The sequence below is a fragment of the Corallococcus sp. AB011P genome, from assembly GCF_003611605.1.
GTDB lineage: Bacteria > Myxococcota > Myxococcia > Myxococcales > Myxococcaceae > Corallococcus > Corallococcus coralloides.
The window spans coordinates 572,500-628,977 of sequence record NZ_RAVX01000004.1 but is presented as its reverse complement, the minus strand read 5'-3'; the positions used below and the strand labels follow the sequence as shown (position 1 = coordinate 628,977).

The window sequence follows — 56,478 nt, the reverse complement described above, 5'->3', positions numbered from 1 at the left end:
GCAGTAACAAGGGCCACCAGCAACAACCACGGCGCGAGATGACGCGGCGACATCGGTCCTCCTTGGGGCGTGTGCCTTCTCTCTATTCTGATATCGCGTCCCACAGAAGGCCCAGGAGGTCCTGGTGCCAGGAGCACTGACGTAGAGTGCACGAGTGATGTCCCAGCCTGACGACTCCTCCGGCCTGAATGACGGCTACGTGTACCGCGAGCGGATTGGCGCTGCCTCCGTGGGGCGCACCGCGCTCGCCCACCTGACGAGCACGTACCGGCACTCCACCGAGGAGCAGTGGCGTGCGCGCTTCGTGCGCGGCGAGGTCCAACTGGACGGCCTCATCGCGACCGGCGACGAGGTGCTGCGGGCCCACCAGGAGCTCTGCTGGCACCGGCCGCCCTGGCGGGAACCGGAGGCGCCCGCCAGCTTCGAGCTGGTGTTCGAGGACGCTTCGCTGCTCGCGGTCATCAAGCCGAGCGGGCTGCCGACGCTGCCCTCCGGCGGCTTCCTCAAGAACACACTGCTCTCGTTCGTGCGGCTGCGCTGGCCGGAGGCGTCCGCGCTGCACCGGCTGGGGCGGGCGACCTCGGGGCTGGTGCTCTTCTCCCGCACGCATGAAGCCGCCGCGAAGCTCTCGGGCAACTGGCGCGAGGGCGACGTGGAGAAGCGCTACCGGGCGCTCTCGGACGGGGTCGCGGCGCAGGAGTCCTATGACATCCACACGCCCATCGGGCTGGTGCCCCACCCCTTGCTGGGGTCGGTGCACGGGGCGGCCGCGAAGGGCAAGCCGTCACACAGCCGCGCGGAGGTCCTGGAGCGGCGTGACGGGCAGACCCTCTTCGAGGTGCGCATCCACACGGGTCGGCCCGAGCAGATCCGCATCCACCTGGCGGCCATCGGCCATCCACTCACGGGAGATCCGATGTTCGCCTCGGGAGGTCTGCCCCGCGAGCACAATCCCGGTCTGCCCGGAGATGGTGGCTACCTGCTCCACGCGGAGACGCTCGCGTTCACGCACCCCCTCACGGCGGAGCGCCTGCGTCTGCATGCCCCACCTCCGGCCGCGTTGCGGATGGCGTCGGAAGCCTGAGCCCCGGCACGCAAGGGCCTCAGTAGGTGCCCCAGCGCGAAGGAAGCGGCCCGCTCCATTGCGTCTGGTTTCCCGGCGTCGTCAGCGGAGTGGTGCCACTGATGCGCATGATGCTGGAGCTCTCGTTGAGGCTGGACCAGTCCACGGCGATGTTGCGGCAGTAGCGGTCCTTCGCGAAACCGGTGGTCATGTCGTGGATGCAGGGGGTGGCATCCCAGACGCGGTTCGCTTGCAGTCGCTGGACGGCGGCGACGATGCTGGTGGGCATCTCCCCGGAGGCTCGGACGAAGGGAACGCCATCGACAGGCACGCCCTTCGACGACAGCAGTTCGAACGCCTTGCCGGAGTAGCTCAGCGTGCCAGGCATGCTGAAGTCCCAGGCACTGGCGCTGAAGGGCTGAGTCTGTCCACAGGAGGCCGGGGCGCCGGGAGCGTCCGTGCAGGCGCCGCCGAGGTGAAGCACCAGCACGGCGCCCGTCTCCACCGTGTAGCCCTGGGGGAAGGTGAAGGCGAAGTCGGCGTTGGTGAGCTCCTGGAGGGAGATGCCGGTCAGCGTCCCGCCAGTGACGGCCACCAGTTCGATGAGGTCCTGCGGGGCGTCGGGGTTGATCTCGGTGATGCGAAGCGAGGCTTCAGGCGGGGGCCCACCGCCATCCAGGGTGCCCGCATCCGAGCCACCGGCATCCGGAGCGCCCGCGTCGCCGGAGCCCGCGTCCTCGGCGCCCGCGTCGGGAGTGCCGGAGTCCACGCCCGAGTCACCCGTGCCTGCGTCCCCTGTCCCCGCGTCTGGCGAGGAGGCCTGAACGCAGCGTTCTTCAACGCAGACGATGTCGGAGCCTCGGGACGCACAGTCCGCCGTGTCCGTGCACTCAGGGTCGGAGCAGGCGGTGGAGATGAGGGGGAGCAGGGCAAGGGCTGCGAGTCGCGGGCGGAGCATGGAGAGGACCTGGATGCGCGGTGGGGGGTGGGGGCAGGCGGCGCGCAATGAAACATAGGAGAAATGGGAGCGCTGTTGGGGAGGGGAGCGCTGGCCCGGCTCCTGGCCTTCCGTCACCTGGAGATGGAAAGTGGCGTCGCGCCCCGCCGAAGTACAATGAGGCACTGGTTGCGACTCGCCTCACCTTCCTTCGATCCTGCCCCTTGGAGCCCGTGCGAGCCGCCCCCCGCATGACTTCCGTGTGATGTCACGACGCACGACATTGGCGCTCGGCCTGGGGGCCCTGGTCTTCCTGGGCGCGCTCCTGCTCATCCGTTGGCACGGCGGCCGTGGATCCGCGGCCGTGGCCCGGCCTGGAGCGGCTGCTGCCCAGGAACCCGTGCCCCGCGTGATGGAGGCTGCGCCTCGCCGTGAGGGCTTCCTGGGCGTCATCGTCGCCAGCGGCAGCGTGGACGTGGCCGCCCGGATGGAGGGCACCCTCGAGCGCATGAACGCGCAGGTCGGAGACACCGTGCGCCAGGGCGCGGTCCTCGCCCAGCTGGACACGCGGGCTCTGCAACGCGAGCTGGCGGTGGCGCAGGCGTCGCTCCAGGCAGGGGAGGCGGAACAGCACATCGCCTCCATCGCGCTCACGGAGATGCAGGAGCGGCTCCAGCGCCGCTCCGACCCGAAGCAGCGCGCCCTGGGGGCCCTCTCCGAGGAGGAGCTGGCCACCGCGCGCTTCCAGGAGCAGACCTCCGTGGCCCGCCTGCGCGCGGCGGAGGCGATGGTGGCCGAGCGCAAGGCGCGCGTGGCGCAGATTGCCCAGAAGATCTCCGATGCCTCCATGCTGGCGCCCTTCGACGGGCAGGTCGCGAACCGCTACCTGGACACCGGGGCGATGGTGGCCCCCGGCCGCGCCGTCTTCCACCTCATCCGCTCCGGAGCACAGCAGGTGCGCTTCGCCATCCCAGAGGACCAGGCTGCGAGCCTCTCGGTGGGCACGCGGCTGTCCGTCGAGGTTCCGTCCCTGGGGCAGGCTCTGGAGGGGAGGGTGGAGAACCTGGCGCCGGAGGTGGACGCGGCCTCGCGCATGGTCCTGGCCATCGCGAGCGTGCCCCGGGAGGGCCATGCGCCGGTGCCCTCGGGTGTCGTGGTGCGGGTGTTCATCCAGAAGGAAGCCGCTTCCCAGGCGGTCACGCCATGACGTCCAAGCCGAGCCCGTACCGCAAGGAGGCACTGGAGTACCGGCAGCGGGCCCACGAGCCCTCCGGAGGAGACCTCTTGCGGATCAGCCCCGCGTGGACCCGGTGGGCCTACTGGGTGCTGGTGGGCGCGCTGGCCTGTTCGCTGCTCTTCTTCTGCGTGGGCACGCTCTTCGAATACGCGGCGGGCCCCGCGATCATCCGCGTGGAGGGCAAGACGGACCTGACGGTCACGTTCTCCGGCGTCGTGCTGACGGTGGACGTGCAGCCCGGCCAGCGCGTCGTCGCGGGCCAGCCGCTGGTGCACTTCGCATCCGAACAGGAGCAGGGGACCCTGGCGCGCATCTCCCGCGAGTTCGAGCTGCAGCTCGTCCGCTACCTGCGCGACCCCTCGGACGAAGGTGCACGCCAGGCGCTCACGGGCCTCAGGGCCGAGCGCGAGCTGGCCCAGGCCCGGCTGGAGGAGCGCACGCTGCGAGCGCCGCACGCGGGCGTCGTCGGGGACCTGCGGCTGCAGCCCGGCCAGTACATCCCCTCCGGCATGCGCGCGCTGTCGCTCCTGGGAGACGACGCGACGGTGGTGGTGCTGGGCTTCCTGCCGGGCCAGTACCGTCCGCTGCTCGTGCCGGGCATGGACCTGCGCCTGGAGCTGCAGGGCTTCGCCTACGAGTACCGCGACCTCGCCATCGAGTCCGTGGGTGATCAGATCATCGGGCCCGGGGAGGCGCGGCGCTACCTGGGCTCGGAGCTGGGGGACGCCATTCCCTTGGAGGGAGCGCTGGTGCTCGTGCGCGCGCGGCTGCCGCTGCGGACGTTCGTTCGCGAGGGACGGACCTTCAACTACTACGACGGCATGCCGGCGCGGGCGGAGGCGCGGGTGAAGTCGGAGAGCATCCTGCTCACGCTCGTTCCCGGACTGAAGGAGCTGATCCCCCATGGCGGATGAACCCGGACGGGGGCTCGTGGAGCGCTTCCCCGCGCTGCGGAGGCTCCACGCGGCGGCGCGCGGACAGCGCATCCCGGAAGTGCGGCAGATGACGCCGGCGGAGTGCGGACTCGCCTGCCTGGCCATGGTGCTGGGCTTCCACGGCCGGGGCGTGGGACTGGACGAGCTGCGGCGCGTGATGGGGACCGCCCAGGACGGGCTCGCGGCGGCGCACCTGCTGACGGCGGGACGCGCCTTCGGCCTGCGGGGGCGGGGCGTCTCCGTCGACCTGGACGGCGTGCCCTTCCTGCCCGAGGCGTCGGTCCTCCACTGGAAGTTCACCCACTATGTCGTCCTGGAGCGGTGGGCCGCCGACGGCGTGCACATCGTCGACCCGGCGCAGGGCCGCCGCTTCGTGTCCATGGAGCAGTTCCGGCAGTTCTTCACCGGCGTGGCGCTGCTCTTCGAGCCCGGCGAAGGCTTCGTGCGAGCCCCGGGCAAACCCAAGCGCAGGTCGCGCTACGTGGAGAAGTTCGCGCGCCAATCCCAGACGCTCACGCGGGTGTTCGTCCTGTCGTTGATGTTGCAGGTCCTGACGCTCTCCATCCCCCTGCTGACCGGCCTGGTGGTGGACCGCGTCGTTCCTCGCGGCGACTACCACCTGCTGCTGGTCCTGGGCGTGGGGCTGGGCGCGCTGGTGTGCTTCCACCTGCTGACCTCGCTGGTGCGCAGCCACCTGTTGCTGGAGCTGCGCACGCGGGTGGATTCGGACATGACGCTCGGTTTCCTCGAGCACCTGGTGTCGCTGGCGTACCCCTTCTTCCAGGTGCGCGCCGCGGGCGACCTGATGGCGCGCCTCAACGTCACCGCCACCGTGCGCGAGGTGCTCTCCTCCAGCCTCGTGTCCACGCTGCTGGATGGCCTGCTGGTGGTGCTCTACTTCGTCATCCTGACCGTGGCGAGCCCCGGGACGGCCCTGCTGGTGGGCGCCCTGGGCGCGTTGCAGGTGTTGGTGTTCGAGGTGTCCCGGCGCCAGCAGCGCAGCCTGCTCGCGCGGAACCTGGAGCTGGAGGCGCGCAACCAGAGCTACCAGATTGAAATGCTGACGGGGATGCAGACGCTGAAGGCCTTCGGCGCGGAGCACCGCGCCGTGCAGCACTACTCCAGCCTCTTCGTGGACGTGCTCAACGTCTCCCTGGCCCGAGGCCGGCTGACCGCCTGGGTGGACGCGCTCTCCGGCACGCTGAAGTTGAGCGCGCCGCTGCTGCTGCTCTGCATGGGCGCGCTCCAGGTCCTGGAGGGGCGGCTGAGCCTGGGGACGATGCTGAGCCTCAACGCGCTGGCCGTGGCCCTGCTCACGCCCCTGGCGAACCTGGTGTCCACGATGGGGCAGCTGCAACTGGTGGGCAGCTACATCGAGCGCATCGACGACGTGCTGGACACCCCGGTGGAGCGCGATCCGACGCGGCCAGAGGCGAGCGCTAAGCTGCAGGGCCGGATTGAAATGGAGCGCGTCTCGTTCCGCTTCGGTCCCCTGGCGCCGATGATCGTCCAGGACGTATCCGTGCGCATCGAGCCCGGGCAGCTGGTGGCCATCGTGGGGCGCTCCGGCGCGGGGAAGAGCACGCTCGCGAACCTGCTGCTGGGGCTCTACCTGCCCACGGGAGGACGGGTGCTCTACGACGGGGTCGACCTGGAGCAGCTGTCCTTGAGCGCGGTGCGGGAGCAGGTGGGCATCGTGTTGCAGGAGCCCTCCTTCTTCGGGGCGACACTGCGCGCGAACATCGCGCTCGGCGACCCCTCGGCGCCCCCGGAGCGCATCCTCGGCGCGGCGAAGCAGGCGCAGATCCACGATGAGATCATGGCCATGCCGCTCCAGTACGACACGCCGCTGGCGGACCGGGGGATGTCCCTGTCCGGAGGCCAGCGGCAGCGGCTGGCCCTGGCCCGCGCCCTGGTGCGTGATCCGAAAATCCTCCTCCTGGATGAAGCGACGAGCGCCCTGGACTCCGTCACGGAGCACCGGGTCCAGGACGCGCTGGCTTCACTGAACTGCACCCGCATCGTCATCGCGCACCGGTTGAGCACCATCCGCAAGGCGGACCTCATCCTGGTGATGGAGAACGGGCGCATCGTCGAGCAGGGGCGCCATGAGACGCTCGTGCGAGAGGACGGCGCCTACGCCCGGCTGGTGTCCGCCCAGCTCTGACGGACGTCCCGGGCGCTCGAGTTCGAAAGGCCTGAAGCGGTCTCCGGGCCTCAGCGTGCGCGCGTCATGACCCCGCCCTGCTCCAGCAACCCGAACAGCTCCAGCAGCGCGTCCACGGGAAAGACATGGCCGTACTCGGCATGGGCCGCGTCTCGGATGTCCGCCACGGAGCGCTTGCCGTCGGCGTAGCTCGCGAGCGCATCCGCCAGTTGGTAGAAGCGCAGCTCGCTCTCCCCCTGTTCGCGCAGGGCCGTGGCCGCGGCGGTCATGGCGGCCTTCACCGCGTCCACGCGGGCCTGGGACCCGGCCGGCGCATGGCGCTCCAACTCGTCGAACGACGCGAGCTCCTGGCCCTTCACGCGACGCGGAACGAAGGCGCGCGCCTTGCGCTCGGCTTCGCCAGGTGAGGGCTCCTTCAGGGACACGCCGCGCGCCTTCCCGTCCGCTTCCAGGCGCTTCAGGGCCTGGGACTCGGCGGTCTCCAGCGCCTGGACCATCGCCTTCACCGGCTCGGCGGGCGCGCCCAGGGCCAGGCAGGAGCGCAGGGCGTCGCGTTCGCGCTGGTAGCCCGCGCGCACCCCGGCGCGGGCCAGCCGGGCGAAGCCGGGCACCTGCGCGGCGGGCGTCGCGGCCAGCTCGCGGCGGGCCCGGAACTCGTCCTCGGCCACGCGCTTCGCGCCGTGCACCGCCACCAGTCGCGAAAGCTCCAGGGCGCCCGTGCCTTCGGCCCACGCGGCGACGGTGATGCCGACCAGGCCCGCGAAGGCGGAGCGGTGCAGCTGGGTGGGGTCCACGTTCTCCGGCCGGTCGCCGCTGGTGTGGTAGCCGTCATCAGGCCACGTGGAGTAGGCGACACCGGGGATGCCGTGGTCGTTGAAGAGCTGGTGATCCGAGCCCCGGCCGTAGCGCTCCATGTGTGCATCCATGGGGTCCTGCGAGCCGGTGACCGACCCGATGCGGAAGTCCTTCCTCGGCGGGTAGGCCACCCCGTTGAAGCGGTTCATGAAGGCCACCGTGGACTCGGACACGGCGTTCACGAAGCTGCCATTCCAGTCCGGCGTGTAGGAGACCTGGAAGCGCGAGTGGGCGCGGGTCATGCTGGCGCCGAGCATGTCGAAGTTGAACTGCGCCACCCGCCGCACCGGATCCGCGCCGTGGTGGGAGAACCACTCGCGGGTGCCCTCGAACTCCGGCAGCCACAGCACGCGCAGGGTGCGCACCGGCTGGGGCAGCACGCCCTGGCGGATGAGCGTGGTGTACGTGCGCACCAGCTCCAGCAGCGTGGCGGAGCCGGAGGCGTTGTCGTCGGCTCCGGGCTTGTAGTGGTCCAGGTGGGCGGTGAGGACGACCTCCTCTCCCGCGAGCGTCCCGGGGATGACGCCGCTGACGATGCGGAGGTGTCCCGTGGGCGCTTGCGTGGCGACGCTCACGTCCACCTTCACCGGCCCCTCCCGCAGCTGGGCGCGCAGCTCACGCCCCTGCCGGTCGGACACCATGAACAGGAAGGGCGTCCGCGCGCCCTGCGGCATCAGGCTCCGGGGGACGGTGGCCCAGCCCACCTGATCCGGGAAGTCGCCGTCCATGCGGTGGGGCGCGTTCCACGGCGGCGTCGAGTAGGACGAGACCACGCCCACGGCGCCGAGCTTCACCACGGCGGTGCGCAGCGTGGCCGTGGGATGGCCCCGGGTGAGCGCCACCTTGCCCTTCAGGTCCTTGCCTGCGTACTCCGCGTCCTGGGTGCCCGTGCCCACGTCGACCAGCTCCAGGCCCGTGCCCTCGAAGCTGCCGCTGCCGGTCGCCAGGGCCATGGGCAGGTCGGCGTAGGACGTCACGCGGTACCGGTGGGGACCCGCCACCCACAGCTCGCCGCGCGTGGCCCTCCACTGGGGGCCGTCCTTCATCGCCTCCAGGCGGACGTCCTGAAGCCCCGCGGCCTCGGCGGCGGCCTTCGTCCAGGTGGCTGCCTCCGTGTAGCCGTCCACGCTGTCCCTCGCGATGAGGGACAGCCGCTGCACGCCGTCATGGATGCGGTCGCCCGAGCTCTCCTGGATGAGGGCGCGCACCACGTCGTCCCGAAGCACCAGCCCGGTGGTGGGCGAGATGGGCCCCAGCGGGGACATGGCGACCTGGGCGGAGGCGCCAAATGAGACAGACAGCGCGAGGAGGGCGAAGGGCAACGGGCGGAGGGGCATGTCTTCCCCGTTCTACACCGTGCCTGCGGGGGAGGCCTTGGCCGCTTGCGATCTTCCGCGAGGGCGGGGCGCTCGACAGTCGCGTTCAGCGGACAGGGGGCGCCCCGTGCGTATTCCGTATCGCAAGCCCGGACGATGCTCAGGGGACGTACCGCTCGGCGGTGTTCAGCGCCACGCCGCCGTCGGTGCCTCCGATGATGAGCACACTCCCTGACTCCAGCCACGTCGCGGTGTGAGCGGTGCGCGCCGATGACATGGGGGCGATGGGCTCCCAGCCGCCATCCCGCCGGAGTATCTCCGCGGAGGCACGCGGCTTCGCGTAGGGGGTGGAATACCCGCCTGTCACCAGCACCTCGCCCGAGGGCAGCGCGGTGGCCGTGTGGAGGAAGCGGGCTTCCCTCATGTCTGCCTGGGGCGTCCACGAAGCGCTGCCTGGCTCGAAGAGGTCCACGGACGGGAGGACCGTCCCAGGTGAACCCTCGAGGGAGCCGGTGACCAGGACCTGTCCAGAGGCCAGCAGCGTCGAGGCGTGCCCGTTGCGCCCATGGCTCATCCGCTGCGAAAGGAGCCGCCATCCTCCATCCGGTGGGTTCGAGTCGTAGACCTCGGCGGTCGTCTCCGCTCTGTCGTAATTGAAGCCACCGATGGCCAACGCCACGCCACCGTCCAGCAGGGTGAGCGTCAGCATGTTGCGGTTGATGTTCAGGTCCCTCGCCTTCGTCCAGGATTGGCTGACCGGGTCAAAGAGTTCGGCGGTGTTCAGCCCGTCGTCCCCCGAGAATCCGCCACCCGCCACCAGCACCTTCCCCGAGGGCAGCAAGACGGCGGCATGGCCGGCACGTGCTCCGCCAGGGAGGGGACCGACCACGGTCCATTGATTCGCACCTACGTCATAGATTTCAGCGCTGTCCAGCGCGCCACCCGTGGGGCCCCTGCCACCGGCCACCAATACCTTGCCATCCGGCAACAGGGTGGCGGTGTGGTCCATGCGAGCCGTCCCCAGGTTCCCCCCGGGACTCCAGCTGTTTGATGAGATGGTGTAGAGCTCCGTCGTGTTCGTCGGGCTGACCGCCGAGAGATCGCCCGTGCTGCTTCCGCCAACAACAAGCACCCGGCCGTCTCTCAGCGCGGTGGCAGTATGGCCTGTGCGCCGCACCCGCATCGCGTCCACGGATTTCCATCCCGGCGGTTCGCGCTCGTCGTCGGGACGGCCCCCGTCAGCTCCTGCGTCCTGCCCCGCGTCCCCGCCGTCCCCGCCGTCTGGTCCACCTGCATCCAGGATGTCATTGCCGTCAGGCCCCGCATCCGACCCGCCATCCTTGCAGATGCGAGGATTGTCGAGGCAGAGCTGGTCCACCACGTCGTCGACGTCGAGACACGCAGTGGCCTGGACGCTGAGCAGCAGCATTCCAAGGGCTGTCGAGCGGAGCAGGGGCTTCATGGCCACCTCCCAGACACGAACACGGACGTCCCATCCAGCCCGAGCTGCACGGGCACCGGCTTCTTCGGCGACCCCAGCAGGTACATCCCCGTGGAGGCGCCCAGCCCCACCAGGCCTCCCACCAGCAGCCCCACGGAGGCCGTCTGCAGCCTTCGCGCGCTGTGGGCCACGTTCCGGGCATCGGCCAGTGAGTGGATGTCCTTCGCCGGGCCATCCAGCTTCGACTTCCGCCCCTCCGCCACACCCCAGAAGACGCCCGCCGCGACGACGAGGGCCCCTCCCGCCACGGCGGGAATCATCGCCCGGTCTCGCAAGGATGGGTGCGCGCCGGGCACCTCCCGCACGGGAGAGGATGAAGACTCCGGGAGTCCCGCGGTGATGACGGGGAGCGGCTCTCGCGGCGCCTGGACCTCCTGCGCTTCCGAGGGGGACTCCTGCGTCAGGGGCTCACTGGCCGCCCCCCGCGCGGCCCACTCCTTCAGGACCCTCTTGCGCACCGCTTCGAAGTGCCGCTTCACCTTGGGCGAGACCGTCAGCGGCAACTTCGCATCGGGGTTCAAGCCGAGGGCGGCCTTGAAGGCGGCTTCGGCGTCGCTCAACCTCCCGCTCAGCTCCGCCAGGATGACGCCCTGGTAGAGCGACAGCGCCACCTCATCCTCGGGCCCGCGAGACCCCTCCTGGCAGCGGACCAGCTGCTCCAGGGCACGCTCGTACTCGAGGTCCTCGATCAACAGGTAGATGGACTCCGCGCAGAGGCGCACGTCTGGGGAGACGTCGCCTCGGGCAGCCCCTGGGAGGAGGCAGAGCCAGAGAGACAATCCCCAGACACAGGTGCCGGGCAGCCACGGGATGCTCGACGACACGGCTCTTGCCTTGCCGTGGATGGAAGGACGCATCGCATTGTCTTTCATTGCACGGGTCCATGCTCCCGGTGCTCGCGGAGATGAAGGGTTGCCCTGTCGCCGGGTGCTGCTCCGTCCTGCGATTGCCCGGCCCCCGCTTCGTGGACGGCCCCGTCGCATCCGAGGGGCCTCGTCCACGAGGGGGCGCGCATGCCGCCTGGCCACGTCTACGGCTTCGGCGTCACCGGTGGGGTGTCGCTGCCATCCGGCGTGGAGGGGACGGCGGTGCCACTGGGTGGCGGGGAATGCGCCGCGTCGCCCAGCGGGGCTCCCTGCCGCTCCTGGAACCCGGTGCCGGCGGACGTCTGCCCGAAGAGGCCCGTGAAGGCGTCCTTCGTGTCCGAGTACTTCGCGTCCACCGTGCCGAGCGGAGCTCCAGGAGCCCCGCCCGCCCCGGACGTCTGGATGACCTCCTGCTGCGGCGGGGGCGTCAAGCCCAACACCTTCTCCAGCTCCGCCTTGCGATTCGTTCCCTCGAAGGCCGACTCGAGCTCGTTCTTCGTCGGCTTCACCTTGTCGATGTCCTTCTGGCTGTACGGGGCGGGCTTGCATTCCTCGAGGGCCAGCGCGTTCGCCTTGTGCATGGCCTGCTCCGCGCTCCTGGCGGCCAGGGCCGCCTGCTCCTCGGCCTTCTGGAGGTTCTGGGCCGCGGTCCTGGACGCCTCGTTGGCCTCCTTGAGCTTCTTCTCCGCGGCGGCGAGGGCTTCCTTCGACTTCTTCGCCTCCTCGGGCGTCTGCCCCGGCTTCTGCGCGGCCTTGCGTGCGTTGGCGGCTGCCTTCTCCGCGGTGGCCTTCTGCCGTCGCGCGGCATCCGCTTCGAGCTTGGCCCGCGCCAGGGTGTCCCGGGCCTCCGTCGCCGCCTTGCGTTTGGCTTCGGCGGCGAGCCGCGCCGCCTCCGCCTTCTGTCGGGCCGCCTCCGCGAGACGCTGTGCCTCGGCGGGATCGACTTTTGCTGCATTCGAACCACCGACTGCTTTCACTCCAGCCATGGGGCCGCTCCTCTTGATTGGGGCTGGCGGGTCAATGAATGGCCGCCCGTGCAATCAATGAGGAAGAGGGAGTGGGCCCAAGGGCATCCCAAGAAATCCCTGGGGCCCCCAGGCAGGGCTTCAGTCCAGCAGGCCCTGGAGGCTGAGATCCAGCCGGCTGCTGAGCAGTCCCAACAGGCTCTCCAGTGCGAGCCGGTCCTGCTTCAGCCGGGGTGTGAGTTCCATGCGAACACGCTCGAGCAACTGCTCGCGGGCCTCCGCGATCCTTCGCGCGATGCCGGAGCGCGAGCTGCCATACATGAGCGTCAGCCGGTCCATCGTGAACCCATGAAAGTGGTGCAGGCGCAGCAGGGTCCGCTCCTGTTCGGGGAGCACCGCCACCGCTTTCTTGAGCGACTCGACGAGGAGCTGGCGCGCGTCTTCGCGCAGCAGCGCGTACTCGGGGTCGCTCGGGGCCAGGAGCCGCGCGAGCTCCTCGGGAGGCTCCGCGACGAGCTCATGGCGCGCGTCCCGGCCCACCAGCTCGCCGGCGATGCGCGCGGCGACGATGCCCACCCAGGTCAGCAGGGGCCCTCGTCCCCCATAGCTCGCGATCCGCGGGGGCGTGTCGCCGCTGCCCACCAGCAACCGCTCGCGCAGCACCTGAAGCACTTCGTCCACCATGCTCGGCGACACCCTCCCGAGCCGGGCGGGAATGTACCGGAGGATGTTCTGCTCGAAGGCCCGGAGGGCGGAGGGCTCCCCTCTGGCGCAGGCGCACGCGAGGTACAGGTCGGCGCCGTGGAGGATGCGCAACACCTCCGCGGTCCTTCCCACGGGCAGGTGGCGGGCCAGGTGCCGCGAGAAGGCCTCTTCCGGAAGCGGCGTCAGGGTCCCTGTCCACCCGCTCCGGGCCGCCTCGACGTATTGATTCAGCAGGGCCTCCAGCCCCTCCACTGCGTCCAGCTCCGCGCGCTGCCCCCGGGGCAGGTGCTCCCGCAGCAGCGCCGCCAGGGAGCCGGTCTTCCGTTGCTCGCTCATCGCTTCGCCTCCCGCTGTTGCCAGGCCAGCACCCGCTGGAGTTCCGGCCGGCCCCGGACCCCCACGGACTCCAGCCGCGTCCGGGCCTCTTCGGCCAGTTCGAGCGCTCGCGTCCGGTCCGGAGCGGGGCGCGTTTCGAGGAGCGCCCGGGCCAGCAGGAAGGAGGTCCTCCCGGCCGCCTCCGCGTCACCGGGCTTGCCCCATCGGGTCTGGATGCGACGGGCGCGCTCGAGCAGCGGTGTGGCCCGCGCCGCCGCGCCCAGTGCCAGATGCGCCTTGCCGGCGCAGGTCAGCGCGTTGGCGCCGTCCTGGGACTCCGCGCCATCGGCCTTCTCGGTGAGGGTCCTCGCCCGCTCGCAGTACGCGAGCGCCTCCTGCGGGGCCCGTGTCGCCAGGGCCAGCTCGGCCAGCAGCTGCAGCACGGACACCGTCTTCCCTGTCGCCGGGCTGGAGTCCTTCTCCAGCCGCTCCAGCGCGTCCAGCAGGTCGCGTCGCGCCTCGGGGTAGCGGCCCGCCTTCAGGTGCACCTGCCCCCGGACGGTCAGCGGCAGGGCGGCGCGCGGCGAGTCCGGGCCCAGTGAACGCTGGACGCGCTCCAGGGCCTCGGTGGCGAAGGCCAGCGCCTCGGCGCCCTGGCCCGCCTCTCGGGCGAGGACCGCCTGCTCCGTGAGCGCGAAGATGACGGTGATGTGATTGGGGCCCCGGCCCCGCTCGAAGATGGCGCGTGCCCGCTCGACCTGTGAGCGCGCCTCCTCCAGCCGGCCTTCCAGGCGCGAGACCCCGGCCAGGTTCAGCAGCACCGTCCCCAGCGGAGTGGTCTCCGGGCTGGAGGACGCCTCCTGGAGGGCCAGGGCCCTGCGCCAGGCATTGACGGCCTCCTCGTGCCGGCCCACCTCCAGCGAGGCCGTGGCGACGCGGTTGTAGGAGGTCACGAGGGCCGGGTTGTCGGGGCCCAGCAGGCGCTCGCGCAGCGCCAGGGCCTCGCGGTGGAGCTTCAGCGACTCCTCATAGCGGCCCTGGCTGTAGCGGATGCGTCCCAGCTGGTGGAGGAGGTTGGGCGTGCGCAGGCTGTCCGGGCCGTTCCTCCTGCGCGAGAACTCCAGGCCCTGGAGCGCCTCCTGCTCCGCCTCGGCGAGCTGGCCGTGCGACTCTCGCAGCGACGACAGGCGCGTGTGCAGGTCCGTCGTGATGTCGGGGAAGCGCTCCCGCCCCAGCCGCTCGACGGCGGCCCGGGCGTGCAGGATGAGCTTCTCCGCTTCGTCGGGGCGCGACTGCTCCTCGCCCACCGCCCAGATGAGCTCCAGCCAGGCCCGTGCCACCGTCTCGTCGTCACGCGTGGCCTCGCCCGTCCACAAGGCCTGGTAGAAGAACGCCTCCGCTTCCTTGGGTTTGTTGAGGCCCCCGAGGAACACGCCGTGGGCCAGGAGCACCTCCGCCCGCAGCGGCTTGTAGTCGAGCCCCTTCAGCTCCTCGAGGAGGGCTGTCGTCACCGCGAGCCCCTCGGTGAACCGGTGCGACACGAGGTGGGCGCGGGCCTGCGCCAGCTTGTGCCGTGCCGCCTCCACCGGGGCCCGGAGGTTCTCGGGCGGCTGCGGCCGGGCGGAGAGGCCGGGCGCGTCCCGGCAGCCGGCGAGCCCTTCGAGCGAGGTCGTCAGCGGGTGCGCGTTCTGCACCGTCAGCGCGTCCGCCTTCTCCAGCACCTCGGTCACGGCGGCGAACTGCCAGAGCCGCGCGTCGAGGCACGCGGCCGTCTGCCAGGCGAGGTCCTCCGTGTCGTTGTCCGCGGCCATGCAGGCCTCGGTGCGAAGCGTCCGCCACTGGGCGGCGTACGCGTCCAGCGTCGACGCGAGCTGCTCCCATGCTGGCGCGGCGTAGGACGCGTCCGTGGACAGGAAGGCCTTGCGGATCCGCTCGCGCCGCGCGGGGCTCCATGCCGCCGTGAGCTTCTCCACCTCCTGCTCGCAGTGGCTCCCCTCGCGATGCGTCATCCCGTAGGCCGCGAGGGTGCCCAGCACGCCCGCCACGGCCGCGGTGGCTGTCATGCGCGCAAGCCACCGGATGGGCCGTGGAGCGAGGGCCGCCAGGAGGGACTCCATGGAAGGGAAGCGCTCCTCGGGGTTGGCGCTGAGCCCCCGGAGGACCGCGCGCCGGACGCGGGCTGGGACCTTCACCTCGCGCTTCGGGGGGCTGATGTGGCCTTGCCGCGCGGCCTGGGCCAGCTCCTGGAGCGTCGCACCCTGGAAGGGGCGCACGCCAAAGAGGGCCTCGTGGAGGGCCACGCAGAAGCTGAACTCGTCGGAGTGCGCGTCCGCGTGCTGGCCTCCCATGAGCTCCGGAGCCATGTAGGCGGGCGTGCCCAGAAGCTGGCCCGTCCGCGTGAGGTGCCGCATGGCGGCGACCGGGTCCTTGCCGGGCTCCTGGAGCGGAGCGGCCTCGTCCGGGTGGAGCGGCCCGGCGATGCCGAAGTCCGTCACGAAGACGCGGCCCTCCTTGCTCAGGAGGGTGTTGGCGGGCTTGAAGTCACGGTGCACCAGTCCCGCGGCGTGCGCGGCGGCGAGTCCCTTGCCGGCTTCGCGGAAGACCCGGAGCACCTCCTTCCAGGGACGCGGCTGCTGCATCCACTCCGCCAGCGTGGTGCCCTCCACCAACTCCATGGCGAGGAAGACGCCGTCTCCATGGGTGCCCACGTCGTAGAGGGTGACGACATTGGGATGAGCGAGCCGGGCGAGCGCCTGGGCCTCGCGCAGCAGCCGCTGCCGCAGTTCTTCGCGTTGGCGTCCCTCGGGGCGCAGCATCTTGAGGGCCACCCGGCGTCCCAGTTCGGGATCGTCCGCCGCGTACACGACGCCCATTGCTCCAAGGCCGATGCGTTCTCGCACCACGTACCGGGAGAGCTTGTCGCCCGGCAGCAGTGGCTGGGACGCAGCCTGCGTGGAGGCCGTCGGAGCGCCGGCCAGGACCTGGGTGCCATTCCCCGCCGCCAGGACCCAACGGCAGTCCGTACAGCCTTCCAGGTGCGCCAGGACAGAGGTCCGGTGCTCTTCTGAGAGCAGCCCCGCGAGAAAGTCCGTCAGCGTCACTTCCTCTGGACATGAATGCATGTGTGCTCACTCCGCGATGCGTTCCGGTTTGCCAGACAGAGCCGTCGGAGAGTTGATTCAAGCGCGTGGGCATTCCCCCTTTGAAGTCCTGGGATGCAGCTTAGACCATTCCCGCGCTCTTCACGAGTGCATGGGCAGTCGTGCGTTGACTCGCGCACGGAAGAAATCTTGGGACGCAGGCGGGCCCATTCCCTCTTTCTCCATGAGCGCATCACTGGATTCTTGACTTCTAGGAAGAGCGCTCGGCGTTTCGTAAGTCCTGTGTGTCGGTGTCTTCCTTTCATTCGGATGGTGTCTGTCTATTTCGATGATGGGCTGTGAGTCCTTTATTGAGAGGGGAGTGTCCCATGGGCGCTGTCGCAGCTGCGAGTGGTCCGGGAGCAAAGGTAGACGCCGCCGAGCAGCAGCGAAAAGCGCAAGCGGATCAGCAGAAGGCGGAGGCCGCGAAGGTTGCCGCCGACGCCAAGATCAATGCGGCGGCGGATGCCCGGAAAGCCTTGCCGCCGGTCCGGCGCGCCGCGACTACCGCGCGACAGGAGAAGGCCGGCGCGGCCACGGTCGCCAAGGACGCGCGCAAGGACGCGCGGAAGCCAGGGCAGACACCCTCGGAGGTGAAGAAGTCCAAGGAGACCTCCGACACCGCCGACAAGAAGCTCGCGGATGCCACCGGGAAGTCGAAGGCCGCGGACGCGAAGCTTCAGGAGGCCGAGGAGAAGGCAGCCGTGACTGCGACGCGCGCCGAGGAGGCCATGCGCAAGGCGAACGCGTTGGCCGTCGCGGAATGCAAGGCGCCGCCCTACAGCCAGAAGGACATCGACAAGGTCAAGCCGAAGAAGAACGAGCTCGACTCGGCCTTCGAGGGCACGAGTCGAAAGGCGGAGCTGGAGAAGGTGTTGGGCTTGACGCCTCCGCCGCAGCGGAAGGCCACACGCAAGCCAGAGAAGGGTGATGCGCCTCCGAAGTCCCTCGATGCGGTGGATGCCAAGGTCGCGAAGGCCGCCGCGAACACGCCCAATGGGAAGACGTACACGGACCCGTCTTCCCGCGCGAAGTACCAGGTGACGAAGAACGCCACCACGGGCGAGACGGTGTTGTCCGACACGACCCGCGGCACCACCGTCACCGTCAAGCCTGACGGTAGCTACACGTCCACGGTGACGTCAAAGGAGTCGACGAAGTCAGGCGGCACGCGCGAGACGACGTGGACGAAGTCGTCGGACGCACAGGGCAAGCCGACGCGCCTTGAGTCGCGCACGAGCCAGACGGAGCAGCACCCGGAGACTGGCGCCACCACGACGACGTCCACCACGCAGTACGACGCCACGCGCTCGCCGCCAGGGCCTCGGTCGCGTACCGAGGAGGTGCGCATGGAGAAGCCTCCGGCGGCGCTGGCGCAGCGGCGCGGCACGCCCCAGGGCCCGGCGACGGTGAAGACGGAGACGCAATTCAACGCACAGGGCCTGCCGACGAAGCAGGTGAAGACGACGGAAATCCACACACCGGGCTTCAAGGCCCATGACGTGAGCGCCTTCGAGGCCGGTCAAGACTCGGCCCTGCGCAATGCAGCCAAAGGGGAGGACCACCACAGGACGAACAACGCTCCCACCCCGCTCAAGCCCGGAGAGTCCAGCCTTACCCTCACGGAGGAGACGCGCTTCAACGCACAGGGAGAGCCCGCCGTCTCCACACGGAAGACGGAATCGGTGGCCACCCAGGCGCTGAAGTCAGACAAGAATGGCAACGGCGTGCAGGTGGTGCGCACCCAGCAGGAGGTGACGCGCGGGCCCAAGGACTCCCCCTCCACCGACACTGCGCCCGCCCTCACCCCGAAGACGCCCGGCGCCGTCAACCAGCGCACCACGGTGACCGGGTATGACCCGGACGGCAGCCACTTCGACGCGGGGCACGCCAGCCGCTCGCGGACGGTGACCCAGTCCTCCGGCACCGTGGACGCCCACGGACAGATGCAGCTGAAGCACCAGCCCACCCAGGTCCAGAGCCTCCAGGAGGCCAGCGACAACCGGTGGCGGTATGACCACGTCGGCTTCGACGTGGGCGCGGACGGCAAGCCGGTGCCGGGCCAGGAGCCCCGGCAGCTCGACAAGGAACGTCAGCTCCCCTGGTACGAGGACGCGACGGAGTTCGTCGGCGACGAGCTGAAGGCCCTGGCGGACACGGCTGACGACATCGCGGACGCCGCCTCCGACTTCGTGACGGCGCCGCTGCAAGAGGCGCTGACGGACGAGATCCAGAAGCTCGACAGCGCCGGGGACTCGGTGTCGCTGAGCGGCAACCTGGACGTGAAGGTGGGGCTGAAGGGGGGAATCTCGGGCGAGGCCGCCATCGAGCGGACGGAGGACGGCAAGTACCAGCTGTCGGCGGAGGTGACCGCGGACGTGGGCGTGGGCCTGCTGGGCTCGGCGTCGGTGGGGGCCGGTGGCCGCATGGAGTGGATGTTCAACACGCCCGAGGAAGCAGCGAAGGCGGCCCTCACCCTGGGCAAGGGGCCCTCGGCGCTGGCCCCGGGAAGCGAGGGCCACACGTTCCTCAGGGACCACCTGTCCGCGATGGAGGTGAACGTCACTGGCGAGGTGGAGGCTGGCATTGGCGGGGGGCTCGGCACGGGGTCCGCGGAGCTGTCGGCCAGCCTGGGGGCGACGGGGGGCCTGCGGGTGGAGTTCGACAAGGGCAAGCCGACGCACCTGGTGAAGTCGGTGTCGTTCGAGGGCTCGGGCGCGGCGGGAGCGGCCACGGGGCTCAAGGGCAAGGCGGACCTCAACCTGGGCGGAGAGGTCAGCGGCTCGGTGAGCATCGAGACGAAGACGCCGCTGGATGCGAGCAAGCTGGACGGCAACGACGTGCTGTCGTTCCTGACGGGCGACAAGAGCGATGCGCTCGTGGGGCCCTCGGAGACGAGCATCACCGTGGAAGGCTCGGTGGATAGGGGCAACCAGGGCCAGTACTTCACGGCGGAGGTGAGCGGGCTGACCGACAAGGAAGTGCAGTCGGTGACGGACAAGTTGAAGGCCGGCAAGTTCGAGAACGCCTTCGACGACCTGAAGAAGGAAGCAAAGGTCACCCAGGGCAGCTTCAAGGACCGTGAGCTGGCCGTGGGAGCGAAGCTGGGCGTGGTGGACTTCGAGCTCAGCGCGCGGCACCGCGACGTGACGGCGGAAGATGGTGGCGGCGGCGGCGGGAATGGAAGCACCACGGTCAGTCTTGGCGGCGGGAAGCGGCGTGGGGGCAGCGACGGGCCGTCGGGGAGCCATGGCTCGACAGGAGGCCCCAACCGCTCGACGGGCAATGAAGCAACTGGCGGAACGGGGCCGTCCGCGAAGAAGCCTGGGAACACCTCGACGGGAGGAGATGGGCAGCCCGGCTCGAAGGATGGGGAGAAGCCATCCGCGAAGCTCCCTGCGAACACGACGGAGGTCCGGGAACCGCCCACCGTGTATCGGGTGAATCCCGCGACGGGACGGCTCGGGCCCGTGCCGCCTCAGGATGGCGGGCCCGCTCGTGCAGGGAGGTCCGAAAAGCCGGGCGCCCCGGTGCCTGGTGCAGAGAGCCGTCCTCCGCGCACGGAAGAGCAGGGCGAGACGAGTCCCCCCGCTGGGCGCCGCCCCGTGCCGGTCGTGAGGAACCCCGAGCTTCCCGGCCGCACCACGCACGTGCGCTACGACGACGGGAAGGTGCGCATCGAGGCCGGGCCGGATGCCACGGACAAGGACATCCAGGCGCACATGGAGACGGCGCGTGTCCTCCAGCGCTACGAGGGGGCCGTGGGGAAGGTGCGCCAGCTCATCGACAAGGTGAAGCAGGTCCTCACGGGGATGCCGGGATACGGCAGTCAGGGCTTCGAGTCGCGGCTGGAGGTGAAGAAGCTGTCCAGCATCCTTCAGGACCTGGAGTCCACGCAGGCGCAGCTCAACCGGGACATCGCAGGGGCGACGGGGAGCGCCATGCCCACAACGGATGCACAGCGCAAGGGCTTGGAGAAGCGCATCTCAAGCCTTGAGAGTCAGCTGCGCACCCACGAAGCGCAGGTCGACTCTCTCTCCTCAGGCCGTGGCTACGTAGCTCAGGTTGATGATGTGACACCTAGCTCCGAGGTTGAGAACCCAGCTCTGGCCTGGAATGACCTGAACGAGTTCTTTGGTTCCACGGGGGGGCCTGACGGGAACGAATTCGCCGTCCAGGTGGGAAGTGTCAAAATGTTCTTCCCTGCGGACCCCGCCGAACTTCCTGTTGATGTGGGTATTGCTCCTGGAGAAACGCCGAACGGGGCATTCAATAGGCTCAGTCAAACTCATCAGGAGCAGGTCAGGAATGCAATCGCCGCGCGAATCAAGCAGGCTGATGAACTTCTTGCGGAATACCAGACTTCGGATCCATTTAAGCGACTGACACGGGATGAGGTGCTCTCCATTCTCTCGGCAGAGAGCTTGAGAGTCATGGCTTCCGATGCTCTGTCGATGAAAAACAAGCTGGAAACGATTGAGGCTGCCTTGAAGATGTTCAAGGACTTCGAGACTCGTTCAGATCCAGCCTACTTCCCTTCCGTAGCGACTACGTACAAGCTGGATCTGGACATGATGGGCGAGTCCGCGCATGTGCGGGCGGCGTGGCTCATGAGTCCGAATCCCCACAGCGTTCGATATATTGAGGATGGCTCGGGCAATCGCTTCGAGCCCGTGCTGCACCCTCCGGCTAGAGACGATGGAACCCACCGAGAAGGACCTTCCGTGGTGAAACTGAGAAAGGACGAGCCCCCTCCGCCTATCACTGAAAAGCAGAGCGTCAACGCGGAGCAGATCGCTCCGAGGACCGTCAATGACCCCGTTGGGATGCATGAGAAGGTATTGCGAGATCACCTGGCGAACATCGACCCCAGGAAACTGGAAGAGATCCGGAACACCGTGTGGAGTCAATTCCCCAAGCAAGGGGCAGGTGAGAGCCGCGAACGGATCGGTGTCTGGATTCGGAATGTCCCTGAGCAGACAAGGGACAATGGCAAGGCTCCGGCCCAGAACATGACGAAGGAGCGATTCATCCAAATTGTCGAGGATGCCAGGAAGGCGGGAATCAAGGACATCATCCTGCTTGGGGACCCGCTGCCTCCGCAGGAGCTGAAGGAGTGGATCGCGGCTGCTACTCCCAAGAAGGGTGAGGGAGATGGGAGCGTCTATCAATTTAATGCGCTTTGGGATGGCGACCCGGGTGGGAATCGAACTGAATCACTCAGGAATCTCGGAATTTCAGAGCAAGTGGCTGTCTATGAGGCTCTGTATAAGGATCCGAATGCCATGGATGGGAAGGGTACCAATCCCAATATGCAGGCCATTGTCACGAATAAATCTGGTGGGCCGGATATCGCCTCCCTCGCGGGCATACCCCAAATCCAGCTTGCGGAAATGTCTGCCGATGAGTCATTCGTTCTCCATCGGATGGGTTTCCAGTCACTGACATCGCATGCTTGGTCGGTGTTGAAGATTCCCAAGAGAAAACGGGGTGTGCTCAAGGACGATCTGAAGGCCCTCAAGGGGCCGATCGATGCTGAGCTGCGAAGAGATTTGGTCAAGCTTATCAAGCGCTCTGTGCGTGTGCGGAAATATCATCTTAAGGCACTCGCCTCTGGAGAGGGCCCTTGAGGCGGGGTGCGTGCGGCGACGTGGCGCAGGCAGAGTGGGCAGTGGCCGCCGCGCCCACAAGCCCAGCGGAGTCCTCTCCAGAGCCCGGCGCCTGCGACAGTTGCGCGAGTTCCCGGCGCAGTCCGGCGTCGTGCACGTGACGCCGAACGCGCGAGGCATCTCGCGACAGGAAGAAGCCCCAGACGCCTAAAACGTGGCGGTCGCACAGGGCAAGGGCCTCGCTGTGGATTGACTGCCGCGCGGACAACGAAGGCGTGTTCCGGCTGTTCGATCTCAACACAAAGCCAAGCATGACTGGGGCGGGCCGCCCGGGCCGGGATGGCCAGGGCAGCCTGAGCGCCATCGCCGCGCGCGCCATGGGATGAGCGATGCGGACCTACTCTTGAAAATGCTCGCGGACGCTTGGTCCGGCGATGGCGCCCAGAAGGCCCAGGCCTGATTGCTTGAGCGTCCGCCCACGATGCTCAGGGTAGGATGCAGAGCTTCTTGCCGAACGCTTCCGTGGAGGAGCGCTCCCAGCAGATGAGAGCGGGATTCACCGCAGTGCAGTCCGCGTCCCTCTCACAGAGGCGCGCGCAGTAGTCCTGGGAGGAGCTGTCGACCGTGTAGCAGAAGCCGTTCTCTGGACAGCCGGATTCGGCCCCGGGGCCCGCCTTCGGGCATGAGGTGGCGATACAGCCCAGCTCCAGGACGCATTGCAGGCCCGCCGGACAGGTCTCCGGCGCATCCCTGCAGGCCGCCGCGAGATTGGGCTCCTCGTGCACCGTGCAGCGCGATGCACAGGTGCGCGGCCTCTTGCGCACCGGTGCGGTCGTCCTCTCCACGACGGGCGGTCGCATGCGTTGGCACATGCGTTGCTCCAGAGCGTTGGACATGGTCAATCCCATCGTGCTGTTCGTGTGCTTCATCGTCCTTTCTGGGCCCGTGCTCATCGTGGCGGGAATCATCGACATGTCGAAGGGCTCCGGAACCCGTGGAGGCATCCTGACGGTCCTGGGCGCCTCGACGATGGGGCTTGTGTACTGGGCCTACAGTGCAATCAGTCACATGAATTTCTCCAAGGGGCGCGTACTGCGTCTCAAGGGGCGCGCTCGCGTGGCCCGTCGAGCCCTGGGCGACGGCTGGGCCGACGACGCCACTCCAGACATCGAGGGGCTCACGCCCTGGCAGCGGACCGTGCTGGGGGAGGCCTGGCTGTACTCCGCGGGCATGGAGCACGCGTCGGTTCCAGCCTTCGCGAAGCTGTCGCTCAAGCTCTCCGCCATGGGCGCGCCCTCGGAGCTGCTGGAGGCGTGTCACCTGGCGGCCCTGGATGAAGTCCGTCATGCCCGGCGGTGTTTCGCGCTCGCCCGGGCCTACTCGGGCCTGCCCTGGAGCGCGGGAATGATTCCGGAGCTGAGCCAGGACCGTCCCCAGCGTCCCAGTCCGGCCGAAGGTGACGACTGGTCGCGGCTGGTGCGCGGGTCGTTGCTGGATGGATGTCTGGGGGAAGGGCTTGCCGCCAGCGTCGCCGCTGAAGTGTCAAGGCGGGCCAGCGACCCAGTCATTCGTGAGACCCTGGCGGTCATCGCCGAGGATGAGGGACGGCACGCGGAGCTGGCCTGGGATGTCATTGCCTTCGCCCTGGAGCGGGGCGGCGGCACGGCGAAGCAGGCACTGCGTCAGGCATTGGACGCGCTGGAGACACAACGCTCGCCCTCGCTCCCCAGCATCCCGGGCGTCGATGAGGCCTTCCTCGCACGCAACGGTGTGTTGCCCCAGGCGGAGCTGGGACGGCTGATGGAGGAATGCATCCAGCGAACGCGGGCGCGAGCCTCATCATCCTGAGCTACAGCACGACCATGGTCGTGGCCCAGTTGCCGGCGCCCGTCGCGGTCATGCCTGGCACCTATTTCCTGACGGTGACCGCCATGGACCTGCGGGTGCGGTCGCGGAGTCCTCGGGCAGGAGCAATGCCGCTAAATCGTTCGCGGGTCCCGCCTACGCCTCATTCAACGACATCTACCTGCTCTACACCGTGCCCTTTGGGAGGACCTTCGTCGTCACGGAGATCATCGTCTCGACTGCCTATTGTTGCAGCCAGATGACAATGATCGTGCCAGCCATGAGAGGAGGCGCCTCCGCGCACAGAGCAACACGGCCAGAGCTGGCATCGTGAAGAAACCCCTCCTGGGTGAGTTGATATACCGGGAGCCGTTGCTCTTGTTGGAACGCCTCCAGCTTCTTTCTTGCACGGAGTGTCAGGGATTTGGCTTGCTTGGCCGTCACGGCGTTCTTGAGACGTATGGGGCGCCCCGTGCGGCGGTCGTAAGTCTCGCAGGAGAGGCTGTTGTTGGCATGTGCGCCACCTGAGTATTCTGAGTAGCCTGTGTAGATGGAGACGAAGTGGTCGCTTGAGTGAGCAAGTTTGACCACGCGCTGCAAGCTGCCCTCTCCATTCAGAATCCTCTTTTCGTCACGGGTGGGGGCCAGGGAGATCAGTTCGCGTCCGGTGCGGAGATCCCGCAGTCCGTCCAGGCAGGATTGCCCCTCGCAATGGCTCATGACCGCGATGTTGTCTGTTCTCTCCCGCAGCCCATCAGCGGGTTGCGAACGCTCACGCACCATGGCTGTGCTGGGGAAAGGACTGGGAGGCGTGGGAGCAACCTCTTCGAGACTCAAGAGTCTCACGTCGGCAGGAGGGGCGGGGGCGCCTGCATCCGCTGGAGGTGGAGAGGGCTCCGGCATGGATCCCATCTCCGTGCTTGGGTTCTCCGCGGTCATCGGGAGCCCCGCATCCATGACGGCGTCAATTGTCTGGGGACCTGCGCTTTGAACCATCCCGGATGGGGGTTGACTGCATCCAATGAGCCAAGCAGCCATCCCCACGACGGCGACGCGGAACGTATGTTGCTTGAGTTGGTGCGAGTGTCTCATTTGGTTCCTACCTTGAGAAATCCCGTCCCCCCAACGCGCCCCATGACGTCTTGCTTGTATGCGCGGGCAGTGGGGCCGTCTCCGTTGAATGCACGAACAGCTTCTGGCCACGTGCGAATTCCAGTGTTCAAAGACATGTATTTGTGGAAGAGCCAGCGAGTGCCTGCTCGAATCCAGAATGCATAGTCTTCATGCAGATCCTTCCCCGGGGTGCCCATGAAATTCCTGTTGGTGGTATCGCGGTATGTGAAGAATTCCTGCATTGCCTTGAAGATGGCTCCCCTGTTCCACGCGTAGAGTTCAGGCTGTGTTTTTCCGTTCTTGCGATTCTCCTTTTCGATTTCGGAGAGTCTGTAGTTGCTGTAGATGGTGGGTGCCATCTCATTTATCATGATGAGTTGCTGCTCCGCGGAGCTGTCGACCGACTGCATGATGTTGAAGCGGGATTTGACTGGATGTGTCTTTCCTCCGTTCCATATGTAAGGGGGAAGCTCCAGGTTCGGGCCGAAAGTCCCCATTCGGGATTCTCGGAAGATCATTGATTTGACAATGTTTGGATTGAGATTTTTGTCGGGTTTGATTTTTGATTCGTAGTGTTTGATCCAGGTGCTGATTTCTTGATCGAAGCGATTGTACATCGTTTCTTGAACAAGCATCTGGCTGAGTGTGTACTCGGTGTTGGAGAGGGCTCCCTCGCGTCTCCTTAGTTCCTGCTGAAGCGGCTGGAGTTGCTTCTCCCAATAGTTGTGATTTTTGGCGTACTTGCTTTCGTCCTTGTGCCAGCTGTCGAGTGCGAGTTTCTGTTCGTTTACTTGTTTCTGGCGCTTCTCTACTTGGGCCTGTTGCTCCTGCAGGCCGACGATATATTGCTGTATTTCAGGCACCGTTGTCGTTGCTGGGGTCAGAATGTACTTCGGTACGGCGATGGTGCCTTTATTGAACGAACGCTTGTCGCTGACGGACACATTAGGGGCCGTCGGCGGCCAATCGACAACTTCCACGATGGTGCCCAGGGGGAGCTTGGCCCATGCAGTATGTAGTTTAAATTTAAGGCCTTTCATTTCCACAGCCACGTCGTCCACGGTGATCATGGCATCTTCCTTGGGCAGGGGGGCGGCCCTGAGGATAGTCGAAGTGGTAGAGGGGAATACCAGTCTGTGGCCAGAGTTGCTTGTTCTTGCAAGTGCACGAGTCTGGGGGCCGCCTCACCAGGTTCCACCAGTACCGCCCCCAGCTGTACGTCCTTGCCAGGTTCACGTGATTCCAATGCACCGCGCCTGCGCCTGCGCCTGTCCCGGCTCCAGCGCGACGACCGAGTTCCGCTTCCCGTTAGCGTGATGCCCCGGCGGTGGGGGGCTTCACGCCGTGCCGAACCGTTCCAAGACCGTCCTCATCAAGATGCGGCCCGTGATGGATGGGGATGAGGTGTCAGCCCAGCGTCAGCAGCGCGCCGCAGACCATCATCCCCACGCCCACGACGAGCTTCCATGACATGGGCTCTCCCAGCAGGCCCCACGCCAGCACGAGCGTGAGGGCCAGGCTGAGCTTGTCGATGGGCGCCACCCGCGAGGCGGGAGCGAGCTGGAGCGCGCGGAAGTAGGCCAGCCACGATAGGCCCGTGGCCACGCCGGAGAGCGCGAGGAAGAGGAGCGTGCGGCGGCTGAGGGAGGGAAGGGCGGCGCCCTCTCCCCGGGCCAGCGCGAGCGTCCAGGCGAAGACGAGCACCACCACGGTGCGCAGGGCGGTGGCGAGCGTGGACGGCACTCCCTCCACTCCCACCTTTCCCAGAATGGCGGTCAGCGCGGCGAAACCCGCGGCGGCCAGGGCGTAGATCCACCACGTCATGTGTGTGACTCCAGGGGCAGCGGCATGGACGCCGAAAGCAGAAGCCCAGCAACCCGGTGGGGTTGCTGGGCCTCTGTACATCCACTTCCTGGCGGAGGACTACCGGACGACGGTCAGCGCCGTGTCATCGATGAAGAAGCTCGTCTGCAGCGACGAGTCCTCCGTGCCGTTGAAGTAGATGCGGACGGTCTGGCCCTTGTACGCATCCAGGCTGAACGTCCGCTGAACGTAGGCCGTGCCCTTGTCCAGGTTGCTGTACGTGGCCAGCGTCGCCAGCACCGTGCCCGCGCTGTTGCGGACCTGGACGGCCAGCTTGTCGTAGGCCGTCGTGGTCGTCGTCTCCGCCGTGGTGATGCGCGCCCAGAAGGTGAACGTGGCGCTGCACGCCGTGGCGGGGATGGTGACGTCCTGGTAGGCGAACTCGGTGCGCGTGCTGCCGTAGCCGTTCATGTAGGCCTTGTACGTGCCCGTGCGCGGCGCGCTGCCGGACGTGGTGCCGTCGATGACGCCGGACGACGTGGTCCAGCCCGTGTTGCCGCTCTCGAAGCCCGCGTTGGCGAGGAGCTGCTCGGTGATGGAGCAGCTGCCCGTGCCGTTGTTCACCGTCACCGACACCGTGGAGGACGTGCCCACGTTGTTCGCCGCGTCATACGCCTTCGTGGTCAGCGCGTAGGTGCCGTTGGCCACCGTCGCCGTGTTCCACGAGATGCTGTACGGCGAGGCCGTCGCCGTGCCCAGCAGGGTGGCGCCCGCGAAGAACTCCACGCGCGCCACGCCCACGTTGTCGGTGGCGTTGGCGCTCAGGCTCGCGGTGCCGCTCAGCGTGGCGCCGCCCGCGGGCGAGGTGATGGACGTCGTAGGCGGGGTGGTGTCACTGCCCCCGCCGCTGGTGATGAAGAGCGTGTACAGCAGCTTGTTGGGAGAACCGGTCCCCGGGCTGGTGACCTTGTTCGGCGTGGAGTTGTTCACCAGCGCGTCACGCACCTGCGCGGGCGTCGCGGTGGGGTTCGCGCTCAGGTAGAGCGCCGCGGCGCCGGCCACGTGCGGCGACGCCATGGACGTGCCGCTCATGGACGTGCTGGACGAGTTGCCGGAGTTCGACGCGGAGGTGATGCTCGAGCCCGGCGCGAAGATGTCCACGCACGTCCCGTAGTTGGAGAACGACGAGCGGGCATCGCTGCTGGTGGTGGAGCCCACGGTGATGGCGTTGGGCGTGCGGGCCGGCGAGTAGTTGCAGGCGTTGGCGCTGTCATTGCCGGCGGCGACCACCGTGGTGACGCCCGCGGCGATCAGCCGCTCCGTCGCGTCGTCGATGGCCTGGATGCCCACATCGCCCAGGCTCATGTTGGCGACCGCGGGCTTGACGTGATTGGCCGCCACCCAGTCGATACCGCCAATGACCTGCGCGTCGTTGCCGTAGCCCGTGCAGTCCAGCACGCGCACGCCGTGGAGGGTGACCTTCTTCGCCACGCCCCAGGTCGTGCCGCCCACCGTGCCCGACACGTGCGTGCCGTGGCCGTGGCAGTCAGACGGGTCGCTGTCGTTGTCGATGAAGTCGTAGCCGTTGCCGATGCGGCCGGTGAACTCGGTGTGGGTCTGCCGGATGCCGGTGTCGATGACGTACGCGTGCACGCCGGTGCCGTCGACGTTGTACGTGTAGGAGCTGTTGCGCGGCAGGTCCCGCTGGTCGATGCGGTCGATGCCCCAGGTCGCGCCGGTCTGCGTCGCGGACACGTGGATGAGGCCGTTCTCCTGCACGTACGCCACGCGCGGGTCGGACAGGAGGCGGCGGGCCTCGGCCTCGCTCATGTTCGCCAGGAAGCCGTGGATGGAGTGCTCATAGGTCCGCAGTACCCGGCCGCCGCCGAGGGACGTCAACTCCCGGGCGATGTTCGCCGCTCCCTGCTGCCGGACCTCCTGCGTCGAGTCGCGCAGGACCACGATGTACTCGTTGGGGATGGCCCGCTCGCGGCGGATCATCTGCGCCGTCTGACCGATCTGCTCGCCGTCGGACTCCGGGCCCTCCGGCATCGGGCCGCACGCCGCGGCCAGAAGGGAGATGGCGCTCACCGCCTGGGTCAGTTTCAGTTTCATTCGGCCTCTCAGGGAACGTGCGGGCACCGGATCGGAAGCCCTCGCACAAGCCGTGAAATTAGCTATTCTTGAAAAACTGGTCAATGCGGCTTTCGGTGTCGCGGCCCCGTGTGTGTTTGCCAGGCATCGTCTGGGGCCGCGCGAGGCGGCGCGAGCTGCCACACTGTGCTGCTCATCGGTGCGCCCACGGGGAGGCATGACCATGGATGACGGCGTTTTTCTCGAACGATTCTCACGAGGGGAGCTGAGCGGGTTCGCCCATCTCGACCATGTGCGGGTGGTCTACCTCTACACGCTCAGGGCGGGGCGTGATGCGGCCGTCGAGCTCACCCGCGCGGGCCTGCGGGCGCTGACGGGCCGGCTCGGAGTGCCGGAGAAGTACCACGAGACCATGACGGTCGCGTGGGTCCGGCTCGTCAGCGAGCGGGCCGCGGCCGAACCGGGCAGGGACTTCAGCGCGTTCGTGGAAGACAACCCACGCTTCCAGCGCAAGGACCTCCTCGAGGACTACTACTCCCCCGAGGTCCTCTTCGGCGCCGAGGCGCGGGGCCGGTTCGTCGAGCCGGACCTGCGACCGCTCCCGGGAGAGCGGCTACCGGCTGGCCTCTGAATGGAAGGGCCCCGTGGCGCCGCACACCGTCCCCTCCATCGTCTGCGGACGGCGCTGGGGAAAGGAGGGCGACCCCCGGGCCGGCTTCCATGAGTCCCGGTACGCCGCGGAGCCTTGGGGCCCCGAGTTCGACGGCCTCTCCAGCGCGCACCGGTTTGGCGAGCTGTTGCACGGGCTGTACCGCCTCCAGCCCCAGGGCCCACCCATGCCAGAGCGGGTCATCCGACTGGAGGACTGGGGCGTCTGGTGGCGCGACGGCGGGTCCTGAGTTCCTTGCATTGAGCGAGCGTTCATTCAAAGATTGGGGGCATGCCTCGTACGGCTGACGCCAATGCAGTCCTCCGGGAGAAGACGCGGGAGCGCGTGCTCCAGGCCGCGGTGCGGCTCTTCTCCCGGCACGGCTTTGATGGGACCTCTGTCCGCGCGCTCGCGCAGGAGGCGGACATCGCCGTGGGGCTGCTCTATTCGCACTTCGAATCGAAGGAGGCGGTGCTTTCGGCGCTGATGCAGTCGTCGATGCTGGACGTCGCGCACACGCTGGAGGCCGCGGACCTCGAGCCCACCGCGCGGGGCTTCGTCACGGTCCTGCTCACGTCCGCCGTGGAGATGATGGACGCGCACCGGGACCTCTGGCGGCTGAGCCAGGGCCTGCGTCACCAACCGGAGGTGCTGGCGCGGCTGAAGCTGCCGTTTGAGCACTTCCTGGGGGCCACGCACCAGCGGCTGAAAGCGGCACTGGCGGCGCGTGGAGTGCCGGAGGCTGACATCGAAGCGCGGGTGCTCTTCGCCTTGGTGGAGGGCATCTCCCAGCAGTACGTGCAGCACGAAGGCGGCTACCCCGCCGCCGCGGTGATCCGCGCCGCGGCCCGAAGGTGGCCCGCGACTCCCTCACGCAAGCGAAAGGCAGACACCCCATGAAGCGGCTGAAGGTTCCAGGCGGTGAGATGGCGTGGCATGAGGAAGGGCAGGGCACGCCGGTGGTGCTGGTGCATGGGACGCCTTCGTCGTCGCGCGAGTGGCGGGACGTGGCCCGGCGGCTCTCGCCGTCATACCGCGTGCTCGCGCCAGAGCACCTGGGCTTCGGTGACAGCGAAAGGCCCGGGGACTGGCGCACCTATTCACTGCCCTGGCACGTGGAGAACCTGCGCGCGTGGTTCGACCAGATGGCGCTGGGGCCGTTCCACCTGGTGGTGCATGACTTCGGCGGGCCCATCGCGCTGCCGCTCGCCATCGCGGCGCCGGAGCGGGTGCTGAGCCTCACCGTGGTGCAGAGCTGGCTGTGGGACCTGAAGGGCCCCAACGTCGACAACGCGCTGATGCGGTGGCTGTATTTGTCCTGGAACTTCTCCGCGCGGACGCTGGTGAAGATGTCCTGGGGGCGCCGCACGAAGCTGACGCGGGAGCTGCACCAGTCCTTCCTGTCGCGGTTCCCGGACCGGGCGTCGCGGATGGGGACCTGGGGCTTCGCGCGCTCCATCTCCCACGAAGGCCCGTGGATGGACGAACAGGGGCAGGGCCTGGACCGGCTCGCGGACGTTCCATCGCTGGTCGTCTGGGGTAGGGCGGACAAGCTCGTGAAGCCCGAGCACCTGTCACGGTGGAAGCAGGTGCTGCCCCGGGCGCGAGTGCTGGAGCTGGAGGACGTGGGACACTTCCCGCAACTGGAAGCGCCTGACGCGGTGGGTGCCGCGCTGCTGGAGCAACTGGCCCGTGTGGGTCAGCCCCGCTCCATTGACGCCGTGTCGCCAGCGCCCGTTTGATCGTCGGCGCCCGCTGCTTCCCCCCAGGAGTCACCCCGTGCCTCATCCCAATGCCGAGACGGCGCTGGACATGCTGGAGTACTGCCGCTTCGCCTACAAGGCGTACGCCCAGGGCTGTGTCTATCCGATGGATCCGTTCTACGAGTCCCACGGAGCCGGGATGTGGCAGGGCGCGAGGGATCGCGTCCTGGCCCAGGTGCACAGGCTGCTCGGCAGCGAAGAGGACATCCACAAGTTCGACCCCATCGAATACGACCTGAGGACGCCGCCGAACCCCCGGAGCGGGGTCGTGTACCGGGGCGGCACGGGCGCCGCTCCGTACATCCTGTTCCAGCCTCGGGAGCTGGACCGCTCCATCTCCTTCTCGAAGGGCGTGGACCTGGACGGGGAGGACATCCCCATCAAGGTCCAGGAACTCTTCGGGGAGCGGACGCTGCTGGGCCTGGAGCACTCCGAGGCGAGTGGCTCGAAGCGGTGCTGCTACTTCCAGGGCAAGACGGGCATGACGCAGACGCACCCCACGGCGGGCTGGCCCAGCTGGATGGGCGCCGCCATCTACGACCCCGACCTCGAGCGGCTGACGGTGGTCTTTCGCGGCAGCCGGAGCGGAAGCGGTGGGCGTGCGCTGGGGCAGGCGCTGATCAACAGCGCGGGCAGCCCGGACTGGGTCACCGACATGAACCACCTGAAGGAGGCGAAGGTCGGCCGGTTCAGCAACGCGAAGCTCTCAGCCGGCTTCTGGTACGCCTACGCGAGCTGCCAGGAATCCCTGGCCGCGGCCTGCCTGGAGGCAATGCACGGCCGCGTTCCTCGGGAGATCGTCTTCACCGGCCACAGCCTGGGCGGCGCGCTCGCACAGTGCGCCTACCTGGACCTGGCGGGTGGTGAGCTCCTGGCGAAGGTCTACGCGAAGATCAAGAGCCGGGTGAACGTCTGCTGCTACGCCATCTCCGCGCCGCCCGTCGTGCTGGGGGAGAAGTCGAAGGAGAAGCTGGAGCTGCACATCGGCGGGCCAGCGCAGGTGTTCCACTACTTCTCGCCGTACGACGCCGTGCACAACAGCAAGAAGGTGAAGACCTCCGGGGTGACGGCCGTGAACTCGGTCGTGGGCGTGTTCACGCATCCGCTCACGTCACCGTGCCATCTGGGAGTGGAGATTCCCCTGAAGGATTGCACGCTGGCCTTCCCGGACGCGCATGAGCCGGAGGAGGTGCGCAAGGGGCTCGTCGGGCTCATCCGGAAGGAGAGCAGGATGGGCCTGCCCGCGGACCCGGGCTTCTGGCCCACGTTCGACTTCAATCCCACCGGGGCATGGGGGGCGTCGGTGCGGCCGGGTGGGGATTGGGCCGCGGAGGCGCTCGCGGCGCATCTGAAGATCGCGCTCATCACCAGTGTCTCGGAAGAGCGGGCGCGGGTGCGCGCGCGGCTCTGGGCGGACGTGGTCAAGGGCAGTGGGAAGAAGAAGGCCGACTACGAGGTCTTGGACGACACGGATGGGGCCTCGTTCGATGCCTTCGCGGATGCGTGTGGCCTGGTGTCGGAGCTGAGCAATCCCTTCACGGACAACCGCTCACGCAACAAGACGCAGCTGCGGGCCCTGCGCAACGAGATGATCAAATCCTACCAGGGGGCCTCGGGCCACAAGGCCTCCTCCAGTGTCTACTTCGTCATGCTTCAGTACCTGACCGCCGCGCAGTACGGGCTGGACATCGTCTGAGTCGGGGTCCCAGGGTCGGAGGCATCACTTCCGGTTCGCGCAGAAAGGGGCGTCGAAGGTTCCCGACAAACCTGTCGTCATTCCGTCGGATTTATCCTGGACCTGGACATCGAAGCTTCCAACGAGGCGGTCCGTCGTAGCGGTCGTCAGGTGGATGCTCCCGCTGGTGGCCACCGCGAGGGTCTCCGTTCCTCCGTCCGTGAGACTCCGCTGGATCTGGACGAACCCGGGGCCGGTGGCGGGGCCGACCTCGAATGTCCCTGCCGCAGGGGGGCCGAGGACCCAGACCGACACGAAGCGGGACGGCGGAAGGACATAGCCGGCGTCCGCGGGGGTCGTGCAGAGCCCGGAGAAGTCGTTGTCGGCCAGCACGGCAATCGAGAAAGAGGTCCCGCCGTCGGGGCTGCGCGGCAGGAGTTCGCCGGACCAGGTCACCGGGAAGGCCTTGTCGCCCTGCAAGGACCCCACGCCCTCCGTCTGTTCCGACTTGGATCCGCAGGCAGGAAGGAAGAGCAATCCGATGACGGGAAGGAGGTTCAAGCGCATGGGGCGTCCTCGAGGAGCGGGTGGGGCGTTCTGGGGATTCTATGTGAGCAGTGGGAATCCAATCCGGCCATTGTACCGGGGCCAGGGGCACGCCCTCCGGCCCTCGCTACGGCTCACCGCGGCGAACGTCGCGGACTCGCGGGCCGGGACGTGGGCATTCAGGCGCAGCCGCCCAGTGCCTTCTTCATCGCGGCCAGGCCTTCGTCGATCATCGGTCCGATGACGGCGCTCGCCTCGTGAGGAAGGAAATCGGCGGTCCAGACGACCCGGCTCCCCGTGCCCTCCGCGTGGACCTGGACCGCTCCATTGTAGTGGGTCATCGGGCCACCCTCCGCGCCCCACACGAGACGCCGTCCCTCGTCATCGACCGTCACGATGGGCTCCCTGACGACCATCCCGTTGCCGAAGGTGACCACGCGCGCTCCTGGCTCAAGACGTGTGTCGACAACGAAGCCTGGAACCAGTCGCGTGTGAAGCGCGCCAATGTCGCGGATCGCATCCCATACCGACTCGGGCGTGGCGCTCGTCGTGATGTCCTTGCGAATTGAAGCCATGGTGTGTGCTCGTGTTGTGTTGGAGTTGGAGACAGGGTTCAACGCGTGTGCATGCGGCTGGATGCGCTCAAGGTGAGGCACACGGCTTCGACACTTCTAGGAGCTGGCCGCCATCTTCTCTTGGAGAATCTTGCGGTCCCCGCGCGATGCCTTCCGGAACGCGCGTGGCGAGACGCCCGCCGCGCGGCCGAATGTGCGCACGAAGTTCGACAGGTCACCAAAGCCCACGTCGTACGCGATGCGAGCGATGGGGGCATCCGTCGCGAGCAGGCGCGCCGCCTGTCGAAGGCGCATGCGCACCAGGTATTGGTGCGGCGTGACGCCCAGCACGCCGCGGAAGACGCGGAGGAAATGGAACGGGCTCAAGCCGACCTTCGCCGCGAGTTCTTCGAGCGTCAGTGGCTCCTCCGCCTGCGCGTCGAGGAGGAGCGCGGCCTCAACGGCCCTCCGGCGATCCCGCGCGTGCATCCGCAAGGGGGCCTCGCGCCTCCCGGAGACGGTGCTCGCGAAGCGAGCCGCGAACGCGAGCGCCACCTCATCCAGGCCCAGGTTCGTCCTGCCCTCGGCCGTCTGCTGCGCGAGCTCGCCGAGCATCACCAGGGCGGGGACCGGGGGCATGGCGCCCACACGCCACACGTCCAGGGAGGCTCCTAGCGAATCCACGAGCGCGTCGGAGAGCTGGAACGACAGACACTCATCGCCCGCGAGATGGTGCTCATGGGTGCAATGGAACGCGTCTCCCTCGTACCCGACGAGCGTTGCTCCGGCCACGAGCTCATGCTCCGCGCCGCGGGAGTGGTAGCCAAAGCTCCCCCACCGGACATACGAAACGGAGAAGGCCGCATGCCGCTCCTCGAACTGGCGTTCGCCCGGCTTCGCGTCGCACCGGCAGTCCACCACGGCGAGGGAGCGCGAACGGTGCAGGAGGGTGGTGCGCATCCGCGCTGGCTAGCAGGCGCCGAGCGGGAAGACTTGGAGAATCTTGCTCAGCGCCCCAGCAGCTCAGAAGGCGGGGATGACCGCGCCGCTGTAGGTGGCGTCGATGGAGCGGCGCACCTCGTCGGACTGGAGCGCCTTCACCAACGCGCGGATCTCCGGACGGGCTTCGTCTCCCTTTCGGACCGCGAGCACGTTCGCGCGCGGATTGCGCGTCGCGGACGAGCATCAGCGATGGAGGTAGTCGAGCCCGCGAGTGCTCTCAACCCAGGCCTTGGGCGACGGCGTGCCCGCCTCCCGCTCTGAACCTGTCCGGCAGTCGGACAGGTTGAAGCGTGACGCTCGCAGGGCCTGCACCACCACGTGCCCCGCGTGCACCTCCAGCGTGTCGCCCGCACCGAGCACGTGGTCGCGCGGGTCGCCTTCGAACGTGAGCCACACCTGTCCCTCTTCGCAGACGAGCCACCGGGACGGGCCGCGCAGGCGCCTGCTCCACAGGCTGCCTTCCGGCAGGCTCACCCGTTCCTGGCAGTCCTCGGACGCCGGGCCTCCTCGCAGGCGCATGGCCAGCGAGCGCAGCCAGGGGGGATTCAGCAACGTGAAAGGGTCCACCATCTCGGTCCTCCGTGATGGACCCACCATGCGTCCGGAGGCTCGACCAGAACAGATGCAGGAAATTCGAATTGTGACCGGTACAGTTCCAGGACGGAGAACTGTGCTGTTCGTGGCGCCGTGAAGCTGTACCTGGGCAGTCGGAGCGCCGGGCGCTATTCGTCGAGGACTGAAGGAGGACGTTCCATGGGCGCACGTGCGCAATCCCTGAAGCTCTATGAGCGCGTGGCGGAGCGGCTGAAGGACGCCATCGCCGCGGGCACGCTCCGCCCCGGTGAGCGGCTGCCCTCCGTGCGGCAGCTGAGCGCCCGTGAGCGGGTGAGCGTCTCCACCGTGCTCCAGGCCTACCTGCACCTGGAGTCCCAGGGGCTCATCGAGACGCGGCCCCAGTCCGGCCACTACGTGCGCGAACGCGAGCGGCTCCGCCTCGCCGAGCCTCCGGTGTCCCGGCCGCCCGCTTCCGCGACGCCTGTCACCGTCAGCGACCTGGTGTCGCATCTGTACCGGTCGTCACGGGAGCCGCGCGTCGTGCAGCTGGGGACCGCGTGGCCTGCGCCGGAGCTGCTTCCCACGCGGCGCCTGTCCCGGGAGCTGGGATTGCTCGCGCGGGAGCGACAGGCCGAGGGCGTGATGTACGACGTGCCTCCCGGTTCGAAGCTGCTGCGACAGCAGCTGGCGAAGCGCTCGCTGGAGTGGGGCTGCTCGCTGGGGGCCGATGACTTCGTCACCACCAGCGGGGCCTCCGAAGCGGTGCACCTGTGCCTCGTCGCGGCCGCGCGCAAGGGCGACACCATCGCCATCGAGTCTCCCGCCTACTACGGCACGCTGCTCGCCATCGAGTCGCTGGGCCTCAAGGCGCTGGAGATTCCTTGCCATCCCCGCCATGGCATGGAGCTGGACGCGCTGGAGTCCGCGCTGGAGCGGCGGCGCGTGGCCGCGGTGCTGGTGGTCCCCAGCTTCAGCAACCCGGTGGGCAGCTGCATGCCGGAGGCAAACCGGCGCCGGCTGGTGGAGCTGGTGACCGCGCACGACGTGCCGCTCATCGAAGACGACATCTACGGTGACCTGCACTTCGGCCCGGAGCGTCCCCGTCCCTGCAAGGCTTTCGATACGCGCGGGCAGGTGCTGCTGTGTGGTTCGTTCTCCAAGACGATCGCCCCGGGCTTCCGCGTGGGCTACGTGGCCCCGGGCCGGTTCCGGGAGCGCGTGGAGTTGCTCAAGTTCGCGCACACCGTGGCGTCACCGCTGCTGACCCAGGAGGCGGTCGCGCGCTTCCTGGAGAACGGCGGCTATGACAGACACCTGCGCGCCCTGCGCCGCAACCTCGCCTCGCAGGTGGAGCACGTGGCCCGCGCCGTCGCCGAGCACTTTCCCGCGGGCACGCGCGTGGCCCTGCCCTCGGGAGGGCTGCTGCTGTGGGTGCAGTTGCCTCCGTCGGTGGATGCCCACGCGCTCAACGCGCGGGCACTGGAGACGGGCATCAGCATCGCGCCCGGATCCATCTTCTCCGCGCGGCCGGACTCCTACCGGAACTTCATCCGGCTGAGCTGTGGCCAGCCCTGGACGCCGCGCATCGAGGCCGCTGTCGCTACTCTGGGGAGCCTTGCCTCCGGACTTGCTAGCGCGTCGCGACGATGAACAGCCGGGGGAAGGGCAGCAGGACCGTCCCGTCGGGCAGGGCCGGGTACGCCTGGGCAATCCCTGCCTGGTAGCGGGCGAGGAAGTCTGTCTTCTCCCCCGCGTCGAGCGGTTCGAGGAAGGGCCGGAGCCCTGAACCCTTGAACCACTCCACCACGGCGCCGGCGCCTCCGGTCAGCGGGTGGAAGTAGGTCGTGCGCCAGACGTCCACCGTGGTGGCTCCGGCCTCGCGCAGCGTGCGGAAGTACCAGTCGGCGTCATGGCGCTCGGTCCGGGCGCTCGCGGCTCCCTTCAGCTTGTCCGCCCAGGGACCCGCGCTGGCGGTCTCCCGCATCAGCCGGTGGGACGGCTCCTCCAGGTTGTCCGGCATCTGCACCGCGAGGCTTCCCCCCGGCGTCAGCTTGTGGAGGAGCGCGGGCAGCAGCGTGGCGTGGTCCGGCACCCACTGCAGCACCGCGTTCGCCAGGATGGCGTCGTAGGGGCCCGGGTCGCTCCAGGTCGCGATGTCTCCCAGGTCGAACCGCACGTCCGGCAGGCGCTTGCGCGCCGCGGCGAGCATGTCCGGGGAGCTGTCCATTCCGGTGACGGCGGCCATGGGGAAGCGGGCGCGCAGCAGCTCCGTGGAGTTGCCGGGGCCGCAGCCGATGTCCGCCGCGCGCTTCACGTCGGCCGTGGGGACTCGTGCGAGCAGGTCCCGGATGGGACGGTTCCGTTCGTCCTCGAAGCGCGTGTACTGCGCGGCTGACCAGTCCATGGGCATCCCCTTTTTCTTGGGAACCTACCGCGTCATGGCGGTGTCATGGGGAGTCCATGTCTTGGCGGGCATGCGCCTGCCATTCGCGGATGGGTTAGCGTTCAATCATGCGCCTTTATCGTGCTTCTGCTGTCGTGTTGCTGATGGGGGTCCTCGCCTCGGGATGCAAACGGGGCGCGGACGTGGCTCCTCCTCCCAAGGCCGCCGCCCCGAGTGAAACACCCGCGCCCTTCATCCAGGCGGGGCTGGTGTCCCCCGCCACCGTCGCGGGACAACCGGACACGGGGGAGGTGGACCTCGCGGCGCTGCGCGATTCCGTGGCGGATCCGAAGGTTCTGTCCGAAGAGGAGGTCGCGGCGCTCTCGCCAGCCGCCGCCCGTCCACCGAGGAACCGTGCGCTCGCGGACGCAACCGCTCCGCCGAGCTCGCGTGCCCTCGCGGCCCCCGGGCTGGGGGAATCGGAGGTGTTGGATGACACGACGGGCGAGGACATGGCGCGTCTCCAGATGCGCCGGCGTTCGGAGGAGCGTGAACGGCCCGCGGCCGCGCCCGCCGCACGGGCCCCCGCTGAGCCGGAAGCGGATGGAGTCGAGGGCGGTGTGGCCGGCGGTGTCGTCGGAGGCGTTGTTGGAAACATGTTCGGAGCGTCGCCCCCCTCGGGCGCGCCCCCTCCTTCGGAGCAGCGCCGCCGTGAGATCATCCAGATCATCAAGGGCAGCGGTGGCGGTGGCGGTGGCAGATCCGCTGGCGGCTTCGGCTCCGGTTCTGGGGCGATGCCCGCGAAGAAGCAGGCCGCCAAGGAGGATGCCCCGAAGCCCGTGCTGCCTCGCGTGGAGGCCGCGCCTCGCGCCGCCAAGGTGCTGGTGATGGGGGATGACGGCCGCTATCAGCCCCTCAAGGCCCGCTCCGTGCGCGTCGTCACGTACATCCAGGGCTCCCGCGCGCGGACCGTGGTCGATCACCTCTTCGAGAACGACTCCGGCCGCAGCCTCGAAGGCACGTTCTATTACCCGCTCCCTGGCGGCGCGACGGTGGCGGGCTTCGCGCTGTACTCGGGGGCGGTGACGGTGGACTCTCCCTCGCTGTTCCAGTCGCCGGACCTGCTGCCTCCGCTGGGGGATGACTCGGAGGAGCTGGAGCGGCTCGCGGCCTCCGCGCCGCCCTCGCCCCGTGGCGCGAAGCGCTCCTGGGGCGACATCCAGGAGGCCCGCGTCGTGGAGCAGAAGCGCGCGCGGGAGGTGTACGAGGACGTCGTGCGCCGCAACGTGGACCCCGCGCTGCTCGAATGGTCGGGCGCGTCCACCTTCAGCGCCCGCGTCTTCCCCCTGCCTCCGAAGTCCCTCAAGCGCGTCGTCATCGCGTATGAGCAGACGCTCCTCTTTGACGGAACCCACCTGCGCTACACGTGGCCGCTGCCTCCGGGCGCGGGCAAGGAGCTGCGCGTCACCGCCCGCGTCCACGTGGATCCCAACCAGGCCTCGCAGATCCTCGTGCAGCCAGAGGGGGTGGTCACGAAGCGCAGCAAGCTGGACGCCTGGTGGGTTCAGGACCTTCCCAATCTCGCCGGGGACGGCGCGCTGAGCGTGGCCCTGGCGCCCCGCGGGAAGGACGCGGACGTGCTGGTGGGCGCGGACGACGCGGGACTTCCGGGCCGCGCCTTCCACGCGCGGGTGCGGCTGCCGGAGCGGCTCACCTCTGGCGCGGAGGGGCCTCCCACGGGCCGCGCGGTGCTGGTGGTGGACACCTCGCTGTCCGCCGAGGACGGCAACGCCTGGGCCATCCAGGCGGCCACGCTGCGCGCCCTCCTGGAGAAGGACGCGACGTTGAAGGAGTACGCGGTGCTCCTCTTCGACGTGCGTCCGCGCTGGCTGCACGGGCCGGGCTTCCGTCCGAACGACGCGGCGAACCGCCAGGCCAGCTTCGCGGAGCTGGAGCGCGTCTTCCTGGAGGGCGCGTCACACGTGGACGGCGCCTTGGATGAACTGGACCGGGCCGGGCGTGAGTGGCTCAAGCCTTCCTCCGCCGGGGAGCGCGTGACCGCCTTCCTGCTCTCCGACGGCAACGTCACGTGGGGGCAGAGCCGCGTGGACGCGCTCCTCTCCCGGCACCCGTGCGTGGAGTCCCTGCGCTGGGTGACGTACCGCTTTGGCGAGGCGGCGGTGAACACGGAGCTCTTCGACGCGCTGGCCCGCTCCAGCGGCGGGCGTGTCGTGAACGTCCTGTCCGCGGCGGAGGTGGATGCCGCGGCGAAGGCGCACCGCGCGGCGTCCGTGGTGCTGTCCCGCGTGTCGGTGGTGGGCGCGGACGTGAAGGACCTGGTGGTGGCGGGCCGGCCCCGGCTCGTCTTCCCCGGGCAGGAGCTTCAGGTGGCGGGGCGGCTGCCGGGCAAGGGCGACGCGGCGCTGGAGGTGGTGACCCAGGCGGGCACCGGGCCCGAGCGCACGCTGCGCATCCCCCTGCCCGTGGACGTGAACAGCGCGTTCGCGCCCCGGGCGTGGGCGGAGCTCTTCGTGTCCCAGCTGGTGTCCCTGGATGACGAGCGATTGGACCGGATGGTGGTGGCGCTCAGCCAGCACTACCGGTTGGCCAACGCCCGCGCCTCCATGCTCGTCCTGGAGTCCGAGGGCGACTACACGCGCTACGCCGTCCGCGACGAGCAGGTGGACCTGCAGAACCTGGAGTCGCTGCGGCGCAGGGAAGAGGACCAGCGCCGCGACAAGCTCCTGGGCATCGCGCTGGACGACGTGCCCGCCGAAGGCCGCGCGGTGGTGGCCCGGCTCGCCGAGCAGAAGGGCCTGCCCGCGCTCCTGCGCCGCCAGCCGCTGAAGGACGCGCCCTACGCGGGCGGTGACGAGCGGCTCCAGGCCGAGCTGGCCTATCGCAAGGCGCGGCGGGAGAACCGCGACGACGTGATGATCTACGAGGCCGTGGCGCGCCGGCGTGCCTTCTCCGGGGACACGTGGGGCGCGGTGCGTGCGCTGTCGTCGCCGGTGGAGCTGCGGCCCCGCGACGCGGAGGCGCTGCGGCTGGTGGGGTATGGCCTGCTGGCGCTGGGGCAGTACCCGGCGGCGGCGGAGCTCTTCGAGCACGTGCGCCTCAGCCGTCCCTTCGAGGCGCAGGCCTTCATGGAGGAGGCGCTCGCGCTGGACGCGGCCGGGCGCTATTCGGAGGCCGCCCGGAACTACGAGATCGTCCTGGCGCGTCCCTGGAAGCGGCACGCCGAGGAGCTGCGGACGGTGGCGAGCTTCCACTACGCCCGGATGCTGGCGGGGCTGGAGCGGCAGCCCCGGCTCGCGGAGGTGGCAGCCGTGCTCAGGGCGCGCCGCGCAGGGCTGCGGGGGCCCGGCGGTGAGGGGATGTTCGCGGATGCGCGGCCCATCGACTACCAGCTCACCACGCACTGGAACTCGGACAGCACGGACATCGACCTGTGGGTCATCGAGCCGGACGGGGAGAAGTGCTTCTACCAGCACAAGCAGACGTCGCTGGGCGGGCAGCTGTACTGGGACATCACGGATGGCCTGGGGCCGGAGCTGTACCACGCGCGGAAGGCGGCGCCGGGGCCGTACCACGTGCTGGTGCACTACTACGGCAACCGCTCGTCGCGGTACGTGGTGCCCACCGCGCTGCTGCTCGTGAGCGACCGCAACGTCTTCACGGCCGACGACGCGGCCCAGCGGCGCTTCCAGGTGCGCATCCTGCCCAACACGAACGCGCGTCTGTTGTTGCGGCGCGAGGAGTTGATCGCGTCGAAGGACCGCGTGACGGCGCAGCCCTCACCGTGAGCTCCGCTCGCGCGGGGACCCCTCCTGCCTGAGCAGCCAGGTGGCGATGGCCTGCTCACAGGCCTCGTGGTGGTCCAGGAAGGCGAAGTGCCCGCTGTCCACCTCGAACCAGGTCGCGCGCCTCCCCAGGCGCGTGGCCACGTCCCTCGTGATGCGCGCGGGCATCATCGTGTCGCGGGTGCCCTGCACGAGCAGGACGGGGACCCGTGGCGCTGGCGCCCGCGCTTCGGCGCCGGAGATCAACACCAGCCCTCGCAGCTCGATGCCAGCAGGCACGGCCCGGCCACCGAGCACGTGCGCGCCCACCGCGCCGTTGGACAGTCCGGCCAGGTACACGCGGCGGATGCCCTGGCTCCGGAGCCAGAGCAGGGTGCGTTCGAGCGTCTTCGCTCCGTCCGCGCTCCACCAGTCTCCCCGGGGACCCACGGACGGGCAGACGGTCCTCGCGGAGATGGCCCGGGCGGCGCGGGCCAGCTGCCAGCAATACACGGTGAAGTTGCCGGCATAGCCATGGAGCATCACCACGGCCGTGTCGGGGCTCGGCTTCCCGGGCGTGATGACCACCGTGTCGAAGGCCTCCGGTGACTGGAGCCCCAGCCATGTGGAGATGGCGGGCGTCGCCACCAGCCCCTCCTCCTGGGCGAGCCGGTCGAACGCGGACTCCAGCGCGGGAATGAACTCCGCCGCGTCCGAGGCGGGAATCCTCCGCGCACGCCAGAGGACGTGGGCCGCGACGAGCGTGCCGTCGCGCTCGTCCACCAGCCGGTTGAGGTAGCGCGTTCCCGGCGCTGGCAGCCGCTCGGTGCGCACCCGCGGGCCATCCGCCCCTGCGAGCCGGACCGTCGCGACCGCGACGAGGAGCCCCAATCCCGCGCGTGTCAGGCCGCCCCGCGTTCGCCAGGGCTTGGTGAGGAGCCCCAGCGAAAGCACCACGCTCCCCACCGCATAGGCCCAGCCCGACGCCGACGCGCCAATGCAGGCCGCCAACACGAAGAGCGCGACGGCGAGAGGGCCCACGAAGAGCCCGAGGACGAAGGCCGCCCTCGCGCGCGGATGTCTCGATGCGTTCATTCCGCGAGCATCGCGGCAGGCTCCGCTTGGAAGTCCTTCTCGCTCCCGAGCGGCTCCACATCACGGGTGAGCGGTCGTTTTCCCGCTCCGTCCAGGGCCTGCTATCGGCTCACGCCCAGGGACGGGCAGAGCTCGTTACAGGTGACGTACTCCGCCGCGCACTGCTGCTGCTCTTCGATGTTCCCCTGCGCCGCGCGCATGCAGAGGCCGTAGAGCTGCCTGCAGGCGTCGTAACAGGACACCTCCTGCGCGGTGGCGTCTGTCGGCGCCTCGGCGTCGGTTCCGCCACAGCCCATCAGGAGTCCGGCGGCCAGGAAGCCGCCAAGGAGGGTCTTTCGCATGGGCTCTTCCCTCGCGCGGTCCGCCGTGCGGCGTGCCCCAACTCCGGCACGCCGCTTCGGCTCACGCCATCACGGGCACTGCGAGATGCAGAACGCGCGGTAGCTGTTGCAGTAGTAGGGGTCGCCGCCGCCGAAGTAACACTGGTAATACTTCTGGTCGCACGCGTCGGTACAGGCGCTCGGGACCGCCATCTCCACAACGCGGTTGGTCTCCTCGGGGCTCATGGGCTCCATCTCCTCGGCGCCGCCGCAGCCCGCAAGCAGTCCAACGGCCATCAGTCCGGCAATGATTGCCACGCGCATTCGCTTCTCCTGGTCTTTGGGGGAAATGGGTGCTGCCCCGCCAGGATAGCGCTGCCTTTCAAAGCAGGACAATGGGCAGGCGTCTCCGGGAAAGCCTCGCGGTCCCCGGAGACCCCTTCAAGTCCTTACGGGGCGCAGGCGATCCCGACACAGCCGCCCGCGCCGTTGCCCGCGCGCAGAATGGCAGTGGGCTCGTGGATGCCCCAGCCCGTGTTGTTCTGGCAGAGGTTGTTACGGTGGCGTTACCGGCCGGCGCGGGCCTCGAAGGCTTCCGGTTCGCCCTGGGTGCTGGCCTTCGCGGTGGTGGCCGCCAGGAGCAGCAGCGCCAGGGGCCACGTCACAATCCCATTTCGAATTCTTCTCATGTTGCTCTCCCCTCGCCGGAGGCCGTCCGCCTCCGAGCGGGGAGGCTGCTCACACCACCTCGTGCCCCCCAGTCCGTCTCTCGGTGTCAGGCGATTGCGTGGAGAAGCACAGTCCTACAGCGCCCCACGGGGCGAGGCGGTTGTTATCCTTCAGCGCCATGCGACAGGAAGGATGGAGCCCATGACGAAGCCCCCTGCCACCCGGACCGGATTGAGGGAGGACTTGCGGCGGCTGGGCGTGGAGGAGGGCGACCTCGTGATGGTCCATGCCGGGCTTCGGAGGCTCGGGCCCGTGCTGGGCGGGGTGAACACCGTGGTGCAGGCGCTGCTCGACACGGTGGGCAGCCGGGGCACGCTCATGGCGTACCTGGACTGGGAGATGGGGGTGGAGCCGGAGGACTTCGAGGACGCGCGCCTGCGCGACGAAATCCCCACCTTCGACAAGCGCACCGCGCGGGCCAGCCGCGACCACGGCATCCTCGCGGAGACGCTCAGGAGCTGGCCCGGAGCGGTCCGCAGCGACCATCCTGACGCGGGCATGGCCGCCATTGGCGCGCGGGCGGAGTGGCTCTGCGCGGACCACGCGTTCCAGTACGGCTATGGCCCCGGCTCGCCGCTGGCCCGGCTGGTGGAGGCGGAGGGCAAGGTGCTGATGCTCGGGGCGCCGCTGGAGACGCTCACGATTCTGCACCACGCGGAGCATCTGGCGGACCTCCCCGGCAAGCGCGTGGTCCGCTACCAGCGACCGCTCCAGGTCGACGGCGAGCGGCGCTGGGTGGACTTCGAGGAGTTCGATACCCGCGAGCCGGTGACCGACGCCCTGCGCGCGTCCAGCGTGGACCCCTTCACGCGCATTGGAGAGCAATGCCTCGCGGAGGGAATCGGCCGCTCCGGAAGCGTTGCCCAGGCCGTGTCACATCTCTTCGACGCCCGCCGCCTGCTTCACCGGGGCGTCGCCTGGTTGGAGGCGTACCCCCGCTGAAGGGCGCCGTGATTCAAGGACAGCCGGAGCTGACCTCGAGCGCGTCATAGGCCATCCAGCCGTTGCGGCGGGTGCTGGTGGCGGCGATGACGTAGCCATAGATGAACTTCATGGTGCCGGACTGCTGGCGGTAGCGCCCCGCGCTGTCCAGCACCCAGAGCGGGATGTCGATGGAGGGGGCGCCCGAGTTCGTCGGGACATCCAGGCGCTGGAACTTCGTGCCCGCGGGGAAGTGGTCCACCGCGACGCCGCCCAGGCCGAAGCCCGGCACGTTGAAGGTGAGGTTCGCCGAGCGCAGGCCGTTGGCTCGCACGAGCGGCAGGTAGTCCCCCGCGCGCTCGTGGGTCGCCGTGCTGTCGTAGACCACCTTCTTGAGCTCGAGGTTGGTGTCGTGCGAGTTGCGCACGGCGTAACACGCCATCTTGCTCAGCCCGGAGCTCAGCGCGGAGACGTGGCCGACCTTTCCCTCGAAGGAGGTACGCCCCAGGATGGCGGACATGGGCAGCCAGCCCGCGCTCGAATTGGACGTCGACGTCGCGAACGCGTGCAGCTCACCGGCGAACGTGCGCGTCTGGCCGTAGTTGAAGAGGGAGCTCGTCCGGGTGGACGTGCCCACCACGGTGCCGTTGCCGTCGCGGATGGGCACGCCCGTGGTGATGCCCCAGGCGTCGTTGTCGTCCGGGTCGTTGGTCTGCACGCGGTTGCCGCCGGAGGGCCGCAGCTTGCAGTTGTACGGGCTCTCCTCGCACACCGTCCCGTTCACGCCGGAGAAGACCGCCTGCCGCGTGCTGGCCAGGTCCTCCGCCGCGACTGGCTCACCCTCGAAGGCCTCACCGCCACAGGCGACGGAGGCCAGCACCACCGTGCACAACACAGGTTTTTTGAAGTTCATGTTAAAAATGGAAATCCGATTTTGCTGGATTTGTCAAATGGCGCGGCCGGGCCAATGCCGGGTGGGCGGCATGGCCGGGATGCGTCGCGCACGCGCAGTGCGTTCAGCGATTGTTCCGGGCTGGAAACGCCAGGGCGTGGAGGTGTTCCGGCAGATGCTGGCGCTGCCAGGCGCGTTCCCGGGCGGTGGCTTCGGCGGCGTCCGAGACATCGGCCACTCCATGGGCCGCGGCGGTGGCCGCGAAGGTGGCGGCCTGTGACGCGTGGCTTGCGACGTGGGCGGTGGCGGCGGCGTGTCCCGCGGCGCGGGCCGCAGCGCATGCGGCGGCGTGCGTGGTGGCATCCGAGGCAGCGGCGTGCGCGGCGATGGCGGCCGCGTGCGCGTCGGTGATCAGCAGCTCTCCCCGCTGCCACGCTCGCGCTGCCTCGATGGCGTGGCGGGGACGGTGGTCCTCCGGGAACTTCTGTTCGAAGAAGGGGAGGACGCGCTCGGCGCAGTCAGCGGCCCAACGGGCCAGGGTTTCGTGGTCGGACCTGTCGAGCTCCATGCTCCGCTCCTCCCGGCGTCACACTCCTTGCGTATTCACTGTCATTTCAGCCTGTCAGGTCAATGTGTGGCCAGACCTGGCGGTTCCGGCTCCGCTGGCGAAAGTGATTGGGACTCCATCGAAGGACGCCGCGAGTGAGCATTCAGTGTTCCGGTTCCTCGCCTTCACTCAGGAGGCCGTGCTTGCGGAGCTTGTCGTGCAGCGTCGCGCGGCCGATGCCCAGCGCCTTCGCTGCCTCCGTGCGCTGGCCCTTGGATGCCGCGAGCGCCGCGAGGATGAGCTCGCGCTCGTGTGCATCCAGCTTCTCGCGCAGGGTGGCTCCGGTGCTGGAGGGGACCTGGGGTGACGTGGGGGCGCTGGCGCCTCCGGGCAACAGCTCCAGGTCCAGGGTTCCGTCGGCGGACAGCACCACTGCGCTCTCCAGGGCGTTCTCCAGCTCGCGCACGTTGCCGGGCCAGGCGTGGGCCGTGAGGCGCTCCAGGAGGGCGGGCGTCAGGGACACCGGTGGCATGTGGAAGCGCTCGGTGTGGCGGGCGAGGAAGTGCCTTGCGAGCGCGGCGATGTCCTCCGGGCGGCTTCGCAGTGGGGGCACCAGGAGCGTCACGACCTTGAGGCGGTAGTAGAGGTCCTCGCGGAAGCGGCCCTCCGCCACGCGCTGGGGCAGGTCGCGGTGGGTGGCGGCCAGGACGCGGACGTCCACCGGGAAGGAGCGGTCCTCGCCCACGGGCCGCACTTCGCCCTCCTGCAAGACGCGCAGGAGCTTCGCCTGGAGGGGCAGGGCGAGCTCTCCCACTTCGTCCAGGAGCAGGGTGCCTCCGGAGGCCTCGCGGAAGAGGCCCGGACGGGCGCGCACGGCGCCGGTGAACGCGCCCCGCGAATGGCCAAAGAGCTCCGCCTCCGCGAGCTCTGGCGTGAGCGCGGCGCAGTTGAAGCGCACGTAGGGTTTGTCCGCGCGCGGGGAGGCGCGCACCAGGGCCTCGGCGACGCGCTCCTTGCCGGTGCCGCTCTCTCCCGTGATGAGCACGGTGACGTCGCGGGGGCCCACGCGCTGGATGAGCAGGGCGAGCCGCGCCATCGACGGTGACACGAAGACCAGCGAGCGCAGCAGGTTCACCTCGCCAGACAGCCGCTCGTTCTCCGCCTCCAGCCGGACCATCCCGAGCGCCCGGCGCACCACGGCCAGCACGTCGTCCACGTCGAAGGGTTTGCGGAAGTAGTCCAGCGCGCCCAGCTTCATGGCCTCCACGGCGTGACGTTCCGAGCCGTGCGCGGTGATGAGGATGACGCGGGGCGCATGCGGACGCGCGGCGACGCGGCGGAGCAGCTCCATGCCATCCACGCGCGGCATGCGCAGGTCGCTGAGCACCAGGTCCACGGGAGGCTCGGAGTCCAGGCGCGCGAGCGCGGCCTCGCCATCCACGGCCTCTTCGACCGTGAGCCCGTCGTCCTCCAGCAAGCCGCGCAGCGTGTAGCGCACGCCTGCGTCGTCATCCGCCACCAGCACGCGGGCCTTCATGGCAGGGCCTCCTTTCGCTGCGCTTCAACCGGCTGGGGCGCGGCCGGGAGACTCAGCTCCGCCACGCAGCCGCCGCCTTCACGGGCGCGCAGGCTCAACTCTCCGCCGTGCTGGCGCATCAGGGCTCGTGACAGTGCCAGGCCCAGGCCGGAGCCGTGGGGCTTCGTGGTGATACCCGGCTCGAAGACGCGCTCGCGCACCTCCGCCGCGAGTCCGGGACCCCGGTCCCGCACCTCCACGTGGCCGCCACCCTCCATGGCCATCCAGGCCTGGAGCTCCACCGTGCTGCCCCGGGGCGCGGCGTCGAGCGCGTTCTGCACCACGTCGATCAACACCTGCCGCACCTTGCGCGCGTCGCACCACACCTCCACTGGCGGCCCCTCCGCGACCCGCAGCCCCACGCCCCGTTCTCCCGCCATGCCTTCGTGCAGCTCCGCCACCTGCCGGCACAGGCCATCCAGCGGCACGTGCGCTTCGTTGAGCGGGAGCAGCGGCCGGGAGAAGTTGAGGAACCCTTCGAGGATCTCCTGCATCCGGTCCACCTCCCGGCGCAGCACCGCGAGCCGCTCCGCGGGCCGGCCCTCCACCTCGCGGGCAATCATCGCGGCCAGGCCCTTCACGCTCGCCAGCGGGTTCTTCAATTCGTGGGCAATCTCTCCGGACAGCGTGGTGAGCGAGCGCACGCGTTCCTCATGTGCCTTCAGTGCTTCATCCCGTGCATCCAGCGCCGTGCGCACCATGCCCCGGTACGTGCGCCGCATCGTCGTGCCGATGAAGTTCGCCCACAGCACGAGGAACGCCGTCACCGCGAGCATCGTCAGGAGCAGCGCGTCGCTGTGCCCCGCGCGCCGGCCGCCTCCGAAGAGCACGGGCACCAGGTCCTCCACCGCGCCCGTGAAGGTCACCGCCGCCTGCACGCCCAGCAGCGCGAGCAGGTAGCCCACCCACCTGCGCGCCCTGGCCGGCGAGAAGAGGATCGCCGTGGCGAAGCTCACCGGAAGCACCAGCGGAATGAGCGGGCTCTCCAGTCCCCCCAGCGACAGGTTCACCACCGTGAACAAGGGGAATGCCACCAGCGGCAACACCGTGCCCTGCTCATGGGACACCACCGGCTGCCGCCGCCACGACGCGGCGACCGCCAGCCCCACCAGCACGAGCCCCAACGCCAACGCCACGCACCACCGGCGCCATGCGGACGTGTCCCCGATGAGCCCCAGCGACACCATCACCACCGGCAGGGGACTCAGGAACGACAGCACCTTCGTCACCTGCCGGAACATCCGCGAGAACGCCTCGCGTTGGACCTGCTCGACTCCGGCGGCCGTGGGCTGGGGTAGGGAATGCAAGGCGCGTCCTCCTGGACCGTGGGCGCTACCCTATGCCCAAGCAAGGCGGATGCCCCAGCCCGTGTGCCCTGGGGCCTCCTCCTCTCTGCCCCCTTCGTGTTCGGAGACCCGGCACCGGGCGTCGGAAATCCGAACACTCCCGGTGCCGAGGGCGGTCGCTACTTCCGGATGCGCAGCGTGACGGAGGTGAACACCTCGACGCTCTTCCCGTTCTCCTGGACGAAGCTGCTCGTGTAGCCCACCGGCTTGATGAAGATGTCGCTCGCCTTGTGCTCATTGACGGCCTTGGCGCTGAACCGCGCCAGCTGCATCGTGCCCATGGCCATGCCCGTGCAGCCCACGCACTTGGGGGCCTGGTACGCGAACACCGTGCCGCCCTCGATTTGATTCGTGCCGTTGAGGCGCGGCTTCGGGACGGCGATGAACAGCCGCTGCTCGGTGCCAGGAATCTCCCAGACCGCGCCCAGCGGGAGGCTGCTGGTGCTGTCCGGGTTGGTGCCCACCGGACGGAGGGTCACCTCGGTGGAGCCACTGCTGTCGATGGCCGGGTTGATCCTGACGAGCTCCTCCTTCTTCGTCCACCCCAGCCAGTGGAGCTGCGGGAGGTTGTAGTTGTCCGCCGCGAAGGTGCTCATGAAGCTGCTTGAGTCGGCGGATGACTTGACCACCTGGGTAGAGGGGTCTCGCACGTTGCTGTGCGCGAGGCCGAGCACGTGCCCGATCTCATGGGCATAGTCCCGCACCAGGGTGCCCTTGAGGAAGACGCTGCGCGAGCCGGCGTTCGAGGTGGAGCACATCCCGCCAGGCAGCACGAACACCGTGAGGAACGCGCTCGAGTTGGCCTTCTGGCGGGCCTGGTTCTTCGCCGTCGTGCAGTTGCTGCTCGTCACCTGCACGGTCTGCGAGCCGGTGAACTCCAGGCTCACCTGGCCGCGAGACGCGACGGCGTAGTGGCGGTACACGTCGCGGATGGAGTTCTGGATGGTGCTGAGGGCGGGCGTCGTCCTGCCATCCAGGGTGATGCGGACGACCTTGACGGTGTGCTTCTTGTTGATGGCGGCCAGTCTGTTGGCGTTGTTGTTGTTCTTGACGCAGGTCGACTCATCGCCAGCACAGTCGTAGCGGTGCTCCGAGGGGGGCGCCTCGACGTCTTGGATCCGGAACGAACGCACCTGGTCGTTCGCGCTCGCGCCGCTCCCGAACGAGGTCTCACAGAGGTTCGTGTCGGTCTCGACCGTGACCGAGTCGCCGGTGCAGTCCCCAGCGGCATGGAGCGTCACGGCCTTGCCGATGGGCACGTCGACGAAGGAAGCGCCCGCGGCCTGCGGGAGGGTGTGGCAGCCGTTGGATGGAGCCTCCTGAATCACCTGGGAGCCGCCGTTACAGCTTTCACGCACGCGGACGAGCGGCGCGCGCGGGGCGATGAGCTGCTCGCGCAGCGCGGACCAGTTGGCCGCCGTGCAGTTCTCTGCCTGCACCTCATCCAGGAAGAGGCCGTCCTCGAGCTCCGCGTGCTCGTAGGTCTGGCACGTCTCCCACAGCTCGCTCCAGTGTGCCCAGTCGCAGGTCCCCGCGCCGACATATGTCTCGACGCACGTGAGCGACGCCGCGAGCTCCGGGGAGACGACCGCCTGCCGCGTGGCGGTGACGGCTGCCTCGGCGCCGCCGGACTGTTCGTGGGGGGGCTGCTCCCAGTCCTCGCCCTGACACCCTGAACCCAGAACGCCGAACAGCATCACGCCCATCATGGACAGCTTCCGCATACCTCTCCCTCGCAGCCAATGGCCGCATGACACCGCGAAACATGTGCAGTGGATCAAAACTCCCTTTACATGACTTCCATGTAAAAAATGACAATCCGCTTGGTATGTTTTGACGCGCTGTGTGTCTGGAATTCCGGCGACCCGGCGTCCGGCGCCGGAACTTCGAACAGGTGAGGGGCCTGCCCCCGGGGGCTCCCCTGGCGTTCAGTGTTGGCACGCCCAGTGCTCAAGGTGACGCCAGGACACGGGTTCAGGACAGGCCCGTGAGCCGGACGCGGACCCCCTGGGCGAGGCAGGCGTAGCGTGGCCCCGCCGCGCTCGGGGGGCGCTCCAATCGCGGCGAGGCCGCGCCAGGAGGCACGGGTGTCGGGACCGGGCAGGAAGAGGAAACACTCGAAGCGGGGCATCGTCGCGGGGGCGGTGCTGGTCGCCGTCATCATCAGCGGCATCCTGTGGTTGCGGCGGCCGGCCCCGGAGCCGCCGCCGCGCTTCACCGGCTTCGTCGTCAGCGACAACGTCTACCTGTCCTCGCCAGTGGCCGGCATGGTGGCGTCCGTGTCGGTGGAGCGTGGACAACGCGTGGAGGTGGGCACGCCGCTGTTCCGCATGGAGCCCACGTCGCTTACGGCGCGGGCCGACCAGGCGCGGGCGCAGGTGGGGCAGATCGAAGCGCAGTTGCTCGCGCGCCAGTCGGATGTGGCCCGCGCCCGCGCCTCGCTCGTCGCCGCGCAGGCGGAGGCGGACCGCGCGGACGCGGAGCTGGCCCGGCTCGTCGCCGTCCAGAAGGCCATCGAGGGCGCCGTGACGCCCCAGCAGCTGGACCTGCTGCGCGCGACGGCGACACGCGCTCACGCCCAGCGCGACGCGGCCCGCACGGACGTGGCGGCGGCGGGCGCGCAGCTGGAGGTCGTCCGCGCCCAGCTCGCCAGCGGACGCGCGGGCGTCACCGCCGCGGAGCAACAGGTCGTGGAGCTGGCGCCCGTGTCCCCCGTCGTGGGCCGCGTGGAGGACGTCCTCTTCCAGCAGGGCGAGTGGGCCATGCCCAACGCCCCCGTCGTCAGCATCATCCCGGACGCGAAGCTGAAGGTGCGCTTCTACGTGCCGCAGGGGAGGGTGGCGTCCTTCCCGCCAGGCACCTCCGTGGCCATCGCCTGCGACGGTTGCGACACCGGGATGACGGCGCGCGTGGACTACGTCGCCTCGCGCCCGGAGTACACGCCGCCCATCATCTACAGCCTGGAGACGCGGCAGAAGCTGGTGTTCCTGCTGGAAGCGGTGCCCTCCGCGCCCACGCGCCTCTTGCCCGGGCAGCCCATCGACGTGACACCGCTGAAGCAGGCACCCGTGGAGGCGGACCGATGAACGAGCGGGCCATCGACGTGCGCGGGCTCAACAAGTCCTTTGGCGACCGGCACGTCGTGCGGGACGTCTCCATCGCCGTGGACGCCGGACGCATCACCGGCTTCCTGGGCCCCAACGGCTCCGGCAAGACGACGACGCTGCGGCTCCTGTGCGGACTGCTCACGCCCGACAGCGGCGAAGGCACCGTGCTGGGCCTGGACTTCCGCGCCCGGGGCGACGCCATCAAGCGCCAGACGGGCTACATGACGCAGAAGTTCTCCCTCTACGAGGACATGACGCTGGAGGAGAACCTGTCCTTCGTCGCGCGCGTCCACGGCCTGGAGCAGCGGCGCGAGCGGGTGGAGGACACGCTCCACCGGCTGGGGCTCTTCGACCGGAGAGGCCAGCTCGCGGGCGCGCTCTCCGGCGGCTGGAAGCAGCGCCTGGCCCTGGCCGCCGCGACGCTGCACGAGCCCCGCCTGCTGCTGCTGGACGAGCCCACTGCGGGTGTGGACCCCAAGGCCCGCCGTGAGTTCTGGGACGAAATCCACACGCTCGCCGCGGACGGGCTCACGGTGCTGGTGTCCACGCACTACATGGACGAGGCGGAGCGCTGCCACGACATCGGCTACATCCTGTACGGGCGCCTCATCGCGCGGGGCACGGCGGACGCGCTCATCCGCGACTCCGGGCTGGTGACGTTCCTGGGGGAGGGGCCGGGCATCGACCGCGCGGCGCACCTGCTGGCCCAGGCGGACGGCGTGCTCAGCGCCTCCGCGTTCGGCGCCGCCGTGCACGTCAGCGGGTTGAAGCGTGAAGCCCTGGAGGCCGCGCTCGTCCCCTGGCGCAAGGAGCCCTACCGGTGGAGCGAGGTGACGCCCTCCCTGGAGGACGTCTTCATCCAGCTCATGGGTCGCGAGCGCGACGAACGGTACACGTCATGACGGGCTCGCTTCCGCGCATCCTGGCCGTGCTGCTCAAGGAGTTCACGCAGCTGCGGCGCGACCGCATCACCTACGCGATGATCCTCCTCATGCCGGTGATGCAGCTGCTCATCTTCGGCTACGCCATCAACATGGATCCCCGGCACCTGCCCGCCGCGGTGCTGTCCCACGACACCAGCACGGTGGCGAACTCCGTCGTCGCCGCGCTGGAGCGCACCGGCTATGTGGACGTGCGCTACCTGCCGCGCTCCGACGAGGAGCTGGATCAGCTCATCCGCCGGGGACAGGTGATGCTCGGCATCACCATCCCGCCGGACTTCACCCGGCGGGTGCTCAAGGGCGAGCGCGCTCAAATCCTCGCGGAGGCGGATGCGTCCGACCCGCAGGCCGCGGCAGGCGCGCTCGCCGCGGTGAGCGTGCTGCCCACGGAGGCGCTGCGGAACGAACGGCTGGGGCTGGGGGCGCCCCGGTCCACCGCGCCCGCCTTCGAGGTGGTGGTGCACCGGCGCTACAACCCGGAGAGCCGCTCCCCGGTCCACATCGTGCCGGGCCTGCTGGGCATCATCCTGTCCATGACGCTGGTGATGATGACCGCCATGGCCGTCACCCGCGAGCGCGAGCGCGGCACCATGGAGACGCTGTTGTCCACGCCCGCCACCCCGGCGGAGATCATGGTGGGCAAGCTCACGCCCTATGTCGTCGTGGGGTTGGTGCAGACCGTCGTCGTGCTGGGCATGGCGCGGGGGTTGTTCTCGGTGCCCATGGCGCGCACACCCGCGGGATGGCTGGCCCTGGCGTGCGGCATCGTGCTGTTCATCGTGGGCAACCTGTCGCTGGGCTACCTCATCTCCACCGTGGCGCGCAGCCAGTTGCAGGCGATGCAGATGTCCATGTTCTACATGCTGCCGTCCATCTTCCTCTCCGGCTTCGCCTTCCCCTTCCTGGGGCTGCCGCCGTGGGCGCGGGTGCTGGGCGAAATCATCCCCGTCACGCACTTCCTGCGCATCGTCCGGGGCGCGCTGCTCAAGGAACAGGTGCTCGCGGACATGGGGAACGACCTGCTCGCGTTGGGGCTCTTCGTACTGGCGGTGGCAGGCGCGGCGCTCGCGCGCTCACGCACCACGCTGGATTGACGCCACACGTCGAGCATGACGCATCCGCGAAAGGAGGGGGCTTGGACGTCCGGACGATCCAACCGGACCGCCGTTTGCAACCTTACTTCCGCACCGGAGCCACGCCCCCGTGGTTTCGCGGGGTTCAGTCCCGCGTCCGGTCTGGAGATGCCCATGTCTCGTGACGACTCCTGGAGGGTGACCCTCCCCTTCGTGCTCCTCTGCGTGGCGACCTTCGCCGCCGGCTGTGGGGACGATGATGACAACTGCGTTCCCAGGACGTGCGAGTCGCGGGGGTTCAACTGCGGCGATGCGACGGACGGCTGCGGAAACACGCTCGACTGCGGCACCTGCGCGGCGCCCTCGACCTGTGGCGGTGGCGGCGAGGACAATGTCTGTGGTTGCCCCGACATCAAGACGGCGTGCAGCCCCGGGAACGAGTGCGGCACCGAACCCGATGGCTGCGGTGGCACCGTCTCCTGCGGCACGTGCGCGGCGCCGGAGGTGTGCGGCGGGCGCGGCGTGGCGCAGACCTGCGGCATCCCCGCCGAGAACCGCGAGTGCAGTGACGGCTGGTGCTGGGAGTATCCGCTGCCCCATGGCTACAGCTTCAAGGGCGCGCACTTCAGCGCGGCCAATGACGGCTGGGCCGTGGGTGAGGACGGCTTCATCCAGCACTGGGATGGAACGCGCTGGACGCGCGTGGCCAGCGGGACGCTGACGTCGCTGCACGACGTGCACGCCCTCTCCGCGACGGACGTGTGGACGGTGGGGGCGGGCGGCACCGTGCTCCACTCCACGACGGGCGGGGCCTTCTCGCCCGTGAGCTCCGGGACGACGCGCGACCTGAACTCCGTGTGGGCCGCCGGTCCGGGCGACATCTGGGCCGTGGGCGCCAACGGCACCGTGCGGCGCGACCAGGGCAGCGGCTTCCAGGGCGTGGACGCGTCCACGACGAAGGACCTCAACGGCGTGTGGGGCAGCGGGCCTTCGGATGTCTGGATGGTGGGACAGTCCGGGACGCTGCGCCGGTACGACGGCGCCGCGGTCTCCGGCATCGACGCGGGCACCACGGCCATCGACTTCCATGAGGTGACGGGCACCGGTCCGAACGACGTCTGGACCGTCGCCTCGGATGACCCCTGCATCCTCTGCGACGACTACGGCCAGGTGTTCCGCACCACGCCCGCGGGCATCGAGCAGTCCCTGCGCTCGTCGGATCAGCTGTTCTACGTGTACGCCGCGTCGCCCTCGCTGGTGCTGTCGGGTGGAGAGGACTTCGGCTACGTCTACAACGGCACGAAGTGGACGGACACGGACGAGGACGCCGTGGGGCCCATCACCGGCAGCGGGCCTGACAACGTGTGGTCCTTCGGTTCGGGCGGGCAGGTGCAGAAGTGGAGCGGGCAGGCGTGGACCTCCCAGGCCCCGCTGCGCACCTTGAGGGTGGCGCGGGCCATCCATGGCACGGGGCCGTCGGACGTGTGGGCGGTGGGTGACCCGGGCCGCGTGCTGCACTGGAACGGCGGCGGCTGGATCGAGCCGCAGCTGGACTTCTCCCCCTTCGACGACGTGACGGGCGTCTACGCGGCCTCCCTGGCCGAGGTCTGGGTGACGTCCTCGTTCCACGACCGCATCTACCGGTTCGACGGGGCCCGCTTCGTCACGCAATACACCGCGGAGTCGTCGCTGGCGCTGAACGCCATCCACGGCGCGTCCGCGACGGACATCTGGGCGGTGGGCGCGTCCGGCCAGGCCGTCCATTTCGACGGCACCACCTGGACGCGGAAGCCCACGGAGGTCCAGGCGACGCTCAACGCCGTCTGGGTGCAGGGGCCCTCGCTGGCCATCGCGGTGGGCGACGCGGGTACCCTCCTGCGCTGGGATGGCACCGCCTGGAGCACGATGACGTCCGGCACCAACAAGGCCCTGAAGGCCGTGTGGGGCAGCGGGCCGTCGGACGTCTGGGCGGCGGGCGCGGATGGCACGCTGCTGCGCTACAACGGCGCGCTCTGGCTCCCCGTGGCCAGCGGCACGACCTCACAGCTCAACGGGCTGATGGGACGCTCCGCCACCGAGGTCTGGGCGGTGGGCGACAACGGCACGCTGCTTCGCTTCGACGGCGGCAAGTGGAACGCGGAGACCACCGGCACCCGCCGCGTCCTGCGGGGCGTGTGGGCGCCGTCCTCGTCGGAGCTGTGGATGGTGGGGGACACGGCCGTCCTGCACAAACCCTGACACCACGCGAGCAGGCTTGAGCGCGTGGCGCCGTATGGGCTCCCTGGCGACCAGCGAGCCCATGCCGTGCCGTGTCCCGAGCACGGCCCGCCGCCATCACCATCGTCTTCTGGTACCCCCTTCAGAAGGAGAACGGTGATGTGCTGCAACACCCGAATCTGGCATTCCCACCACTGCATCCTGCCGCCGTACGTCAGCCGGCAGATTGCGCAGAACGGCTCCGCGCAGCAGCGCGCGCGGGCCTTGCGGACACTCTCCATCGACAACACCCTGCGCGCCATCCGCCTGTCCACCAGCGGCGCGCCCCAGGCTGCGAAG

General features: G+C 69.0%; 48 protein-coding genes and 1 pseudogene (2 of these 49 cut by a window edge). 19 read left to right on the top strand and 30 right to left on the bottom strand.

Going from position 1 to position 56,478, the window contains the following annotated elements:
* Window positions 1–53: the 5' end (the start) of a hypothetical protein gene (locus tag D7X30_RS15725; protein WP_147443213.1), read on the bottom strand. It extends 511 nt beyond the left edge of the window; 53 of the gene's 564 nt are visible here — the first part of the coding sequence; it begins with the start codon at window positions 51–53; the stop codon falls past the left edge of the window.
* 104 nt (window positions 54–157) lie between these two features.
* Between D7X30_RS15725 and D7X30_RS15720 the strand changes: the two genes are divergently transcribed.
* The gene (locus D7X30_RS15720; RefSeq protein ID WP_120563710.1) at window positions 158–1,084 is read left to right on the top strand and encodes an RluA family pseudouridine synthase; all 927 of its coding nucleotides are present in this window, start codon (window positions 158–160) and stop codon (window positions 1,082–1,084) included.
* A gap of 19 nt (window positions 1,085–1,103) precedes the next feature.
* On the opposite strand, the gene D7X30_RS15715 is transcribed toward D7X30_RS15720, so the two are convergent.
* Complete coding sequence (locus D7X30_RS15715; RefSeq protein ID WP_120563709.1) at window positions 1,104–2,021, bottom strand: hypothetical protein; 918 nt, start codon at window positions 2,019–2,021, stop codon at window positions 1,104–1,106.
* 244 nt (window positions 2,022–2,265) lie between these two features.
* Here D7X30_RS15715 and D7X30_RS15710 point away from each other — a divergent pair, with 244 nt between their 5' ends.
* From D7X30_RS15710 to D7X30_RS15700, 3 genes are read left to right on the top strand one after another with little or no spacing between them, the layout of a single operon-like run.
* A complete protein-coding gene (locus D7X30_RS15710; protein ID WP_120563708.1) occupies window positions 2,266–3,207 on the top strand; it encodes an efflux RND transporter periplasmic adaptor subunit in 942 nt (313 codons plus the stop codon).
* Window positions 3,204–4,151 carry an HlyD family efflux transporter periplasmic adaptor subunit gene (locus D7X30_RS15705; protein WP_120563707.1) on the top strand — a complete coding sequence of 316 codons (948 nt, stop codon included), beginning with the start codon at window positions 3,204–3,206 and terminating at the stop codon, window positions 4,149–4,151. The genes D7X30_RS15710 and D7X30_RS15705 overlap by 4 nt, the downstream gene beginning before the upstream one ends.
* Window positions 4,141–6,339 (top strand): peptidase domain-containing ABC transporter, encoded by a 2,199-nt coding sequence (locus D7X30_RS15700; protein WP_120563706.1) that lies wholly within the window; start codon window positions 4,141–4,143, stop codon window positions 6,337–6,339. The genes D7X30_RS15705 and D7X30_RS15700 overlap by 11 nt, the downstream gene beginning before the upstream one ends.
* A 50-nt stretch (window positions 6,340–6,389) precedes the next feature.
* Here D7X30_RS15700 and D7X30_RS15695 read toward each other — a convergent pair whose 3' ends face one another.
* The 8 genes from D7X30_RS15695 to D7X30_RS41660 form a co-directional block, all read right to left on the bottom strand.
* On the bottom strand, window positions 6,390–8,531 hold the full coding sequence (locus tag D7X30_RS15695) for a M28 family peptidase (RefSeq protein ID WP_120563705.1): 2,142 nt from the start codon (window positions 8,529–8,531) through the stop codon (window positions 6,390–6,392).
* Between the two features lie 139 nt (window positions 8,532–8,670).
* Entirely contained in the window at window positions 8,671–9,972 is a 1,302-nt protein-coding gene (locus D7X30_RS15690) for a kelch repeat-containing protein (RefSeq protein WP_199724336.1), read from the bottom strand.
* The gene (locus D7X30_RS15685; RefSeq protein WP_120563703.1) at window positions 9,969–10,868 is read right to left on the bottom strand and encodes a hypothetical protein; all 900 of its coding nucleotides are present in this window, start codon (window positions 10,866–10,868) and stop codon (window positions 9,969–9,971) included. The genes D7X30_RS15690 and D7X30_RS15685 overlap by 4 nt, the downstream gene beginning before the upstream one ends.
* 173 nt (window positions 10,869–11,041) lie before the next feature.
* Window positions 11,042–11,863, bottom strand: coding sequence for a hypothetical protein (locus tag D7X30_RS15680; RefSeq protein WP_199724333.1), 822 nt, complete (start codon window positions 11,861–11,863; stop codon window positions 11,042–11,044).
* Window positions 11,864–11,983: 120 nt separating this feature from the next.
* On the bottom strand, window positions 11,984–12,883 hold the full coding sequence (locus D7X30_RS15675) for an RNA polymerase subunit sigma-70 (protein ID WP_120563702.1): 900 nt from the start codon (window positions 12,881–12,883) through the stop codon (window positions 11,984–11,986).
* Window positions 12,880–15,984, bottom strand: a complete 3,105-nt coding sequence (locus D7X30_RS15670; RefSeq protein ID WP_120563701.1) for a tetratricopeptide repeat protein — start codon at window positions 15,982–15,984, stop codon at window positions 12,880–12,882. Before D7X30_RS15670 ends, D7X30_RS15675 begins: the two co-directional genes overlap by 4 nt.
* 796 nt (window positions 15,985–16,780) lie before the next feature.
* Window positions 16,781–17,107, bottom strand: coding sequence for a hypothetical protein (locus tag D7X30_RS41665; RefSeq protein WP_147443212.1), 327 nt, complete (start codon window positions 17,105–17,107; stop codon window positions 16,781–16,783).
* 18 nt (window positions 17,108–17,125) lie between these two features.
* Window positions 17,126–17,353: a hypothetical protein gene (locus D7X30_RS41660; RefSeq protein ID WP_147443211.1), complete on the bottom strand. Its 228-nt coding sequence runs from the start codon at window positions 17,351–17,353 to the stop codon at window positions 17,126–17,128.
* On the opposite strand from D7X30_RS41660, the gene D7X30_RS43630 reads away from it, so the two are divergent.
* Complete coding sequence (locus D7X30_RS43630; protein ID WP_147443210.1) at window positions 17,352–21,632, top strand: hypothetical protein; 4,281 nt, start codon at window positions 17,352–17,354, stop codon at window positions 21,630–21,632. The two genes, D7X30_RS41660 and D7X30_RS43630, sit on opposite strands and share 2 nt — an antisense overlap.
* 464 nt (window positions 21,633–22,096) lie before the next feature.
* Here D7X30_RS43630 and D7X30_RS15660 read toward each other — a convergent pair whose 3' ends face one another.
* Window positions 22,097–22,471 (bottom strand): hypothetical protein, encoded by a 375-nt coding sequence (locus tag D7X30_RS15660; RefSeq protein WP_147443209.1) that lies wholly within the window; start codon window positions 22,469–22,471, stop codon window positions 22,097–22,099.
* 34 nt (window positions 22,472–22,505) lie between these two features.
* Between D7X30_RS15660 and D7X30_RS15655 the strand changes: the two genes are divergently transcribed.
* A complete protein-coding gene (locus tag D7X30_RS15655; protein WP_233591580.1) occupies window positions 22,506–23,459 on the top strand; it encodes a ferritin-like domain-containing protein in 954 nt (317 codons plus the stop codon).
* A gap of 240 nt (window positions 23,460–23,699) precedes the next feature.
* Here D7X30_RS15655 and D7X30_RS41655 read toward each other — a convergent pair whose 3' ends face one another.
* The 4 genes from D7X30_RS41655 to D7X30_RS15645 all read right to left on the bottom strand — a co-directional run bounded on the left by D7X30_RS41655 (window position 23,700) and on the right by D7X30_RS15645 (window position 28,487).
* The gene (locus tag D7X30_RS41655; protein ID WP_147443208.1) at window positions 23,700–24,239 is read right to left on the bottom strand and encodes a hypothetical protein; all 540 of its coding nucleotides are present in this window, start codon (window positions 24,237–24,239) and stop codon (window positions 23,700–23,702) included.
* A 305-nt stretch (window positions 24,240–24,544) separates the two neighbouring features.
* Window positions 24,545–25,639 carry a hypothetical protein gene (locus D7X30_RS41650; protein WP_147443207.1) on the bottom strand — a complete coding sequence of 365 codons (1,095 nt, stop codon included), beginning with the start codon at window positions 25,637–25,639 and terminating at the stop codon, window positions 24,545–24,547.
* A 337-nt stretch (window positions 25,640–25,976) separates the two neighbouring features.
* A complete protein-coding gene (locus D7X30_RS15650; RefSeq protein WP_120563698.1) occupies window positions 25,977–26,393 on the bottom strand; it encodes an EamA family transporter in 417 nt (138 codons plus the stop codon).
* Between the two features lie 99 nt (window positions 26,394–26,492).
* Window positions 26,493–28,487 carry a S8 family serine peptidase gene (locus D7X30_RS15645; RefSeq protein ID WP_120563697.1) on the bottom strand — a complete coding sequence of 665 codons (1,995 nt, stop codon included), beginning with the start codon at window positions 28,485–28,487 and terminating at the stop codon, window positions 26,493–26,495.
* Between the two features lie 196 nt (window positions 28,488–28,683).
* Here D7X30_RS15645 and D7X30_RS15640 point away from each other — a divergent pair, with 196 nt between their 5' ends.
* The 5 genes from D7X30_RS15640 to D7X30_RS15620 are packed head-to-tail and all read left to right on the top strand — an operon-like array spanning window position 28,684 to window position 32,574.
* Window positions 28,684–29,097, top strand: coding sequence for a hypothetical protein (locus D7X30_RS15640; protein WP_120563696.1), 414 nt, complete (start codon window positions 28,684–28,686; stop codon window positions 29,095–29,097).
* A 13-nt stretch (window positions 29,098–29,110) separates the two neighbouring features.
* The gene (locus D7X30_RS15635) at window positions 29,111–29,365 is read left to right on the top strand and encodes a DUF6068 family protein (protein WP_120563695.1); all 255 of its coding nucleotides are present in this window, start codon (window positions 29,111–29,113) and stop codon (window positions 29,363–29,365) included.
* Window positions 29,366–29,406: 41 nt separating this feature from the next.
* Window positions 29,407–30,015: a TetR/AcrR family transcriptional regulator gene (locus D7X30_RS15630; protein WP_120563694.1), complete on the top strand. Its 609-nt coding sequence runs from the start codon at window positions 29,407–29,409 to the stop codon at window positions 30,013–30,015.
* The gene (locus tag D7X30_RS15625; protein WP_120563693.1) at window positions 30,012–30,857 is read left to right on the top strand and encodes an alpha/beta fold hydrolase; all 846 of its coding nucleotides are present in this window, start codon (window positions 30,012–30,014) and stop codon (window positions 30,855–30,857) included. Before D7X30_RS15630 ends, D7X30_RS15625 begins: the two co-directional genes overlap by 4 nt.
* A 37-nt stretch (window positions 30,858–30,894) precedes the next feature.
* Window positions 30,895–32,574 (top strand): hypothetical protein, encoded by a 1,680-nt coding sequence (locus D7X30_RS15620; protein ID WP_199724330.1) that lies wholly within the window; start codon window positions 30,895–30,897, stop codon window positions 32,572–32,574.
* A 24-nt stretch (window positions 32,575–32,598) separates the two neighbouring features.
* On the opposite strand, the gene D7X30_RS15615 is transcribed toward D7X30_RS15620, so the two are convergent.
* From D7X30_RS15615 to D7X30_RS15595, 5 genes and pseudogenes are all read right to left on the bottom strand, one after another.
* Window positions 32,599–33,033: a hypothetical protein gene (locus D7X30_RS15615; RefSeq protein ID WP_147443205.1), complete on the bottom strand. Its 435-nt coding sequence runs from the start codon at window positions 33,031–33,033 to the stop codon at window positions 32,599–32,601.
* A 245-nt stretch (window positions 33,034–33,278) separates the two neighbouring features.
* Window positions 33,279–33,674 carry an SRPBCC family protein gene (locus tag D7X30_RS15610; protein ID WP_120563691.1) on the bottom strand — a complete coding sequence of 132 codons (396 nt, stop codon included), beginning with the start codon at window positions 33,672–33,674 and terminating at the stop codon, window positions 33,279–33,281.
* Window positions 33,675–33,770: 96 nt separating this feature from the next.
* Window positions 33,771–34,613, bottom strand: a complete 843-nt coding sequence (locus D7X30_RS15605; RefSeq protein WP_120563690.1) for an AraC family transcriptional regulator — start codon at window positions 34,611–34,613, stop codon at window positions 33,771–33,773.
* Window positions 34,614–34,676: 63 nt separating this feature from the next.
* A pseudogene (locus tag D7X30_RS15600) lies at window positions 34,677–34,811 on the bottom strand (MetQ/NlpA family ABC transporter substrate-binding protein); the annotation flags it as partial.
* Window positions 34,812–34,838: 27 nt separating this feature from the next.
* A complete protein-coding gene (locus tag D7X30_RS15595) occupies window positions 34,839–35,225 on the bottom strand; it encodes a DUF2917 domain-containing protein (RefSeq protein WP_158619274.1) in 387 nt (128 codons plus the stop codon).
* Window positions 35,226–35,408: 183 nt separating this feature from the next.
* On the opposite strand from D7X30_RS15595, the gene D7X30_RS15590 reads away from it, so the two are divergent.
* Window positions 35,409–36,860, top strand: a complete 1,452-nt coding sequence (locus D7X30_RS15590) for a PLP-dependent aminotransferase family protein (protein WP_120563688.1) — start codon at window positions 35,409–35,411, stop codon at window positions 36,858–36,860.
* Here the strand turns inward: D7X30_RS15590 and tam are convergent.
* On the bottom strand, window positions 36,841–37,614 hold the full coding sequence (gene tam / locus D7X30_RS15585; protein WP_120563774.1) for a trans-aconitate 2-methyltransferase: 774 nt from the start codon (window positions 37,612–37,614) through the stop codon (window positions 36,841–36,843). The genes D7X30_RS15590 and tam overlap by 20 nt on opposite strands.
* A 182-nt stretch (window positions 37,615–37,796) precedes the next feature.
* Here tam and D7X30_RS15580 point away from each other — a divergent pair, with 182 nt between their 5' ends.
* Entirely contained in the window at window positions 37,797–41,399 is a 3,603-nt protein-coding gene (locus D7X30_RS15580) for a VIT domain-containing protein (RefSeq protein ID WP_233591577.1), read from the top strand.
* Here D7X30_RS15580 and D7X30_RS15575 read toward each other — a convergent pair.
* The 4 genes from D7X30_RS15575 to D7X30_RS43415 form a co-directional block, all read right to left on the bottom strand.
* The gene (locus tag D7X30_RS15575) at window positions 41,391–42,470 is read right to left on the bottom strand and encodes an alpha/beta fold hydrolase (RefSeq protein ID WP_120563686.1); all 1,080 of its coding nucleotides are present in this window, start codon (window positions 42,468–42,470) and stop codon (window positions 41,391–41,393) included. The two genes, D7X30_RS15580 and D7X30_RS15575, sit on opposite strands and share 9 nt — an antisense overlap.
* Before the next feature lie 101 nt (window positions 42,471–42,571).
* Window positions 42,572–42,811, bottom strand: coding sequence for a hypothetical protein (locus D7X30_RS15570; RefSeq protein ID WP_120563685.1), 240 nt, complete (start codon window positions 42,809–42,811; stop codon window positions 42,572–42,574).
* Window positions 42,812–42,880: 69 nt separating this feature from the next.
* Window positions 42,881–43,108, bottom strand: a complete 228-nt coding sequence (locus D7X30_RS15565) for a hypothetical protein (RefSeq protein WP_147443204.1) — start codon at window positions 43,106–43,108, stop codon at window positions 42,881–42,883.
* A gap of 248 nt (window positions 43,109–43,356) precedes the next feature.
* Window positions 43,357–43,479, bottom strand: coding sequence for a hypothetical protein (locus D7X30_RS43415; RefSeq protein ID WP_255424201.1), 123 nt, complete (start codon window positions 43,477–43,479; stop codon window positions 43,357–43,359).
* A 181-nt stretch (window positions 43,480–43,660) separates the two neighbouring features.
* On the opposite strand from D7X30_RS43415, the gene aac(3) reads away from it, so the two are divergent.
* Window positions 43,661–44,461: an aminoglycoside 3-N-acetyltransferase gene (aac(3), locus tag D7X30_RS15560; protein ID WP_120563773.1), complete on the top strand. Its 801-nt coding sequence runs from the start codon at window positions 43,661–43,663 to the stop codon at window positions 44,459–44,461.
* A gap of 13 nt (window positions 44,462–44,474) precedes the next feature.
* On the opposite strand, the gene D7X30_RS15555 is transcribed toward aac(3), so the two are convergent.
* From D7X30_RS15555 to D7X30_RS15535, 5 genes are all read right to left on the bottom strand, one after another.
* Window positions 44,475–45,353, bottom strand: a complete 879-nt coding sequence (locus D7X30_RS15555) for a hypothetical protein (protein WP_120563683.1) — start codon at window positions 45,351–45,353, stop codon at window positions 44,475–44,477.
* Between the two features lie 103 nt (window positions 45,354–45,456).
* Complete coding sequence (locus D7X30_RS15550) at window positions 45,457–45,900, bottom strand: putative immunity protein (protein ID WP_120563682.1); 444 nt, start codon at window positions 45,898–45,900, stop codon at window positions 45,457–45,459.
* A gap of 142 nt (window positions 45,901–46,042) precedes the next feature.
* Window positions 46,043–47,416: a sigma-54 dependent transcriptional regulator gene (locus D7X30_RS15545; RefSeq protein WP_120563681.1), complete on the bottom strand. Its 1,374-nt coding sequence runs from the start codon at window positions 47,414–47,416 to the stop codon at window positions 46,043–46,045.
* The gene (locus D7X30_RS15540; RefSeq protein ID WP_147443203.1) at window positions 47,413–48,762 is read right to left on the bottom strand and encodes a HAMP domain-containing sensor histidine kinase; all 1,350 of its coding nucleotides are present in this window, start codon (window positions 48,760–48,762) and stop codon (window positions 47,413–47,415) included. Before D7X30_RS15540 ends, D7X30_RS15545 begins: the two co-directional genes overlap by 4 nt.
* A gap of 158 nt (window positions 48,763–48,920) precedes the next feature.
* The gene (locus D7X30_RS15535) at window positions 48,921–50,525 is read right to left on the bottom strand and encodes a hypothetical protein (RefSeq protein WP_233591576.1); all 1,605 of its coding nucleotides are present in this window, start codon (window positions 50,523–50,525) and stop codon (window positions 48,921–48,923) included.
* Window positions 50,526–50,888: 363 nt separating this feature from the next.
* Here D7X30_RS15535 and D7X30_RS15530 point away from each other — a divergent pair, with 363 nt between their 5' ends.
* From D7X30_RS15530 to D7X30_RS15510, 5 genes are all read left to right on the top strand, one after another.
* Window positions 50,889–51,887 (top strand): HlyD family secretion protein, encoded by a 999-nt coding sequence (locus tag D7X30_RS15530; RefSeq protein ID WP_147443202.1) that lies wholly within the window; start codon window positions 50,889–50,891, stop codon window positions 51,885–51,887.
* Window positions 51,884–52,810 carry an ABC transporter ATP-binding protein gene (locus D7X30_RS15525; protein WP_120563678.1) on the top strand — a complete coding sequence of 309 codons (927 nt, stop codon included), beginning with the start codon at window positions 51,884–51,886 and terminating at the stop codon, window positions 52,808–52,810. The genes D7X30_RS15530 and D7X30_RS15525 overlap by 4 nt, the downstream gene beginning before the upstream one ends.
* Window positions 52,807–53,943, top strand: coding sequence for an ABC transporter permease (locus tag D7X30_RS15520; protein WP_120563677.1), 1,137 nt, complete (start codon window positions 52,807–52,809; stop codon window positions 53,941–53,943). Before D7X30_RS15525 ends, D7X30_RS15520 begins: the two co-directional genes overlap by 4 nt.
* Window positions 53,944–54,096: 153 nt before the next feature.
* On the top strand, window positions 54,097–56,160 hold the full coding sequence (locus tag D7X30_RS15515) for a hypothetical protein (protein ID WP_147443201.1): 2,064 nt from the start codon (window positions 54,097–54,099) through the stop codon (window positions 56,158–56,160).
* 138 nt (window positions 56,161–56,298) lie between these two features.
* Window positions 56,299–56,478, top strand: partial view of a M4 family metallopeptidase gene (locus D7X30_RS15510; RefSeq protein WP_120563675.1) — the 5' end (the start) only. Its footprint extends 972 nt past the window's final position; only the first 180 of its 1,152 coding nucleotides appear in the window; it begins with the start codon at window positions 56,299–56,301; the stop codon falls past the right edge of the window.

Excerpts from the sequence above, each read along its gene's own strand:
- D7X30_RS15720 (WP_120563710.1), top strand. The coding sequence starts at position 158 with ATGTCCCAGCCTGACGACTCCTCCGGCCTGAATGACGGCTACGTGTAC.
- D7X30_RS15715 (WP_120563709.1), bottom strand. The coding sequence starts at position 2,021 with ATGCTCCGCCCGCGACTCGCAGCCCTTGCCCTGCTCCCCCTCATCTCC.
- D7X30_RS15710 (WP_120563708.1), top strand. The coding sequence starts at position 2,266 with ATGTCACGACGCACGACATTGGCGCTCGGCCTGGGGGCCCTGGTCTTC.
- D7X30_RS15705 (WP_120563707.1), top strand. The coding sequence starts at position 3,204 with ATGACGTCCAAGCCGAGCCCGTACCGCAAGGAGGCACTGGAGTACCGG.
- D7X30_RS15700 (WP_120563706.1), top strand. The coding sequence starts at position 4,141 with ATGGCGGATGAACCCGGACGGGGGCTCGTGGAGCGCTTCCCCGCGCTG.
- D7X30_RS15695 (WP_120563705.1), bottom strand. The coding sequence starts at position 8,531 with ATGCCCCTCCGCCCGTTGCCCTTCGCCCTCCTCGCGCTGTCTGTCTCA.
- D7X30_RS15690 (WP_199724336.1), bottom strand. The coding sequence starts at position 9,972 with ATGAAGCCCCTGCTCCGCTCGACAGCCCTTGGAATGCTGCTGCTCAGC.
- D7X30_RS15685 (WP_120563703.1), bottom strand. The coding sequence starts at position 10,868 with ATGCGTCCTTCCATCCACGGCAAGGCAAGAGCCGTGTCGTCGAGCATC.
- D7X30_RS15680 (WP_199724333.1), bottom strand. The coding sequence starts at position 11,863 with ATGGCTGGAGTGAAAGCAGTCGGTGGTTCGAATGCAGCAAAAGTCGAT.
- D7X30_RS15675 (WP_120563702.1), bottom strand. The coding sequence starts at position 12,883 with ATGAGCGAGCAACGGAAGACCGGCTCCCTGGCGGCGCTGCTGCGGGAG.
- D7X30_RS15670 (WP_120563701.1), bottom strand. The coding sequence starts at position 15,984 with ATGCATTCATGTCCAGAGGAAGTGACGCTGACGGACTTTCTCGCGGGG.
- D7X30_RS43630 (WP_147443210.1), top strand. The coding sequence starts at position 17,352 with ATGGAGAAGCCTCCGGCGGCGCTGGCGCAGCGGCGCGGCACGCCCCAG.
- D7X30_RS41660 (WP_147443211.1), bottom strand. The coding sequence starts at position 17,353 with ATGCGCACCTCCTCGGTACGCGACCGAGGCCCTGGCGGCGAGCGCGTG.
- D7X30_RS15660 (WP_147443209.1), bottom strand. The coding sequence starts at position 22,471 with ATGCGACCGCCCGTCGTGGAGAGGACGACCGCACCGGTGCGCAAGAGG.
- D7X30_RS15655 (WP_233591580.1), top strand. The coding sequence starts at position 22,506 with ATGGTCAATCCCATCGTGCTGTTCGTGTGCTTCATCGTCCTTTCTGGG.
- D7X30_RS41655 (WP_147443208.1), bottom strand. The coding sequence starts at position 24,239 with ATGGTGCGTGAGCGTTCGCAACCCGCTGATGGGCTGCGGGAGAGAACA.
- D7X30_RS41650 (WP_147443207.1), bottom strand. The coding sequence starts at position 25,639 with ATGATCACCGTGGACGACGTGGCTGTGGAAATGAAAGGCCTTAAATTT.
- D7X30_RS15650 (WP_120563698.1), bottom strand. The coding sequence starts at position 26,393 with ATGACGTGGTGGATCTACGCCCTGGCCGCCGCGGGTTTCGCCGCGCTG.
- D7X30_RS15645 (WP_120563697.1), bottom strand. The coding sequence starts at position 28,487 with ATGAAACTGAAACTGACCCAGGCGGTGAGCGCCATCTCCCTTCTGGCC.
- D7X30_RS15640 (WP_120563696.1), top strand. The coding sequence starts at position 28,684 with ATGACCATGGATGACGGCGTTTTTCTCGAACGATTCTCACGAGGGGAG.
- D7X30_RS15630 (WP_120563694.1), top strand. The coding sequence starts at position 29,407 with ATGCCTCGTACGGCTGACGCCAATGCAGTCCTCCGGGAGAAGACGCGG.
- D7X30_RS15625 (WP_120563693.1), top strand. The coding sequence starts at position 30,012 with ATGAAGCGGCTGAAGGTTCCAGGCGGTGAGATGGCGTGGCATGAGGAA.
- D7X30_RS15610 (WP_120563691.1), bottom strand. The coding sequence starts at position 33,674 with ATGGCTTCAATTCGCAAGGACATCACGACGAGCGCCACGCCCGAGTCG.
- D7X30_RS15605 (WP_120563690.1), bottom strand. The coding sequence starts at position 34,613 with ATGCGCACCACCCTCCTGCACCGTTCGCGCTCCCTCGCCGTGGTGGAC.
- D7X30_RS15595 (WP_158619274.1), bottom strand. The coding sequence starts at position 35,225 with ATGGTGGACCCTTTCACGTTGCTGAATCCCCCCTGGCTGCGCTCGCTG.
- D7X30_RS15590 (WP_120563688.1), top strand. The coding sequence starts at position 35,409 with ATGGGCGCACGTGCGCAATCCCTGAAGCTCTATGAGCGCGTGGCGGAG.
- tam (WP_120563774.1), bottom strand. The coding sequence starts at position 37,614 with ATGGACTGGTCAGCCGCGCAGTACACGCGCTTCGAGGACGAACGGAAC.
- D7X30_RS15575 (WP_120563686.1), bottom strand. The coding sequence starts at position 42,470 with ATGAACGCATCGAGACATCCGCGCGCGAGGGCGGCCTTCGTCCTCGGG.
- D7X30_RS15570 (WP_120563685.1), bottom strand. The coding sequence starts at position 42,811 with ATGCGAAAGACCCTCCTTGGCGGCTTCCTGGCCGCCGGACTCCTGATG.
- D7X30_RS43415 (WP_255424201.1), bottom strand. The coding sequence starts at position 43,479 with ATGAGAAGAATTCGAAATGGGATTGTGACGTGGCCCCTGGCGCTGCTG.
- D7X30_RS15555 (WP_120563683.1), bottom strand. The coding sequence starts at position 45,353 with ATGAACTTCAAAAAACCTGTGTTGTGCACGGTGGTGCTGGCCTCCGTC.
- D7X30_RS15550 (WP_120563682.1), bottom strand. The coding sequence starts at position 45,900 with ATGGAGCTCGACAGGTCCGACCACGAAACCCTGGCCCGTTGGGCCGCT.
- D7X30_RS15545 (WP_120563681.1), bottom strand. The coding sequence starts at position 47,416 with ATGAAGGCCCGCGTGCTGGTGGCGGATGACGACGCAGGCGTGCGCTAC.
- D7X30_RS15535 (WP_233591576.1), bottom strand. The coding sequence starts at position 50,525 with ATGCGGAAGCTGTCCATGATGGGCGTGATGCTGTTCGGCGTTCTGGGT.
- D7X30_RS15525 (WP_120563678.1), top strand. The coding sequence starts at position 51,884 with ATGAACGAGCGGGCCATCGACGTGCGCGGGCTCAACAAGTCCTTTGGC.
- D7X30_RS15520 (WP_120563677.1), top strand. The coding sequence starts at position 52,807 with ATGACGGGCTCGCTTCCGCGCATCCTGGCCGTGCTGCTCAAGGAGTTC.
- D7X30_RS15515 (WP_147443201.1), top strand. The coding sequence starts at position 54,097 with ATGTCTCGTGACGACTCCTGGAGGGTGACCCTCCCCTTCGTGCTCCTC.